General features: G+C 64.7%; 61 protein-coding genes, 1 tRNA gene and 1 other RNA gene (2 of these 63 cut by a window edge). 25 read left to right on the top strand and 38 right to left on the bottom strand.

What is annotated here, in order from left to right; translation table 11 throughout:
* Positions 1-270 carry the 3' portion of a HepT-like ribonuclease domain-containing protein gene (locus Q0D31_RS12975; protein ID WP_291851087.1) on the top strand. Its footprint begins 78 nt before the window's first position, so only the last 270 of its 348 coding nucleotides appear in the window; its start codon lies beyond the left edge, outside the window; its stop codon occupies positions 268-270.
* 138 nt (positions 271-408) lie between these two features.
* Positions 409-1,908 (top strand): phosphomannomutase/phosphoglucomutase, encoded by a 1,500-nt coding sequence (locus Q0D31_RS12970; protein ID WP_291851084.1) that lies wholly within the window; start codon positions 409-411, stop codon positions 1,906-1,908.
* Between the two features lie 152 nt (positions 1,909-2,060).
* On the opposite strand, the gene Q0D31_RS12965 is transcribed toward Q0D31_RS12970, so the two are convergent.
* The 4 genes from Q0D31_RS12965 to Q0D31_RS12950 all read right to left on the bottom strand — a co-directional run bounded on the left by Q0D31_RS12965 (position 2,061) and on the right by Q0D31_RS12950 (position 5,047).
* Positions 2,061-2,561 (bottom strand): Lrp/AsnC family transcriptional regulator, encoded by a 501-nt coding sequence (locus Q0D31_RS12965; protein WP_291851081.1) that lies wholly within the window; start codon positions 2,559-2,561, stop codon positions 2,061-2,063.
* A gap of 68 nt (positions 2,562-2,629) precedes the next feature.
* Positions 2,630-3,592, bottom strand: coding sequence for a sugar kinase (locus Q0D31_RS12960; RefSeq protein WP_291851077.1), 963 nt, complete (start codon positions 3,590-3,592; stop codon positions 2,630-2,632).
* A 50-nt stretch (positions 3,593-3,642) separates the two neighbouring features.
* Complete coding sequence (nudC, locus tag Q0D31_RS12955) at positions 3,643-4,617, bottom strand: NAD(+) diphosphatase (protein ID WP_291851074.1); 975 nt, start codon at positions 4,615-4,617, stop codon at positions 3,643-3,645.
* A 4-nt stretch (positions 4,618-4,621) separates the two neighbouring features.
* Positions 4,622-5,047 carry an HIT family protein gene (locus Q0D31_RS12950; RefSeq protein WP_291851072.1) on the bottom strand — a complete coding sequence of 142 codons (426 nt, stop codon included), beginning with the start codon at positions 5,045-5,047 and terminating at the stop codon, positions 4,622-4,624.
* A 295-nt stretch (positions 5,048-5,342) separates the two neighbouring features.
* Here Q0D31_RS12950 and ffs point away from each other — a divergent pair.
* From ffs to Q0D31_RS12925, 5 genes are all read left to right on the top strand, one after another.
* Positions 5,343-5,439, top strand: an RNA gene (gene ffs / locus Q0D31_RS12945) — signal recognition particle sRNA small type.
* 109 nt (positions 5,440-5,548) lie between these two features.
* Positions 5,549-7,405: a DNA polymerase III subunit gamma/tau gene (locus Q0D31_RS12940; protein WP_291851067.1), complete on the top strand. Its 1,857-nt coding sequence runs from the start codon at positions 5,549-5,551 to the stop codon at positions 7,403-7,405.
* Positions 7,406-7,428: 23 nt separating this feature from the next.
* Entirely contained in the window at positions 7,429-7,749 is a 321-nt protein-coding gene (locus Q0D31_RS12935; protein ID WP_291851064.1) for a YbaB/EbfC family nucleoid-associated protein, read from the top strand.
* A 1-nt stretch (position 7,750) separates the two neighbouring features.
* Positions 7,751-8,356: a recombination mediator RecR gene (gene recR / locus Q0D31_RS12930; RefSeq protein ID WP_291851062.1), complete on the top strand. Its 606-nt coding sequence runs from the start codon at positions 7,751-7,753 to the stop codon at positions 8,354-8,356.
* Between the two features lie 22 nt (positions 8,357-8,378).
* Positions 8,379-8,810 (top strand): hypothetical protein, encoded by a 432-nt coding sequence (locus tag Q0D31_RS12925; protein WP_291851059.1) that lies wholly within the window; start codon positions 8,379-8,381, stop codon positions 8,808-8,810.
* Positions 8,811-8,983: 173 nt separating this feature from the next.
* On the opposite strand, the gene Q0D31_RS12920 is transcribed toward Q0D31_RS12925, so the two are convergent.
* The 3 genes from Q0D31_RS12920 to rmuC all read right to left on the bottom strand — a co-directional run bounded on the left by Q0D31_RS12920 (position 8,984) and on the right by rmuC (position 12,170).
* On the bottom strand, positions 8,984-10,339 hold the full coding sequence (locus tag Q0D31_RS12920) for an MFS transporter (protein ID WP_291851056.1): 1,356 nt from the start codon (positions 10,337-10,339) through the stop codon (positions 8,984-8,986).
* A 186-nt stretch (positions 10,340-10,525) separates the two neighbouring features.
* Positions 10,526-10,825: a GIY-YIG nuclease family protein gene (locus Q0D31_RS12915; protein WP_291851052.1), complete on the bottom strand. Its 300-nt coding sequence runs from the start codon at positions 10,823-10,825 to the stop codon at positions 10,526-10,528.
* A gap of 139 nt (positions 10,826-10,964) precedes the next feature.
* Entirely contained in the window at positions 10,965-12,170 is a 1,206-nt protein-coding gene (rmuC, locus tag Q0D31_RS12910; RefSeq protein WP_291851410.1) for a DNA recombination protein RmuC, read from the bottom strand.
* A 171-nt stretch (positions 12,171-12,341) separates the two neighbouring features.
* On the opposite strand from rmuC, the gene def reads away from it, so the two are divergent.
* From def to truA, 3 genes are all read left to right on the top strand, one after another.
* Positions 12,342-12,869: a peptide deformylase gene (gene def / locus Q0D31_RS12905; protein WP_291851049.1), complete on the top strand. Its 528-nt coding sequence runs from the start codon at positions 12,342-12,344 to the stop codon at positions 12,867-12,869.
* Positions 12,870-13,049: 180 nt separating this feature from the next.
* Positions 13,050-13,982, top strand: a complete 933-nt coding sequence (fmt, locus tag Q0D31_RS12900; protein WP_291851046.1) for a methionyl-tRNA formyltransferase — start codon at positions 13,050-13,052, stop codon at positions 13,980-13,982.
* A gap of 121 nt (positions 13,983-14,103) precedes the next feature.
* Complete coding sequence (gene truA, locus Q0D31_RS12895) at positions 14,104-14,841, top strand: tRNA pseudouridine(38-40) synthase TruA (RefSeq protein WP_291851043.1); 738 nt, start codon at positions 14,104-14,106, stop codon at positions 14,839-14,841.
* Positions 14,842-14,903: 62 nt separating this feature from the next.
* Here the strand turns inward: truA and dapE are convergent, their stop codons facing one another.
* The 11 genes from dapE to rpmH form a co-directional block, all read right to left on the bottom strand.
* On the bottom strand, positions 14,904-16,058 hold the full coding sequence (dapE, locus tag Q0D31_RS12890) for a succinyl-diaminopimelate desuccinylase (RefSeq protein WP_291851039.1): 1,155 nt from the start codon (positions 16,056-16,058) through the stop codon (positions 14,904-14,906).
* 16 nt (positions 16,059-16,074) lie between these two features.
* On the bottom strand, positions 16,075-16,659 hold the full coding sequence (locus tag Q0D31_RS12885; RefSeq protein WP_291851036.1) for a DUF805 domain-containing protein: 585 nt from the start codon (positions 16,657-16,659) through the stop codon (positions 16,075-16,077).
* Between the two features lie 205 nt (positions 16,660-16,864).
* Positions 16,865-17,710, bottom strand: coding sequence for a 2,3,4,5-tetrahydropyridine-2,6-dicarboxylate N-succinyltransferase (gene dapD, locus Q0D31_RS12880; RefSeq protein WP_291851033.1), 846 nt, complete (start codon positions 17,708-17,710; stop codon positions 16,865-16,867).
* Between the two features lie 237 nt (positions 17,711-17,947).
* Positions 17,948-18,640 (bottom strand): pyrimidine 5'-nucleotidase, encoded by a 693-nt coding sequence (locus Q0D31_RS12875; RefSeq protein ID WP_291851029.1) that lies wholly within the window; start codon positions 18,638-18,640, stop codon positions 17,948-17,950.
* Between the two features lie 145 nt (positions 18,641-18,785).
* Positions 18,786-19,772 (bottom strand): DUF1036 domain-containing protein, encoded by a 987-nt coding sequence (locus Q0D31_RS12870; protein ID WP_291851407.1) that lies wholly within the window; start codon positions 19,770-19,772, stop codon positions 18,786-18,788.
* A 203-nt stretch (positions 19,773-19,975) separates the two neighbouring features.
* Positions 19,976-20,872, bottom strand: a complete 897-nt coding sequence (gene argB, locus Q0D31_RS12865; protein WP_291851026.1) for an acetylglutamate kinase — start codon at positions 20,870-20,872, stop codon at positions 19,976-19,978.
* Positions 20,873-21,108: 236 nt separating this feature from the next.
* Entirely contained in the window at positions 21,109-21,480 is a 372-nt protein-coding gene (locus tag Q0D31_RS12860) for a DUF423 domain-containing protein (RefSeq protein WP_291851023.1), read from the bottom strand.
* Positions 21,480-22,130 (bottom strand): ribosome biogenesis GTP-binding protein YihA/YsxC, encoded by a 651-nt coding sequence (gene yihA, locus Q0D31_RS12855; protein ID WP_291851020.1) that lies wholly within the window; start codon positions 22,128-22,130, stop codon positions 21,480-21,482. Before yihA ends, Q0D31_RS12860 begins: the two co-directional genes overlap by 1 nt.
* A gap of 133 nt (positions 22,131-22,263) precedes the next feature.
* Positions 22,264-24,123 carry a membrane protein insertase YidC gene (gene yidC, locus Q0D31_RS12850; protein WP_291851017.1) on the bottom strand — a complete coding sequence of 620 codons (1,860 nt, stop codon included), beginning with the start codon at positions 24,121-24,123 and terminating at the stop codon, positions 22,264-22,266.
* 72 nt (positions 24,124-24,195) lie between these two features.
* The gene (rnpA, locus tag Q0D31_RS12845; RefSeq protein WP_291851014.1) at positions 24,196-24,600 is read right to left on the bottom strand and encodes a ribonuclease P protein component; all 405 of its coding nucleotides are present in this window, start codon (positions 24,598-24,600) and stop codon (positions 24,196-24,198) included.
* Between the two features lie 24 nt (positions 24,601-24,624).
* A complete protein-coding gene (gene rpmH / locus Q0D31_RS12840; RefSeq protein ID WP_006609582.1) occupies positions 24,625-24,759 on the bottom strand; it encodes a 50S ribosomal protein L34 in 135 nt (44 codons plus the stop codon).
* 429 nt (positions 24,760-25,188) lie between these two features.
* On the opposite strand from rpmH, the gene Q0D31_RS12835 reads away from it, so the two are divergent.
* Entirely contained in the window at positions 25,189-26,664 is a 1,476-nt protein-coding gene (locus Q0D31_RS12835; protein ID WP_291850948.1) for a HAMP domain-containing sensor histidine kinase, read from the top strand.
* Positions 26,665-26,749: 85 nt separating this feature from the next.
* Here Q0D31_RS12835 and mddA read toward each other — a convergent pair whose 3' ends face one another.
* The 3 genes from mddA to Q0D31_RS12820 form a co-directional block, all read right to left on the bottom strand.
* Entirely contained in the window at positions 26,750-27,535 is a 786-nt protein-coding gene (mddA, locus tag Q0D31_RS12830; protein ID WP_291850945.1) for a methanethiol S-methyltransferase, read from the bottom strand.
* 170 nt (positions 27,536-27,705) lie between these two features.
* Complete coding sequence (locus tag Q0D31_RS12825) at positions 27,706-29,811, bottom strand: alpha/beta hydrolase (RefSeq protein WP_291850942.1); 2,106 nt, start codon at positions 29,809-29,811, stop codon at positions 27,706-27,708.
* 4 nt (positions 29,812-29,815) lie between these two features.
* Positions 29,816-30,430 (bottom strand): TetR/AcrR family transcriptional regulator, encoded by a 615-nt coding sequence (locus Q0D31_RS12820; RefSeq protein WP_291850939.1) that lies wholly within the window; start codon positions 30,428-30,430, stop codon positions 29,816-29,818.
* A gap of 324 nt (positions 30,431-30,754) precedes the next feature.
* On the opposite strand from Q0D31_RS12820, the gene Q0D31_RS12815 reads away from it, so the two are divergent.
* Positions 30,755-30,831, top strand: a tRNA-Arg gene (locus Q0D31_RS12815).
* Between the two features lie 66 nt (positions 30,832-30,897).
* On the opposite strand, the gene Q0D31_RS12810 is transcribed toward Q0D31_RS12815, so the two are convergent.
* Both Q0D31_RS12810 and Q0D31_RS12805 read right to left on the bottom strand, forming a co-directional pair.
* A complete protein-coding gene (locus Q0D31_RS12810) occupies positions 30,898-31,080 on the bottom strand; it encodes a hypothetical protein (protein WP_291850935.1) in 183 nt (60 codons plus the stop codon).
* A gap of 115 nt (positions 31,081-31,195) precedes the next feature.
* The gene (locus Q0D31_RS12805; protein ID WP_291851402.1) at positions 31,196-31,816 is read right to left on the bottom strand and encodes a class I SAM-dependent methyltransferase; all 621 of its coding nucleotides are present in this window, start codon (positions 31,814-31,816) and stop codon (positions 31,196-31,198) included.
* Between the two features lie 121 nt (positions 31,817-31,937).
* Between Q0D31_RS12805 and Q0D31_RS12800 the strand changes: the two genes are divergently transcribed.
* The 5 genes from Q0D31_RS12800 to Q0D31_RS12780 all read left to right on the top strand — a co-directional run bounded on the left by Q0D31_RS12800 (position 31,938) and on the right by Q0D31_RS12780 (position 38,182).
* The gene (locus tag Q0D31_RS12800; RefSeq protein WP_291850933.1) at positions 31,938-32,363 is read left to right on the top strand and encodes a hypothetical protein; all 426 of its coding nucleotides are present in this window, start codon (positions 31,938-31,940) and stop codon (positions 32,361-32,363) included.
* 90 nt (positions 32,364-32,453) lie between these two features.
* A complete protein-coding gene (locus Q0D31_RS12795) occupies positions 32,454-34,121 on the top strand; it encodes an HlyD family efflux transporter periplasmic adaptor subunit (RefSeq protein WP_291850930.1) in 1,668 nt (555 codons plus the stop codon).
* Positions 34,122-34,132: 11 nt separating this feature from the next.
* Positions 34,133-37,261: an efflux RND transporter permease subunit gene (locus tag Q0D31_RS12790; protein WP_291850927.1), complete on the top strand. Its 3,129-nt coding sequence runs from the start codon at positions 34,133-34,135 to the stop codon at positions 37,259-37,261.
* A 27-nt stretch (positions 37,262-37,288) separates the two neighbouring features.
* Positions 37,289-37,654 (top strand): hypothetical protein, encoded by a 366-nt coding sequence (locus Q0D31_RS12785; protein WP_291850924.1) that lies wholly within the window; start codon positions 37,289-37,291, stop codon positions 37,652-37,654.
* Positions 37,655-37,699: 45 nt separating this feature from the next.
* Positions 37,700-38,182, top strand: coding sequence for a cupredoxin family protein (locus Q0D31_RS12780; protein WP_291850921.1), 483 nt, complete (start codon positions 37,700-37,702; stop codon positions 38,180-38,182).
* A gap of 51 nt (positions 38,183-38,233) precedes the next feature.
* Here the strand turns inward: Q0D31_RS12780 and Q0D31_RS12775 are convergent, their stop codons facing one another.
* The 6 genes from Q0D31_RS12775 to Q0D31_RS12750 form a co-directional block, all read right to left on the bottom strand.
* A complete protein-coding gene (locus tag Q0D31_RS12775) occupies positions 38,234-39,508 on the bottom strand; it encodes a hemolysin family protein (RefSeq protein WP_291850918.1) in 1,275 nt (424 codons plus the stop codon).
* Positions 39,509-39,690: 182 nt separating this feature from the next.
* Complete coding sequence (locus Q0D31_RS12770; protein ID WP_291850915.1) at positions 39,691-39,969, bottom strand: DUF1488 domain-containing protein; 279 nt, start codon at positions 39,967-39,969, stop codon at positions 39,691-39,693.
* 29 nt (positions 39,970-39,998) lie between these two features.
* Complete coding sequence (locus tag Q0D31_RS12765; RefSeq protein WP_291850911.1) at positions 39,999-40,178, bottom strand: hypothetical protein; 180 nt, start codon at positions 40,176-40,178, stop codon at positions 39,999-40,001.
* An 83-nt stretch (positions 40,179-40,261) separates the two neighbouring features.
* Complete coding sequence (locus Q0D31_RS12760) at positions 40,262-40,561, bottom strand: hypothetical protein (protein ID WP_291850908.1); 300 nt, start codon at positions 40,559-40,561, stop codon at positions 40,262-40,264.
* Complete coding sequence (locus tag Q0D31_RS12755; protein ID WP_291850905.1) at positions 40,558-40,824, bottom strand: hypothetical protein; 267 nt, start codon at positions 40,822-40,824, stop codon at positions 40,558-40,560. The genes Q0D31_RS12760 and Q0D31_RS12755 overlap by 4 nt, the downstream gene beginning before the upstream one ends.
* Before the next feature lie 232 nt (positions 40,825-41,056).
* A complete protein-coding gene (locus Q0D31_RS12750) occupies positions 41,057-41,284 on the bottom strand; it encodes a hypothetical protein (protein WP_291850902.1) in 228 nt (75 codons plus the stop codon).
* 216 nt (positions 41,285-41,500) lie between these two features.
* Here Q0D31_RS12750 and Q0D31_RS12745 point away from each other — a divergent pair, with 216 nt between their 5' ends.
* Positions 41,501-41,635 (top strand): hypothetical protein, encoded by a 135-nt coding sequence (locus Q0D31_RS12745; RefSeq protein WP_291850899.1) that lies wholly within the window; start codon positions 41,501-41,503, stop codon positions 41,633-41,635.
* 173 nt (positions 41,636-41,808) lie between these two features.
* On the opposite strand, the gene Q0D31_RS12740 is transcribed toward Q0D31_RS12745, so the two are convergent.
* Entirely contained in the window at positions 41,809-42,291 is a 483-nt protein-coding gene (locus Q0D31_RS12740; RefSeq protein ID WP_291850896.1) for a hypothetical protein, read from the bottom strand.
* 101 nt (positions 42,292-42,392) lie between these two features.
* On the opposite strand from Q0D31_RS12740, the gene Q0D31_RS12735 reads away from it, so the two are divergent.
* The gene (locus tag Q0D31_RS12735; protein WP_291850893.1) at positions 42,393-42,866 is read left to right on the top strand and encodes a hypothetical protein; all 474 of its coding nucleotides are present in this window, start codon (positions 42,393-42,395) and stop codon (positions 42,864-42,866) included.
* Between the two features lie 39 nt (positions 42,867-42,905).
* Here the strand turns inward: Q0D31_RS12735 and Q0D31_RS12730 are convergent, their stop codons facing one another.
* Together Q0D31_RS12730 and Q0D31_RS12725 are read right to left on the bottom strand one after the other, a co-directional pair.
* A complete protein-coding gene (locus tag Q0D31_RS12730) occupies positions 42,906-43,157 on the bottom strand; it encodes a PilZ domain-containing protein (RefSeq protein ID WP_291850890.1) in 252 nt (83 codons plus the stop codon).
* Between the two features lie 119 nt (positions 43,158-43,276).
* Positions 43,277-44,338, bottom strand: coding sequence for an AraC family transcriptional regulator (locus Q0D31_RS12725; protein ID WP_291850886.1), 1,062 nt, complete (start codon positions 44,336-44,338; stop codon positions 43,277-43,279).
* A 94-nt stretch (positions 44,339-44,432) separates the two neighbouring features.
* Here Q0D31_RS12725 and Q0D31_RS12720 point away from each other — a divergent pair, with 94 nt between their 5' ends.
* From Q0D31_RS12720 to Q0D31_RS12710, 3 genes are read left to right on the top strand one after another with little or no spacing between them, the layout of a single operon-like run.
* On the top strand, positions 44,433-44,633 hold the full coding sequence (locus Q0D31_RS12720; RefSeq protein ID WP_291850883.1) for a hypothetical protein: 201 nt from the start codon (positions 44,433-44,435) through the stop codon (positions 44,631-44,633).
* Between the two features lie 37 nt (positions 44,634-44,670).
* Positions 44,671-45,483: a class I SAM-dependent methyltransferase gene (locus Q0D31_RS12715; RefSeq protein WP_291851398.1), complete on the top strand. Its 813-nt coding sequence runs from the start codon at positions 44,671-44,673 to the stop codon at positions 45,481-45,483.
* A 42-nt stretch (positions 45,484-45,525) separates the two neighbouring features.
* Positions 45,526-46,935, top strand: a complete 1,410-nt coding sequence (locus Q0D31_RS12710) for a phosphatase PAP2 family protein (protein ID WP_291850880.1) — start codon at positions 45,526-45,528, stop codon at positions 46,933-46,935.
* A 67-nt stretch (positions 46,936-47,002) separates the two neighbouring features.
* Here Q0D31_RS12710 and Q0D31_RS12705 read toward each other — a convergent pair whose 3' ends face one another.
* The 3 genes from Q0D31_RS12705 to Q0D31_RS12695 form a co-directional block, all read right to left on the bottom strand.
* The gene (locus Q0D31_RS12705; protein ID WP_291850877.1) at positions 47,003-48,496 is read right to left on the bottom strand and encodes an amidase; all 1,494 of its coding nucleotides are present in this window, start codon (positions 48,494-48,496) and stop codon (positions 47,003-47,005) included.
* A 105-nt stretch (positions 48,497-48,601) separates the two neighbouring features.
* On the bottom strand, positions 48,602-48,805 hold the full coding sequence (locus tag Q0D31_RS12700; protein ID WP_291850874.1) for a hypothetical protein: 204 nt from the start codon (positions 48,803-48,805) through the stop codon (positions 48,602-48,604).
* Between the two features lie 889 nt (positions 48,806-49,694).
* Positions 49,695-50,756, bottom strand: coding sequence for an AbrB family transcriptional regulator (locus Q0D31_RS12695; protein ID WP_291850871.1), 1,062 nt, complete (start codon positions 50,754-50,756; stop codon positions 49,695-49,697).
* Positions 50,757-51,027: 271 nt separating this feature from the next.
* Here Q0D31_RS12695 and Q0D31_RS12690 point away from each other — a divergent pair, with 271 nt between their 5' ends.
* Positions 51,028-51,528: a hypothetical protein gene (locus Q0D31_RS12690; protein ID WP_291850868.1), complete on the top strand. Its 501-nt coding sequence runs from the start codon at positions 51,028-51,030 to the stop codon at positions 51,526-51,528.
* On the opposite strand, the gene Q0D31_RS12685 is transcribed toward Q0D31_RS12690, so the two are convergent.
* Entirely contained in the window at positions 51,512-51,643 is a 132-nt protein-coding gene (locus tag Q0D31_RS12685; RefSeq protein ID WP_291850865.1) for a hypothetical protein, read from the bottom strand. The genes Q0D31_RS12690 and Q0D31_RS12685 overlap by 17 nt on opposite strands.
* Positions 51,644-51,679: 36 nt before the next feature.
* On the opposite strand from Q0D31_RS12685, the gene Q0D31_RS12680 reads away from it, so the two are divergent.
* Together Q0D31_RS12680 and Q0D31_RS12675 are read left to right on the top strand one after the other, a co-directional pair.
* Complete coding sequence (locus Q0D31_RS12680; protein WP_291851395.1) at positions 51,680-52,465, top strand: sulfite exporter TauE/SafE family protein; 786 nt, start codon at positions 51,680-51,682, stop codon at positions 52,463-52,465.
* A gap of 31 nt (positions 52,466-52,496) precedes the next feature.
* Positions 52,497-53,165 (top strand): DsbA family protein, encoded by a 669-nt coding sequence (locus tag Q0D31_RS12675; protein WP_291850862.1) that lies wholly within the window; start codon positions 52,497-52,499, stop codon positions 53,163-53,165.
* A 3-nt stretch (positions 53,166-53,168) separates the two neighbouring features.
* Here Q0D31_RS12675 and Q0D31_RS12670 read toward each other — a convergent pair whose 3' ends face one another.
* Positions 53,169-53,375 (bottom strand): hypothetical protein, encoded by a 207-nt coding sequence (locus Q0D31_RS12670; protein ID WP_291850859.1) that lies wholly within the window; start codon positions 53,373-53,375, stop codon positions 53,169-53,171.
* A 112-nt stretch (positions 53,376-53,487) separates the two neighbouring features.
* Positions 53,488-53,773: the final stretch of a phospholipase gene (locus Q0D31_RS12665; protein ID WP_291850856.1), read on the bottom strand. 788 nt of this gene lie beyond the right edge of the window; 286 of the gene's 1,074 nt are visible here — the last part of the coding sequence; the start codon falls outside the window, past its right edge — the gene reads right to left on this strand; it ends in the stop codon at positions 53,488-53,490.

Raw genomic sequence — 53,773 nt, 5'->3', positions numbered from 1 at the left:
CTTGACCGCGAAGCTTTCAAGGCGGACGTGCGCGCGTTCTACGCAGTGACTCGCTGTTTGGAGATCATATCTGAAGCCTCTCGGCGTCTGCCGAATGAGCTTAAAGCGAAGCACTCCGGGATTTCGTGGAATCAGATGGCCAGCGCCGGAAACGTCTATCGTCACGACTACGAGGATGTTGTGGCCCAACTGGTTTGGGACACTGTGCATCAAGCCCTGCCGCAACTGAAATTTGTCATCGCAGCAGAAATTCGGCGTTGGGACGGCTAGGCGGCGACAAGCTTGTTCCGACCGCCAAAATCCACCGCAATTAGCCCGCACCGCGCCAGTCCTGCCTTTCGCCGGGCCCGCGCATTCGCTATGCCTTAAGCCGTTCCTTTTTGGGCATTTTCACGACAAGGCCACCTCATGTTCCCGAAGCCGAAATCCCTGCTGGTTCCCAACACTTATGCCTATGAGGCCGGGCCGATGGTGAAGGCGACCGGCTTTCGCGAATACGATGCGCGCTGGCTCTTCGAAAAGGAAATCAACCTGATGGGCGTCCAGGCGCTGGGCATGGGGCTTGGCGCGCTGATCGCGGAACTCGGCGTCAAGCCGGAGATCGTCACCGCGCATGATTTCCGCAGCTATTCGGCGTCGATCAAGTACGCGCTGATTACGGGGCTGATGGCGGCGGGCTGCAAGGTGCATGACATCGGGCTGGCGATGACGCCGATGGCCTATTTCGCGCAGTTCGATCTCGACGTTCCCTGCGTGGCGATGGTGACCGCCTCGCACAACGACAATGGCTGGACCGGCGTCAAGATGGGCGCCAACCGTCCGCTCACCTTCGGTCCCGACGAGATGACGCGACTGAAGCAGATCGTGCTCAACGCCGAGTTCAGGAACCGGGTCGGCGGGTCCTACCAGTTCCACGACAACTTTGCGGCCCGCTACATCGCCGATCTCTCCGGCCGCCCCAGGCTCAAGCGCCGGCTGAAGGTCGTAGTCGCCTGCGGCAACGGCACCGCGGGCGCGTTTGCGCCGCAGGTGATGGAAGCGATCGGCTGCGAGGTCGTCCCGCTCGACACCGAGCTCGACTACACCTTCCCGAAATACAATCCGAACCCCGAAGACATGAAGATGCTGCATGCGATCCGCGACGCGGTGCTTGAGCACAAGGCCGATGTCGGTCTCGGCTTTGACGGCGATGGTGATCGTTGCGGCGTGGTCGACAATACCGGCGAGGAAATCTTTGCCGACAAGGTCGGCGTGATGCTGGCGCGGGACATGTCGGCGATCCACGACAACGCGCAGTTCGTGGTCGACGTCAAATCGACCGGGCTGTTTGCCACCGACCCGGTGCTGTTGAGGCAGGGCGCCAGGACCGCCTACTGGAAGACCGGCCATTCCTACATGAAGCGCCGGACCCACGAGATGGGTGCATTGGCGGGATTCGAGAAATCCGGCCACTTCTTCTTCAACAAGCCATTGGGCCGCGGCTATGACGACGGCCTGATTTCGGCGATCGCGATCTGCGAAATGCTCGATCGCGCGCCAAGCAAGTCGATGGCCGATCTGAAGCACTCGCTGCCGAAAACCTGGTCGTCGCCGACGATGTCGCCGCACTGCGCCGATGAGGTGAAATATGGCGTCGCCGACGCCGTGGTGAAGCACTTCGAGGCGCTGCAGAAGGCGGGCGGCAAGGTCGCCGGCCAGAACATCCGTGACCTCGTCACCGTCAACGGCGTCCGCGTCACGGTCGAAGACGGCAGCTGGGGCCTGGTGCGGGCCTCATCCAACAAGCCGGAGCTGGTGGTGGTGGTCGAGAGCCCGGTTTCCGAACAGCGAATGCGCGATCTGTTCGAGGCGATGGATTCGGTGCTGCGGACCCATCCCGAAGTCGGCGCGTACAACCAGAAGATATGAGGGGAGGGCGCTTGCTCCCCATACGATCTTCATCCCCCGCGCAGGCGCGGGAACCAGTACGCCGCGGCCTGTCGATTCCATCGCGAACGTCTCTGGAATACTGGATCGCCCGCTTTCGCGGGCGATGACAGCTTTGCAAGCTGCAATCAACCCTACGCCGCCGGCACCGGCAGTGCCGTGACCGACTTTATCTTCTCCATCGCAAAGCGCGACGTGACGTTCTTCAGCGGCACCGCGCTGATCAGCTTTTTGTAGAACACGTCGTAGCTTGCCATGTCGGCGACCACGACGCGCAGCATGTAATCGACGTCGCCGGCCATCCTGTAGAATTCCATCACCTCCGGCATGGCGCTGACGGCTTCGGCGAATTTTCGGAGCCAGGCCTCGGAGTGATCGGCGCTCTCGACCGAGACGAACACTGAAATGCCCAGCCCGATCTTGTTCTGGTCGACCAGCGCCACCCGGCGCAGGATGACGCCATCGGCTTCCAGCCGCTGGATGCGTTTCCAGCACGGCGTCGACGACAGCCCAACCCGCTCTCCGATCTCGGCAACCGAAAGGGAGGCGTCCTCCTGCAACACGGTCAGGATCTTGCGATCAATCGCATCGAGTCGGCGGTGGGCTTCAGGAGCTTGAACAGCGATATCAACCATAAGAATAATGTTCCACGATAGAGGCTGATAATCTCCATACATAGAAAAATCTTCTAAAACAAGCCCCGCTATCGGTCGATCGAAACCCTGCTGCCGACCTCGCCGCGGCCAAGAAGCGCTTCGACCTCGGCGCGCCCCGGCGCGGCAAGGGCGCCGCCGAACCGGGTGCATTTCAGCGCCGCTGCGGCGGAGGCAAACCGCAACGCCTGCCGCAATTCCTGTCCTTCCGTGATGGCGAGCGCAAAGGCGCCGTGAAAAATGTCGCCGGCACCGAGGGTATCGACGGTATGCACCGGGAACGCCGGCGTTTCCTGAATCGACCCGCTCTCGTCGAGCCAGATCGTGCCCCTCGCTCCTCGTGTTCCTGCCAGGAACGACGGGGTCAGCTTGGCGATCTTCCTCAGCGCCTCGGCATCGTCGGCGATATCAGCGGTTTCCTGCAGCGGCTCGCTCGAGAACACCAGGTGCGAGGAGGCGTTCAGCAAACCCTCGCGCAGCGACATCGCCCGGTCGACGTCGACGATGACGGGGATGCCGCGCCGCACCGCCTCGGCGCAGAGCTCCGTGCAGAACTCCGCGCAACGGCTCTCGGTGAGGATGGCGGCGCAGTCGTCCAGCAGCGCCTCGGTGGGCGGCAGTTTGACCTTCCACAGCTCCGGATCGCGGAAGGTGACGATGGTGCGCTCGCCGCTGGGATCGACCAGCACCGCCGAGATCGGCGTCACCAGGCCCGGCATGTGCACGATGTGCCTGGTTTCGATCCCCTCCTGGGCGAGCCTGTCGAACATGAACCGGCTTGAGGTTTCGTTGATGTCGCCCATCGGGCCGCAGACCGAGGCGCGGCCGCCGAGGCGAACGATGCCGATCGCCGCGTTCAGCGCGTTGCCGCCGCAAATCTCGTCGAAATGCGTCGCGTTCTCCTTTGAGCCGCGGGCAGGCACCCCGCCGACGCGGAAGGTCAGGTCGCGCACCGGCATGCCGATGCAGAGGATGCGCGGCGGATTCTTTTGCGCCTTATCGTGGGATTTCATGCGAACTTCCGTGGTGCCGGTTCCGCTGTCATCCGAAACCGGGTTGGGAGTTAATCGGATGGCGCGGCGCCGGTTCCCGCGCCGGTGGCGTTTTGCCCCTGCAGCCAGCGCCCGAGCAGATGATGAGCGATGGCGAACGGGTGCGGGCCCGCAAGGCCGTCGGGATGCTCGCGTTTGATCATCAACGTCGCCTCCGCCCGGTCGAACCAGCGGGCGTCCTCAAGTTCGGCGTGGTCCACCACGATATCTTCATTGGTGGCGCGCGCGGTGCATCCGATCATCAGCGACGACGGGTAGGGCCAGGGCTGCGTCATGTAATAGTGCACGTCGGTGCAGCGGATGCCGGATTCCTCGAAAATCTCGCGGCGCACCGCGTCCTCGATGGTCTCGGCGGCCTCCACGAAGCCGGCAAGGCAGGAATACATGCCCGGCAGGAACTGCTTCTGCCGGCCCAGCAGGCATTTGTCGCCATGGGTGACCAGCATGATCACGACCGGATCGGTGCGCGGAAAATGCTCGGCCTTGCAACTCGGGCAATCGCGCTTCCAGCCGCCGTCCTTCATCGCGGTGCGCACCCCGCAATTGGCGCAGAAGCCGTGGCGCTGATGCCAGGTCACCATCGATTTCGCCATCGCGATGCCGGAAAGCTGCTCCGGCGGCACCGTGCCTTGCATCGCCATGCCGCGCAGCTCGGTGACCGCGACGTCGTCGCGGGTCAGCAGTTTCTCGACCGCGATCGCGGAAATACCCATGCCGAAAACCGGCGCGCCGTCGCGCAGGCCGAGGAAGATCGTGCCGGGATTGGCGCCGAGTTTGACCGCCTCGTCGACGCCGAGCAGCACGCGCGGTCCGCCGGCCTCCTGGCGCACCAGCAGCGCGTCGCGGTAGATCACATAGGCGCGGGCGTCGCGGTGGCCTTCCAGCGCGAAAAGCTTCTCTTCATTCGTGCGCAGGTGCGCGGCGCGATCGAGGGCATGGGTGACGAAAGCAGGCTTTCCCAGCGGAAATTTTTCGAATGCGGACATTGGTTCAACCCAACCATATTTTGCGGCGCAGTGCGCTGATGAAAATCTGTACTTCCTCGGCGTCATGCGCCAGGGGCGGCATCACGCCCCAGACCGGCCGCGGCCAGGCGGCATCGCTGGTGCGGCGCGCGATGACATGGACATGCAGCTGCGGCACCAGATTGCCCAGCGCCGCGATGTTCAGCTTGTCGCAATTGGTGATCTCTTTCAGGGCGCGCGCGACCCGGGAAATCTCGGTCATCAACTGCGCCTGCCCGACCTCGTCGAGGTCGATGATTTCCACCGCGCCTTCCCGGCGCGGCACCAGCAGCAGCCATGGGTAATGCGCATCCTTGATGACCAGCACCCGGCACAACGGCAGGTCGCCGATGTCGATGGTGTCCTTCTTGAGCTGGGAATGCAGCGACCAGGCGGAGGCGTCAGAGGGCATTGACAGTTCCCGTACCCGATACATGTCGGGCTTATGAAGTGCCTTCTGGGGGGCACTCAGGCGTTTCATACCAAGGCGTCATCATCCGCGAAAGCGGATGATCCAGTACCCCGCAGCCTCTCGGCTTATGGATGGGCCGCAGCGTACTGGATACCCCGCTTGTCGCCTTCGCCAAAGCTCCGGCGGACCGATTTTTCGGATAACCCTCGGCGAAGCCTTGGCGGAGACGGGTCGCGGGGTATGACAGGAAAAGGCCGGCTTGCTTTCCGACCCTTTTGGCCCCAAATAAGCACCGGGAGATTGGCGGTGGACGAGCCTCTCGCCAACCGGGTCAGGTCCGGAAGGAAGCAGCCCTAACGAGGTCCGGATCGGGTCGCTCGTCAGTCTCCTACCTGTTTTTTGGGCGATTCACGCGGGTTGAATCGGCGTGTCCATGCCCTGCGCTCGATTTCGCTCCTTTCCGCAAGCCGCTTCGAAAGACAATCAATTGCGGATCGACCGATGAGTGATGCTGGCGCTCCCCCCGACAAGACAGAACGCGTCGGCCAGTCCGGCCTCGAACATGCCGGCCTTGATTTCGGCGGCCAGCCCGCGGCCGGCAAGCCCTACCGGGTGCTGGCCCGCAAATATCGTCCTTCCAGTTTTGACGATCTGATCGGCCAGGACGCCGTCGTCCGCACCGTCTCAAATGCGTTCGAGACCGGGCGGATTCCGCAGGCCTGGATCCTGACCGGCGTGCGCGGGGTCGGCAAGACCACCACGGCGCGGATTCTCGCCCGCGCCTTGAACTACGAAAAGCCTGATGGTTCGGTGAAGGGGCCGACCGTCCAGATGCCTGATTTGGGCGTACACTGCCAGGCGATCATGGAAAGCCGGCACATGGACGTGCTGGAAATGGACGCCGCCTCCCATACCGGCGTCGACGACGTCCGCCAGATCAACGACGGCGTGCGCTATGCGCCGGCCAGCGCCCGCTACAAGGTCTATATCATCGACGAAGTCCACATGCTGTCGACGGCGGCCTTCAACGCCTTCCTGAAAACGCTGGAGGAGCCGCCCGAGCACGCGAAATTCGTGTTCGCCACCACCGAAATCCGCAAGGTTCCGGTCACGGTGCTGTCGCGCTGCCAGCGTTTCGACCTGCGCCGGGTCGAGGCCGACGTGCTGATGACCCATCTCGGCAACATCGCCGCCAAGGAAGGCGTCGAGGCCGAAGCCGAGGCGCTCGGCATCATCGCGCGCGCTGCGGAAGGCTCGGTGCGCGATTCGCTGTCGTTGTTCGACCAGGCGATCGCGCATGCGGCCGGCATCGTTCGCGCCGACGCGGTACGGCAGATGCTGGGCCTGGCCGACCGCACCCGGGTGATCGACCTGTTCGAGCATCTGGCGCGCGGCGACATCGCCAGCGCCTTTGATGAGTTCCGTGCGCAGTACGATGTCGGCGCTGATCCGGTCGTGGTGCTGTCGGACCTCGCCGAGTTCGTCAATTTCGTCACCCGGGTCAAGGTCGTGCCGGCGACCGCCGACAACGTCGCGTTCGGCGAGACCGAGCGGGTGCGCGCCCGCGAATTCGCAGCACAGCTTTCTATGCGGGTGCTGTCGCGGATGTGGCAGATGCTGCTCAAGGGCATCGCCGAGGTGCAGGCCGCGACCCGGCCGGCGGCGGCCGCTGAGATGGTGCTGGTGCGGATCGCCTATGTCGCTGATCTGCCGACGCCGGATGAGGCGATCAGGATGCTCGACCAGAATGGCGGCGGTTCGCAAACCGTTGCTGGAGGCGCAGCGCCGTCGCGGGCCGGGCCGGCCACGACCGTGTCGTCCATGCCGTCATCGCCGATGCGGGCGCCTGCCTCGCCCCGTTCCGGGGCGGAAGCATCGGCGCGTGCGCAAATCGTCGCGCCGTCCGCGCAGACGCAGTCCGCACCCGCGCTTCACATCACCAGTTTTACGCAACTCGTGGCCCTTGCCGGCGAGAAGCGCGACCTCCTGACCAAGACGGCGCTCGAAGCCGACGTTCGTCTGATCCGAATCGAGGATGGGCGGCTGGAACTGGCGTTGGAGCGCAGCGCGGCGCGGGGGCTCGTCAACGACCTCTCGCGCAAGCTGGAGCAATGGACCGGGCGGCGATGGACCGTGATCGTCTCCAACGAGGCCGGCCAGCCGACACTGCGCTCGCAGAACGAACAGGCAAGGAGCGAGCATGCGCGTGTCGCGGAGGCCGACCCGCGCGTGCAGGAGGTGTTGGCGCGGTTTCCCGGCGCCAGGATCGTCGACGTGCGCCGGCTTGCCGCCGAGCCGCCGGAATCCGATGCTACCGGAGAGGATCCGACCGAACCTTCCGACCGCGACGAGGATTGAACGAAGTTCCAAAGGATGCACGAATGGCTGATTTTCTCGGCATGATGAAGCAGGCGGCGCAGCTGCAATCGAAGATGCAGGCGATGCAGGAAGAGCTCGGCAATGTCGAGGTCGAAGGCTTTTCCGGCGGCGGGCTGGTCGCCGTACGCATGACCGCCAAGATGGAAGTGAAGGGCGTCAGGATTGATCCCTCGCTGATCAAGGCCGAGGAGCGCGAAGTGCTCGAGGATCTGCTGGTGACCGCGCACAACGACGCGCGGCGCAAGGCGGAACTCGCTATGCAGGAAAAGATGCAGGCGCTGACCGGTGGGCTCGGCCTGCCGCCCGGACTCGGTCTCACCTGAAATGGCAGCCAGCGTTGCCGGCCCCGAAATCGAGCGCCTGATCCAGCTCCTGGCCCGCCTGCCGGGCCTCGGCCCGCGCTCGGCGCGGCGCGCGGCGCTGCACCTGATCAAGAAGCGCGAGGCGTTGATGACGCCGCTTGCCGGCGCGCTGCAGGTGGCGATCGACAAGATTCAGGTTTGCAAGGTCTGCGGCAACATCGACACGCAGGACCCCTGCACGGTCTGCATCGACCCGCGGCGCGACCCCGCGACCATTGTCGTGGTCGCCGACGTCGCCGACCTCTGGGCGCTGGAACGGGCGAACGCGACCAGCGGCCGCTATCACGTGCTGGGCGCGACGCTGTCGCCGCTCGACGGCATCGGCCCGCAGGATATCACCATCGACGCGCTGGTGGCGCGCGCGCACGAGTCACATGTGAGCGAGATCGTGCTGGCGCTGAACGCGACGGTGGATGGCCAGACCACCGCGCATTACATCACCGACCTGCTGCAGGACGCCAACGTCAAGGTGACCCGCCTCGCCCACGGCGTACCGGTCGGCGGCGAACTTGATTACCTCGACGAAGGCACGCTATCGGCGGCGATGCGGCAGCGAACGCTCTTTTAGCCAGCACAAACGGAACTGATTCATGACGAGACGACGATTCGGCAAACGCTCCCACTTTGCGCTGATCATTGCCGCAGCTTTGGTTGCGACCTCCGCGGGAGCCCAGCAGGCCGCGCCGGCGCCGAAGCCCGGTAAGCCGATCCACGCCGGCGAGGTGCTGTCGGGCAAACTCAACGCCATGAAGGTGCGCGGCGGCAACAAGGCCAAGCGTGCGCCGACCTACCAGCTCACCAGCGAACCGCGCCGGCTGCCGGAACCGGACGGGCTCTGCAATCTCGAAACCGGCCCGGTGACGTTCCAGCTCGTCGCCGCAAGCGACGCTCAGGCCGCGGAGCTGAAGTCCTTTATCGGCAAGGAAATTGCAGTGAAAGTCGACAAGGTCGCCTGCGCCCAGGACGCCGGCCAGATGAGCGAGGCCATCGTGACCAAATGGAGCGTGGTGACGAAGCACTGAGCTAGCCACGCTACAGGTGTCATCGCCCGGCTTGCCCTCGACAAAGCGCCGGCGTGCCAGCACGGCGAAGCCTTGGCGAAGCCGGGACCGGGCAACGCAGTACGCCGCGGTCTATCGCTTCGATCGAAACTGCTCTGGAATGCTGGGTCCCCCGCCTTCGCAGGGGACGACGACTACACTCTTACCGGCCCCAGCTCGTCAAAATGCCCGCGCCGATGCAGCCACGCCAGCAGGACCAGGCTCGGGATCGCGATCGCAACGGAGATGACGAAGAACAGCGGCCAGCCGGTCGCCTCCGCCACGTAGCCCGCGCCTGACGACAAATAGGTGCGTCCAACGGCGGCCAGCGCGGTGAGCAGCGCGTATTGGGTCGCGGTGTGCAGCGGGTTCTGGCACAGCGCAGAGAGATAGGCGACGAAGATCACGGTGCCGATCGCGCCGGTGAAGTTCTCCGCCGAGATGGCGACCGCCAGCGCCCATTGACTGGTGCCGACATAGGCGAGCCACGCGAACGCCAAATTGGACATCGCCTGCAGCATGCCGCCGATCCAGAGGCTTGTGACCAGCGAGTAGCGCCGCGCCACGTAGCCGCCGGCAAAGCCTCCGACCAGGGTCGCGACCAGGCCGACGCCCTTGACGATGGCGGCGTAGTCGTTGCGGGTAAAGCCGAGGTCGATCACGAACGGCGCGGTCATGACGCCCGAAAACGCGTCGGTAAGCTTGAACAGCACCACGAAGGCCAGCACCGCCAGGGCACGCTTGCGGACCAGAAATTCGGCGAACGCGCCCACGGCCGCGCGAAGGACGCGCGAGAGTGCGGCCTCGCCGCGGGTCGCCGCCTCGGCGACCGCCGATTGCCCTGGCTCGGTGGCGGCAAGCGCGGTGACGGTGCCGATCAGCACCAGCGCCGCCATGGCGACATAGCCCCACATCCAGGCTGCGCTGCGCCCGATGCCGGTGTCCTCGAACGCGCTGACCAGGAACAGCACGCCGGCGGTCGAAACCAGCATGCCGATCCGGTACGCCGCGACATAGGAAGCCATGCCGGCGGCCTGCTCGCTCTCCGACAGGCTCTCGACCCTGAATGCATCGACAACGATGTCTTGCGTTGCAGACATCGCCGCGACCAGAAGCGCGCCGAGCGCCACGAACAGCGGCGAGCGCGCCGGATCCGTCAGTGCCAGCAGCAGGATCGCTCCGATCAGGAGCAGCTGCGAGAACACCAGCCAGCCCCGCCGGCGGCCGAAGGCGCGGCTGAGGACCGGGACATGCAGTGCATCGACCAGCGGCGCCCACAGGAACTTCAGCGTATAGGGCGTGCCGACCAGCGCGAACAACCCGATGGTACCGAGTTCGACGCCGGACTCGCGCATCCAGATCTGCAGCGTCGATCCCGACAGCGCCAGCGGCAGGCCGGAGGAAAAGCCAAGCATCAGCACGATCAGCACGCGCGGCTGCAGATACACCGCCCACGCCTCGCGCCAGGAGGGCGTTGCGGATTTCGAGGAGGCGGCTTCGGGTGGCGTCATGGAGAGGGTGTTAGCAGAGATTCGGGGCGCAGAAAGGCCGTTATCGTCGGCATCCAACGACTGTCATCGTCCGCGAAGGCGGACGATCCAGTATTCCGCGAAGTCCGTTGTTAGCAGTGACGCCTCGGAGTACTGGATACCCGCCTTCGCGGGTATGACAGCGGAAATTGGCATACGCCGAGAAATTCAAGCGCCTGCTATGCCCGGATAAAGATCGTCCCAATTGGGATTAAGCTCTTCGATCAGTCGAACTTTCCAAACTCGATTCCACTTCTTCAGTCGCTTCTCGCGAACTATCGCATTCTCAATGTCATCGAACTGTTCGAAATAGACCAGTTTATGAACGCCGTATCGCTTCGTGAAGCCTTTCATAAGTTCGAGACGATGCTCACCAACACGTCGGACCAGATCATTTGTCACGCCGATGTAGAGCGTGCCGCCGACGCGGCTGGCGAGAATGTAAACGTAGTAGCTGCGCGTTCCCATCTGCCGCCTCTGGGATACTGGGTCGCCCGGTCCCGGCTTCGCCAAGGCTTCGCCGAGGCTTTGCCATTCTGGCGCGCCGGAGCTTTAGCGAAGGCGGCAAGCCGGGCGATGACGGGTTTAATGCGTGGCTTTGGCAAATCTACTCCCCCGCCTGCAGCTTGCGCAGGGGGAACAGTTCCGGCGTGCCGGTCGTCGCCACGCGCGCGGCTTCGACCGGGGCATCGGTCTTGCTGAAATCCAGCTCCTCGATCCGACCGGCGCGCTTTTCGATCTTGTCGGCCGAGATCAGGATCTGCCGCACGTCCTCGTTGACGTCGCCGAAGTGCTTCTGCAGCTTCAGCACCCGGTCGCGCAGGCGCTCCAGATCGTCGCCGAGGCTGAGCACTTCGGTGCGGATCTGGTCGGCGGCGTCGCGCATCCGCGCGTCTTTCAGGATCTGCTGCATCACCTGGATCGCCAGCATCAGCAGCGACGGGGACACCAGCACCACGCGGGCGCGGTAGGCTTTCTGGATCACGTCGTCGAAGCCGTCATGGATCTCGGCATAGACCGATTCCGACGGCACGAACATCAGCGCGGTGTCCTGGGTCTCGCCCGATATCAGGTACTTCTCGGCGATGTCGTTGACATGCTTCATCACGTCGTTGCGCAGGCGCTGGCTGGCGACTTTGCGCTCCTCGTCGCTGCGCGCGTCGTGCAGGGCGGTCACCGCCTCCAGCGGGAACTTGGCGTCGATGCAGAGCGGGCGCTGGTCGGGCAGGAACACCACGCAATCCGGCCGTTTGCCCGACGAGAGCGTGTACTGGAATTCGTAGGCGCCCTGCGGCATGCCGTCCTGCACGATCGCCTCCATCCGCGCCTGGCCGAACGCGCCGCGCGACTGCTTGTTGGCGAGCACGTCGCGCAGCGTCGTCACCTGCGACGTCAGGTCGGTGAGATTCTTGTGCGCGTTGTCGATGATGCCGAGCCGCTCGTGCAGCACGCGGAGCGAATCCATGGTGTGGCGCGTGGTCGCTTCCATCGACTGGCCGACCCGGTGCGTCACCGAATCCAGCCGCTCGTTGACCGCGCGCGTCATTTCGGCCTGGCGGCCGGACAGCGACTGGGCCATGGCGTCGACGCGACCGGTGGATTCGCTCTGCGCCCGCAGCATCTCGCTCAGGCGCTCTTCCAGTTCGTCGGCGCGGATCGCCTGCGCCATGGCCAGTTCCGCGCCGCGGCGGCCCGAGCGGGCGATGATGATGGCGATGGAAAGCAGCAGCGCCAGCGCCAGCGCGCCGAACCCGGCCAGCGCCTCGCCGACGTGGATCGGCAGCTCGCCGATGGCAAACAGAATCTCGTTCATGCCAAGCTTGTAGCCCGATTCGCCGGTTTTCACGAACGAAGAGGGAACATTTATGGTAAACGGCCAGTAAAATTTCGTGGTTAACGCCGCCTTAAAAATCATGGTTAAGGCCCGGTTAACGCCTTCCCCCGCGCATTGACCGCGACAAGTGAGCGGCTTAAATCGCGCGCTATGGCCTTAAGAGAAATCATCATCCTGCCGGACCGGCAGTTGCGGCTCGTCTCCAAGCCTGTCGAGAAGGTGACGACGGAGATCCGCAAGCTCGCTGACGACATGTTCGAGACCATGTACGACGCTCCCGGCATCGGCCTGGCGGCGATCCAGGTCGCGCAGCCGCTGCGGTTGATTACCATGGACCTCGCCAAGAAGAGCGAGGACGGCGAAACCAGGCCGCAGCCGCGCGTCTTCATCAATCCGGAAATCGTCTCCTCTTCGGAGGAATTGTCGGTCTATGAAGAGGGCTGCCTCTCGATTCCCGAATACTACGAGGAGGTCGAGCGGCCGGCGCAGGTGCGCATCCGTTTCACCGACCTCGACGGCAAGGTGCATGAGGAGGACGCCGAGGGGTTGTTCGCCACCTGCATCCAGCACGAGATCGACCACCTCAACGGCGTGCTGTTCGTGGACTATCTGTCGAAGCTGAAGCGCGACCGCGTGATCAAGAAGTTTACGAAAGCCGCCAGGCGCGCGGCGGAGTAGCCCAACTCTATCGTTCGTCATGTCCGGCCTTGTGCCGGGCATCCATGTCTTTCTTTCCTGCTGCACCAAAGACGTGGATGGCCGGGAGCGCAGACAAGTTTACGTAGTCTGCGCCAGGCAGACTACTAAGCCCGGCCACGACGGAGTAAGATCGAACCTCCTCTGGATATTGCGAATCTCATGCCGCTCCGCTTGATCTTCATGGGCACGCCCGGCTTCGCGGTGCCGACGCTGCTGGCGCTGGTGGCCGATGGCCATCAGATCGCCGCCGTCTACACCCGTGCGCCGAAGCCGGCCGGGCGCGGCATGAAGCTGCAACCGAGCCCGGTGGAGCAGGAAGCGCGGCGCTTCGGCATTCCCGTGCGGACGCCGGGCACGTTGCGAACGCCGGAAGCGCTCGCCGAATTTCGCGCCCTCAACGCCGATGCGGCCGTCGTCGTCGCCTACGGCATGATCCTGCCGCAGGCCGTTCTCGACGCGCCGAGGCTCGGCTGCTTCAACCTGCACGCCTCGCTGCTGCCGCGCTGGCGTGGTGCTGCGCCTATCAACCGCGCCATCATGGCTGGCGATGCCGAGACCGGCGTGATGGTGATGAAGATGGATGTCGGCCTCGACACCGGCGACGTCGCGATGGCGGAACGGCTGGCGATCACGGACACCATGACCGCCGCCGATCTGCACGACGCGCTGGCGCCGCTCGGCGCCGCGCTGATGGTGCGCGCGATCGGCGCGCTGGAACGAGGTCAACTGCTGCTTCGCAAGCAAAGCGAGGTCGGGGCGACCTACGCCGCCAAGATCGACAAGGCCGAGGCGCCGATCGACTGGAAACGGCCCGCGCGCGAGGTGCTGCGCCACATCCACGGGCTGTCGCCGGTTCCCGGCGCCTGGTGCGCGATCGCAACCGATGGCGAACCCGCCCGCGTCAAGATCCTGCGCTGCGAGCCGGCCGAGGGTTCCGGCGCGCCCGGCGCGGTGCTCGACGACAATCTTGCGATCGCCTGCGGCGACGGCGCGATCCGGATCATCGAATTGCAGCGCGCCGGCAAGGCCCCGATGCAGGCCGCGGAGTTTCTGCGCGGTACGCCGCTCAAGGTGGGCGCGCAGTTTTCTTAGCACTGTCATACCGCGCGAAGGCGGGGTATCCAGTACGCTGCGGCCTTCGAGATTTGACCGAGACGCCGCGGCGTACTGGATCATCCGCCTTCGCGGATGATGACAGCCCTACCGGATTGAGATGCCCCGCTACAAGCTCATCATCGAATATGACGGCCGGCCGTTCTGCGGCTGGCAGTTGCAGGAAAACGGCGCTTCCGTGCAGGGCGCGCTGGAGGATGCGGTCAAGGCGATCTGCGGCGAGCAGGTCCGCGTCCATGGCGCCGGCCGTACCGATGCCGGCGTGCATGCGCTGGGACAGGTCGCGCATTGCGATATCGACAAGCATTTCGTGCCGGGCCGGTTTCGCGACGGGCTGAACGCGCATCTGCGGCCGCATCCGATCGGCGTGCTGTCAGCGGAGATCGTGCCCGAGACGTTCGAGGCGCGGTTCTCGGCCAGGAAGCGGCATTACCTCTATCGTATCGCGAATCGCCGGGCCAATCTCGCGCTCGACATCGGCAAGGTCTGGCGGCTGCCGCGGCCGCTCGACACCGACGCGATGCATGCGGCCGCGCAGCGGCTGGTCGGCAGGCACGACTTCACCACCTTCCGCGACACCGAGTGCCAGGCGAAATCGCCGGAGAAGACGCTTGACCAGCTCGACGTGATCAGGGACGGCGACGCGGTGTCGATCCTGACCTCGGCGCGCTCGTTCCTGCACAGCCAGGTGCGCTCGATGGTGGGTTCGCTGGTCTGGGTCGGTGAAGGCCGCTGGAGCGCCGACGATCTTGCCGCCGCGCTCGCCGCCCGCAGCCGCGCGGCCTGTGGCCCGGTCGCCCCGCCGGACGGGCTATATCTGGTGCGGGTGGAGTACTAGGTGACCCAATCTCTGCTTTGCATGGGGTTGTTTTCGAGATTTTGTTCGGCGCCCTGCGGCGATCACGCAAAATACCGATCCAGCACGCCGCGGTAAATCTTCGTCAGCTGCTCCAGATCCGACACCGGGGTGCGCTCGTCGACCTGGTGCATGGTCTGGCCGACCAGGCCGAACTCGATCACCGGGCAATAGTTCGAGATGAAGCGCGCATCCGACGTGCCGCCGGAGGTCGAGAGTTCCGGTTTGCGCCCCGTCACTTCCTCGATCGCGCTGACGGCGAGATCGGTGAAGGCGCCGGGCTTGGTGACGAAGACGTTGGCGTTGGAGGGCTCCCAGACGATGCGGGCGCGGATGCGGTTGCCGCAGGCCTTCGCGAGACGCTCCTCGACCAGCGCGCGCAGCGTCGCCTGGGTGTGGTTGTCGTTGAAGCGGATGTTGAACCTGGCCCGCGCCTGCGCCGGGATCACATTGCCGGCGGGGTTGCCGACATCGACCGAGGTGAATTCGAGATTCGAGGCCTGGAATTGCGCGCTGCCGTGATCGAGCGGCTCGTCGGACAGGGCCACGATCAGTCGCGAAATGTCAGGAACAGGGTTGGCCGCGCGGTGCGGATAGGCGACGTGGCCCTGCACGCCATCGACATGGAGCGTGCCGGACTGCGAGCCGCGGCGGCCGATCTTGATGCAATCGCCGAGCACTTCGACATTGGAGGGCTCGCCGAGCACGCAATGGTCGAATTTTTCGCCACGCTCGGCGCACCATTTCAGCAACTTGACGGTGCCGTTGACGGCTATGTCTTCCTCATCCCCGGTAATCAGAAAAGAGATCGAGCCCTTTGGCTTGCCGCCGCGCTCGGCGAGATATTGCAGCACGGCGGCGACGCTGCAGGCGATGCCGCCCTTCATGTCCACCGCGCCGCGGCCATGGAGGAAGCCATCCCTGATCTCGCCCGAGAACGCGCCAAGGGTCCAGGCCGTCTCGTCGCCGGGCGGCACCACGTCGGTATGGCCGGCAAAGGTGATATGCGGCGCTTCAGTCCCGATGCGGGCGTAGAGATTGTCGATGTCTGATGTGCCCGGCTCGCCAAAGGTCAGGCGATGCAACTCGAAACCGGCGTTCTTCAAAAGCCTATCGAGTACGCCAAGCGCGCCGGCATCGGCGGGGGTGACAGAGGGGCAGCGGACGAGGTCGCGGGCGATGGAAACGGCGTCATTCATGCCCCCGCTTAACACGTCAAACCGGCGGCGGGCCAGCCTTGTGCGGCGTCATTTCGATCTCGCTGTGCTGGTCCCAGCCCGTCCGCGTGTCCGGCAGCGCCAGCGGGTCGGCCCCGTATCGGTTGGTCTTCGGCGATCCCTTCAGGCAATACATTTCGACGAAGCCCCAGATGCCCAGGGCGAACACGGCAAGGCCCGGCAACATCATGAAATAGGAAACGGGAAGCCGGCCGTTGAACTGGTCGAAGACGCCGGGGAGAATGAAAAACGGCACCATCCACCAGCCGCTTCGGTCGCGGTCGTGCAGCCGCTTGACCGAGGCGGCGAAGTAGACCCACAGAATCACGGGCATGGCGACCAGCTTGACGAGGAGCAACGGCAGATCGGCCGGCGTCAGCGACCGATAAGTCTCTGGATCCATCAGCTTGAAAAGATCTGTCGTGCCGAAACTGGAGGGTCCGGGATCGCCGAACAGGCTGGTGACAGCAATGGCCAGCGCGGTCAACAACACCATCCAGCACAGCAGGACCAGCACCGCGAGCCACAATTTGGCGCGGTTGATGCGACCCTCGAAGCGGAAAAGCAACCAGCTCCAGTCCATGGGGCAGGCTCGGACGGCGGCGGAATGCCGCGACTGGCTATTGGTAGCTGTTACCGAAGCCAAGGTTCGAATCGATGCATCCGGGCTTTCATCCTTCGAGACGCATCGCCTTGCGATGCTCCTCAGGATGAGGTTTCAGACCCTCATGGTGAGGAGCGCGGCAACGCCGCGCGTCTCGAACCATGTGGCCCCGCTGACGAACCCTTTAGTCCCGCAGCAGCTCGTTGATGCTGGTCTTGGCGCGGGTGCGCTCATCGACGCGCTTGACGATCACGGCGCAGGCGGTGGAGGGGCCGGGCTGGCCGTTCTTCAGCGGCTTGCCAGGCAGCGCGCCGGGGACCACCACCGCATATTCCGGCACCTCGCCGATGAAGGTCTCGCCGGTTTCGCGGTCGACGATCTTGGTGGAGGCGCCGAGAAACACGCCCATCGACAGCACCGCGCCCTTGCGCACGATCACGCCCTCGGCGACTTCCGAGCGCGCGCCGATGAAGCAATCGTCCTCGATGATCACGGGTTCGGCCTGCAATGGCTCCAGCACGCCGCCGATGCCGACGCCGCCGGAAATATGCACGCGCTTGCCGATCTGCGCGCAGCTGCCGACGGTGGACCAGGTGTCGATCATGGTGGCCTCATCGACATAGGCGCCGAGGTTGACGAAGCAGGGCATCAAGACGACGTTGCGGGCGATGAAGGCCGATCGCCGCACGATCGAACCCGGCACGGCGCGGAAGCCGGCGTCACGAAACCGGTTCTCGCCCCAGCCTTCGAATTTCGAGGGCACCTTGTCCCACCACGACGCCTTGCCGGGGCCGCCGGGAATCGAGCTCATGTCGTTGAGGCGAAACGACAGCAGCACCGCCTTCTTCAGCCACTGGTTGACCTTCCACTTGCCCGAGGCCTCGCGCTCGGCGACGCGGACCTCGCCCTTGTCGAGCATGTCGAGCGCCTGGTCCACGGCGTCGCGAACCTCGCCTTTGGTCGCGGTCGAGACGCCGTCGCGGGCGTCGAACGCGGTGTTGACGGTGGTTTCAAGCGCGGACAGGGACATCGGGATTTCCTTGGGATTGCTTGGCGAAGCCGGCGAGCTTTTTCGGGATTTGAGCAGAGAGAGTCAAGGCGGCATGTCGGCTTAGCGCAGTCGTCATCACCCGCGCTAGTGCGCGATTGCGCTCGGGGCGGGTGATCCAGTAATCCGTGACGTCAGAGGATGTTTCGGGGGCCGCGGCGTACTGGATGCCCCGCTTTCGCGGGGCATGACGGTTGAGGATTGTGGCAATCGCGCGCCTCAGCCCCTGCTCAACCCCTGCAAAAACCCGGTCAGGTCATCGGTGACGTGATCGACATGGGCGGCGTCGCGGCCTTCCAGCTCCCAGTCCTCGCGCACCACTTCCCGGGCGCCGTCGGGCACCACCAGCACCGTGGTCATGCCGAGTTGATGCGGCACCACGAGGTTGCGGGAGAGGTCTTCGAACATCGCCGATTTCGAAGGATCGACGCCATGAACCCGCAGGAACTTGTCGTAGGTCTGCGGCGCCGGCTTCGGCTCCAGCTCCGCGGCGATGATGTCGAACACCGCCTCGAAATGCTCTGTGATGCCGAGCCGCGCCAGCACTGCGCCGGCATGGTCGGTCGAACCGTTGGTCAGGATCAGCTTGCGGCCGGGAAGCTTTGCGATAGCCGCCCCCATCGCCGGATTCGGCTCCAGCGGCGAATGGTCGATCCGGTGCACATAGGCCAGGTAATCGTCGGCGCGCACGCCGTGCTCGGTCATCATGCCGCGCATGCTGGTGCCATAGCGGCGGTAGTAGTCCTTCTGGATCACGCGGGCTTCCGCCGCCGGAACTTTCAGGAACGCGCTAATGAATTCGCCGATCCGGGCGTCGACCTGCTGCCACAGATTGACGTGATGCGGATACAGCGTGTTGTCGAGATCGAACACCCAGGTGTCGATATGGCCAAAGCGGCGGGGGGAAGTCATGAAAGATGGCCGCTGTCATGCCCCGCGACGGCGGGGCATCCAGTACGCCGCGGCCATCGAGATAGGCAACAGGCGTCACGGAATACTGGATCAACCGCTTTCGCGGGTGATGACGGAAAGTGTTTGAGGTGAGAATGCATATCCATCAAGGCACCGCAAATCGCAAGGTCTTGCCGCCGCTCGACAGGTCGACCGGCGCAAAGCCGGTCGCTGACATCCCCCGGGCGCCGCAATCGCCTTGTTCGGAGACTTCGAACTTGCTCTCGCGCGTGCACAGGTCCTTGCTCCCGCCCCAGTTCATCGGCTTGTCCCGGTGCCTGACGGCGCGGTTCTCGGCATCCACGGCTTCGGCGAAACTGAAGACCTGTTTGGGCTGGCCGGCCACATCAGGGTGCAGGCACTTGCCGGGATCGATGCGGTACCAGCCGCGGCTGGTCACGGCCTTGCCGTCGTCGGTCGCCACCGCGGCCATGATCCGGTGCGGCGTATCATTGCACCATGTCAGCCCCGAAGGCGAAGGCCTCTGCACGGCATCGATCATGGTGGTGAAGAAACTCTGCGACTGCGCGATTTCGGCCGTGAGCCCGCGGCTCCTGAGGAAGGCGGTCAACGCGGCCTGCGTCTTTGGTCCGTCGACGCCGTCGATCGGGGCGGCGTCGTATCCGGCGATCACCAGCAGCCGCTGGATGCCGGCCAGCCGAGCCTGCTCGTCGTCATATTCGGAATCCTCGGCGAGGTAGGCGACGAGGTTGCCGTCGTCGGTCCGCGTTGGCGTGATCTGGGTGAAGGGCGCGGGCGTCTGGCCGCTGCGGCATTGGCGAGCGGCGGCGATGACGAAATTCTCCGGCGCGACGCATAGCGTGTCGCTGCCGCTCTGCGGGATCGGCGAGGCGCCGTAGACGCCGAGCGCGCGCGCACTCAACAGCACGCGGTCGGCGGCCAGCGCACCTTGCAGCACCACGCGGCAACTGGCGGGATCGATCCGAAACCAGCCGCGGGTGGCGGTCGTCGATCTATCGTCGATGCCGATCGCCACCTCGACCACGTAGCTCATGCGGTTGCAGAGTTTCAGGTCGGCGAGGGCGGGCGCCGACGAAAACAGCAACGAGATTGCCGCGGCCGGCAGCGACATCAGGAAACGGGTCAATTCCGATCGCGGCCCTCGCGATCCCCGCAGTTCGTCTTGCCCGGGCTTGACCCGCCTGCGGGGCCGAAGCCCCTTCGGCGAGGCGAAGGCCCAGGCACCCACGTCTTTCTTCCGGCGGTTGACAAAGGCGTGGATGGCCGGGTCAAGCCCGGCCATGAACGCCCTCTTTCGCGTCGCCGCTTTGCTCATCACTTGTGGATCAGCGTGCCGGTGCCTTGATTGGTGAACAGTTCTAGCAACACCGCGTGCGGGGTCTTGCCGTCGATGATGACCACGCCCTGCACCCCCTGTTCCAGCGAATAAATGCAGGTCTCGACCTTCGGGATCATGCCGCCGGAAATGGTGCCGTCGGCGATCAACTTGCGGGCATCCTTCACGGATAGTTCCGAGATCAATTTCTTGGACTTGTCGAGCACGCCGGGGACGTCGGTCAGCAGCAGCAGACGCTTGGCCTTCAGCGCGCCGGCGACGGCGCCGGCAAAGGTATCGGCGTTGACGTTGAGGGTCTGGCCGTCATGCGACGTCGCCAGCGGCGCCAGCACCGGAATCAGTTCGTGGCCGATCAGCTGGTTCAGCAGCGTCAGGTCGACCTGGTCGGGGTCGCCGACGAACCCGAGGTCAATCGCCTTTTCGATGTTCGAACCGGGATCGACCATGGTGCGCGTCGTCTTCGACGCCTTCACCATGTTGCCGTCCTTGCCGGAAAGGCCGACGGCCTTGCCGCCGGCCTCGTTGATGTAGCCGACCAGCTGCTTGTTGACGGAGCCGGCCAGCACCATCTCGACGATCTCGATGGTGGCGGCGTCGGTGATGCGCAGGCCGGCGGCGAATTCGGACTGGATGCCGAGGCGCTTCAGCATGGTTGCGATCTGCGGCCCGCCGCCATGCACCACCACCGGATTGATCGCGGTCTGCTCCAACAGCACGATATCGCGCGCGAACGCCTTGGCGAGGTCTTCGGCGCCCATGGCATGGCCGCCATACTTGATGACGATGGTTTCCTCGTCATATTGCTGCATATGCGGCAGCGCCTCGGACAGGATGCGGGCCTGGTCGAGCGGGCTAATGTCGGGCGCTGAGGTCATGAAGCGGATCTCGCCATTGCGGATGTCGGGGCGGGTTCTATCCGATTGGTGGCCGGGCGCAAAGTGGGGGTTTGCGGAGCTTGTGGCGTCTTTTTTCCCTCTCCCCTTGTGGGAGAGGGTGGATCGAATGAGCGAAGCGCATCCGAGACGGGTGAGGGGTTGTCTCCGCGGACAGAACCCTCATCCGGCGCGGATTTCATCCGCGCCACCTTCTCCCACAAGGGATAAGGGAGGAGTCACCCTCCCTTCGGCCAGGCCGCCGCAATTGCCAGCGCGAGCCAGCTTGCGATCAGCAAGATCCCGCCTGCGGGCGCGGCCATCGGAAACAGGCCGTGGCCGTCATATTGCCGCAAGGTCAGGTCGCCGGCGAACAGGCTCGCGGCGACCACCAGCCCGAAGGCCGCGGCAACACCGATGGTTGCGTGGACAATGCCGCGATCGGCCAAGGCGACGATCCCGAGCACGGCGGTGGCATGAAACAGCAGCATCGACGAGGCGGACGCCAGCCGCGAGACATCCGCGCCATGGGCGGAGGCGGCCGCTAGCACCACGCCGACGGCGCCCATGATGGCGGCGAATACGGTCAGGATATGACCGATGCGGCGCATCAGTTGCGCTCCCTCAACAGCCGCACCATCGCGGCGCGTAATTCCGCCATGCCGGCGCCGGTGCGCGAGGATGTCACCAGCACTTCCGGAAACGCGGCGGGATGCTTGGCCAGCGCGGCCGTTGTCTCGCCGATGTGCCGTTCCAGCTCAGCAGCCTTGACCTGGTCCGCCTTGGTCAGCACCACCTGGTAGCTGACCGCTGACTTGTCCAGCGTCTTCAGCACGTCCTGGTCGACGTCCTTGATGCCATGGCGGGCGTCGATCAGAACATAGACCCGAGCCAGCGTGGCGCGCCCTTGCAGGAATTGATGGATCAGCCGGGTCCAGGACGCGACCTTGGTTTTTGGCGCCGAGGCATAGCCATAGCCGGGCATGTCGACCAGCCGAAGCCCGGCCTGGTCAGGGCCGTCGAAGAAGATCAGTTCCTGGGTGCGGCCCGGCGTGTGCGAGGTGCGCGCCAGCGCGTTGCGGCCGGTGAGCGCGTTGATCAGGCTCGATTTGCCGACATTGGAGCGGCCGGCGAACGCCACCTCCACGCCCGCCATTGGCGGCAGCGTCTCGATCGAGGGCGAGGCCCAGACGAACTGCCAGTCGCCGGCGAAGAGTTTTCGCCCTTCCTCGATCAGCTTCGCATCTGTTTCGGTGGTCATGCGAAGGTTTCTCTATTTCCTGGCACGTCATTCCGGGGCGATGCGAAAGCATCGAACTACGGTGCGCAATTGCGCACCTGAGAATCTCGAGATTCCGGGTCGGGTGCTCACGCACCATCCCGGAATGACGGCATCACGTCTTCTCGACGGCCTTCTTGACGAATGCGGCCTTCAGATTGTCGAACAGTTCTACCTTCACGCCGTTCTTGTGCATGATGTAGCTCTGCTGCAGCACCGAGAGCAGGTTGTTCCAGGCCCAGTAGATCACCAGGCCCGCCGGGAACGAGGCCAGCATGAAGGTGAAGATCAACGGCATCCAGTCGAAGATCATCTTCTGGGTGGGATCCGGCGGCGTCGGGTTGAGCTTCATCTGGACCCACATCGTGATGCCCATGATGATCGGCCAGACACCGAGCATGAAATAAGGACCGACAATCGGTCCCAGCACCATCGGATCCCACGGGATCAGCCCGAACAGGTTGAAGATCGTGGTCGGGTCCGGCGCCGACAGGTCCTTGATCCAGCCGTAGAACGGCGCGTGACGCATTTCGATAGTGATGAACAGCACCTTGTAGAGCGAGAAGAACACCGGGATCTGGAGCAGAATGGGCAGGCAGCCGGCGACCGGGTTGATCTTCTCCTTGCGGTAGATCTCCATCATCTCCTGCTGCTGCTTCTGGCGGTCGTCGGGATAGCGCTCCTTGAGCGCGACGAGCTGCGGCTGCACCGACTTCATCTTCGCCATCGAGGCGTAGGACTTGTTGGCGAGCGGGAAGAACAGCAGCTTGATCAGCACCGTCACCAGCAGGATGGAGACGCCGAAATTGCCGACCAGGTGGAAGAAATAGTCCAGCGCCAGGAACATCGGTTTGGTGATGAAATGGAACCAGCCCCAGTCGATCAGCAGATCGAAATGGTTGAGGCCGAGCTGCTTGTCGTAGCCGCCATGGCCGGCGAGCGGGAAATTGATGCCGACGACGTCGGTTTCCTTGGCGCCGGCGAATAGCCGCGCGTTGGCGCTGCCGGTGCCGCCGATGGCGATCGTCTGCGCATCCTGCAGGTAGTCTGTTTGGTAGGTGCGCTTGGTGCCGACCAGGTTGGAGGAATAGCGCGCCTGCAGCTTGGCGGTGGTGTCCGGCAACAGCGCCGACGCCCAGTATTTGTCGGTGATGCCGAGCCAGCCATTGGTGACGTTGAAGGTGACCGATTTTTCTTCGTCGATCTTCGAGTAACCGTATTCCTGCAGGCCCTTGTCGCCGAGATAGCCGATCAGGCCTTCATGCAGGATGAAGTATCCCGAAACCTCCGGCTTGCCGTGGCGCGAGATCAGCGCGAACGGGTACAGCGTGACCGGCGCGGTGCCGACATTGGTGACGTCGTCCTTGATGGTAAAGAGATAGCGGTCGTCGACCGCGATGGTGCGGCGGAAGGTGAGACCCTCGCCATTGTCGTATTTCAGCGTCACCGGGTTGCCGGGCGACAGGGCGCCGGAGCCCTCTTGCTGCCACATCGTGTCCTGGTCCGGAATCTTGACCGTCGAGCCGCTGGCCGGAACCCAGCCGAACTCCGCGTAATAGGGGCTTGCGGTGTTCGACGGCGAATACAGCACGATCGCGGGCGAGGCCGGATTGACGGTGTCGCGGAATCTCTCCAGCGACAGGTCGTCGATGCGGGCCCCGCGCAGCGAGATGCTGCCGGAGATTCGCGGGGTGACGATCTTGACGCGGGGCGTTGCGGCGATCGCGGCGGCGCGACTGACAACGGGCGCGATTGCGCCCGGCGGGTTGGCGGGTGCGCTGGAGGAGGGGGCTGATCCCGGTTGCGGCGTGGTGGAGCCCGGGGTCGCCTGCGGCGAGGGCTTGGCAAGCTCCGCCTGGGTCTGGCTTTGTGCTCGTTGCCGTTCCATCTGCGGCATGTTGTAGAAATACTGCCAGGCGATCAGCACGAGGCCGGACAGAATGACGGCGAGGATGGTGTTGCGATTGTCGGTCATCGGTTCAGGGTCTCGCCATTCAATTCGGATTGCGGGTTCTGCCGGCTTCGACTGACGTCGGCGCCGCGGCCCTCAGTTTTCGTCCGGGCGCGCATCACGCGAACCGGTATCCACTTCCTTCGAGAGCGCCTGTGCGCCACCTGCGGCCTTCGGTAGCCGGTCGAGGCGATGCAGGGCCGAGCGGAGATCGTCGAGCATGGTCGTGAAGTCGCGGGTGAGCGCCGGCCTGCGCCCGACTAGCACATAATCATGGTGCGGTCGCATCGATATGACGTCGAGCCGCTTCACCAGTTCGCGAAGCCGGCGCCGGATGCGGTTGCGCTCGGTGGCGGTGCCGTTCTTCCTGGTGACGGTAAATCCGACCCGGACCGGGCCGTCGTCATCGCGACGGCGGCGCTGCACCACGAAGGCAGCGCTGTTGGCCCGCGCGCCATTGGCAACGGCGAGAAAGTCCGCCCGCTGCCTCAGCCGCTCCATCAAGCAATCTCCGGATGATCCGGCTCAGGCGCTCAGACGCTTGCGGCCGCGCGCGCGGCGCGCGGCGAGAACCTTGCGGCCGCCGGTCGTGGCGAGACGGGCGCGGAAGCCGTGACGGCGCTTGCGCACCAGTTTGCTGGGTTGATAAGTCCGCTTCACGGGTAGTTCTCCGCTGACCGGGCAATTTGCCTGTTGAATGAGATGCGTCCGGTGATGATGGCCGGCCCGAAACGGGCCATCTACGGCCCAAATGAGCCGCCCCCGGCAGAACCGGGTCATCGCGGACAATTGCGCGGCTTATACGGGAGCGACCTGTTTTCGTCAATGTCGCGGGGCGCGGTGGCCGTCGTTCTTCGAAACGTCGCAATTGGCACGAATATATATGTTTTCATGGGGTTTTTGTTTGAAGGGAAGGCGGCGCTTCCGGCCGCCGAAACCAGCCGACATTAGCGATCGGTAATTTGACCGGTCGGTGGCCGAAACGCATCGTTGGAATCAGCGTATCTACCATTGAGCGCCCGCGCCCGGTCGGCCCGGCGGGCGTTCGGGAAACCGATATCGAGGCGGATCACTTCGAGGCGGATATTCGTGTCAGCGACCGATGAGCACCCGATCCCTGAAGCGCCGCGGCCCGTGGCACGCCGCCGCCTTGGCCTGTCCGGCAAGCTCTTGCTGCTCACTATTCCGTTCGTGATGATCGCCGGGCTGATGATCTACGTGCCCGCGATCGCCAATTTCTGGATGAACCGGCTGAACGACCGCCTGGCGGCGGCCAATACGGCGGCGCTGGTGCTGGATGCCGCGCCCCTGGGCATGGTCCCGGAATCGCTGGCGCGGCAGATCCTGAGCAGCGTCGGGGCGCGCGCTGTCGCGATCAAGATGGGGCAGCAGCGCCGGCTGCTCGCCAGCGCCGACCTGCCGGCCTCGATCGACCATGACATCGACATGCGGACCGTGACGGTGTGGTCGGCCATCGTCAACTCCTTCGGAACCATGCTGGAGCGCGACAACCAGACCATCCGCGTGGTGGGGCCGGCGCCCGGCGGCGCCCAGTTCATCGAGGTCGTGATCGACGACGCGCCGCTGCGGCAGGCGATGTACCGGTTTTCCCGCAACCTGCTGCTGGTGTCGCTGCTGATCGCGACTCTCACCGCCGGGCTGGTCTATCTGGCGCTGCATTACCTGTTCGTGCGGCCGATGCGGCGGCTGACCGCCAACCTGGTCGGCTTCCACCAGAATCCCGAAAGTGCGGCGCGCATCATCGTGCCGAGCCAGCGCGGCGACGAGATCGGCGTCGCGGAGCGCGAATTGTCCGACATGCAGCGCGACCTGGTCTCGATGCTGCATCAGAAGAGCCGGCTTGCCGCGCTGGGGCTGGCGGTATCGAAGATCAACCACGACCTGCGGAATTTGCTGGCGTCCTCGCAATTGCTGTCCGACCAGCTCGCCAGCGTGCCGGATCCGCGGGTGCAGCGCTTTGCGCCCAAGCTGATGCGCTCGCTGGAGCGCGCCATCGACTTCTGCCAGTCCACCCTTTCCTATGGCCGCGCCCAGGAGGCGGCACCCGACCGCCGCATGATGCTGGTCGAGCCGGTGGTCGCGGAGGTGCGCGAATCCACCGGGCTTGCCGCCGACGCCTCGATCGCCTGGATCAGCGCAATCGAGCGCGGGCTCACCATCGATGCCGACCCGGACCAGCTGTTTCGCGTGCTACTCAACCTGGTGCGCAACGCCGCGCAGGCGCTGGAAAGCCGCCCCAAGGGTGATACCGCGTTGCAGATCCGCATCACCGGCCGCCGCGAAGGCGCGGTGGCGATCATCGAGGTTTCCGACACCGGCCCAGGCGTGCCGGCGCGGGCGCGCGAGCACCTGTTCGAGGCGTTCCAGAGCTCGGGCCGGCCCGGCGGCAGCGGGCTCGGGCTGGCGATCGCCGCCGAACTGATCCGTGCCCATGGCGGCGACATTCACCTGGTCGAAGGCACCATCGGCGCCACCTTCCGGATCTCGATCCCCGACCGCCCGGTGGAACTGCAGAGCGTCCGCACCGAGCGGGCGCGGGCCTGAGTTCCGGTTCACGGTGGCCGACGAATCGGGCCGGGATGCTGCGGCCGGGCAAGGCTTGCGCTGTCCCGGCCGCGTTGGCGTCTGCTCAGGCCGACCTGCGCCACGGAAACAGCATCGACACGCGCTCCCGGTAGCGGCGGTAGTCGTCGCCGAACAGGTCGATGAGATCGCGCTCCTCGAGCAGAATGCCGACGACGATGTAGGCGGTGGTGACGGCGGCGAACAGCAGGTGGCCGACCGTCATGGTCGGGGCCGCCCAGAACGCGATGATGAAACCCATATAGATCGGATGCCGCACGAAATTGTAGAACAGCGGGGTGCGGAATCGCGGCGCGGGCATGGTCTTGCCGGCCAGGTTGTTGGCCACCTGATGCAGGCCGAACAGCTCGAAATGATTGATCAGGAACGTGCTGGTCAGGACGATCAGCCAGCCGAACAGAGAAAGGTGGGTCACGGCGAGAGCCAGTTCCGGGCTTTCGATGTGCCACACGACTGACGGCATCGGACGCCACTGCCAGAGCAGCAGCGCCAGGCACAGGCTCGCGAACAACACATAGGTGCTGCGTTCGATGGCCTTCGGGACAAACTGCGTCCACCATTGCTTGAACGATTTGCGCGCCATCACGCTGTGCTGGATAGCGAATGCCGACATCAGCAGGAGGTTGACGAGCAGCGCCTCCATCGCGGGCGACACGGCTCCGTCATCGATCGTCTTGGGGACGCCAAGGCGGGTCACGAAGCCGACCGCGTAGAGGAACGTAACGAAGAAGATGGCGTAGCTTGCGACGCCATAGAGAAAGGCGAGAAAGCGCCCCAGCGTGCTGCCCCTGGACTGGTCGAGCGTAGCGACGGGAGTGGTGTTGGCGGTCATTTCCGGTTCTCCTCAATAATCTGGCCGTGCGCGCGCCCGACGATATTAATTCGGTCGATCGACTGAATCAAGTAATATTCGGTCGACCGACCTAACTTTTTGCCGCATATGGCAGGGATTGTCCGACCCGGGGCGGCGCCGGCGGCCCCCGGGAAGGAGCCGACCGGGTATCAGAGCATCTCGGCGATCATGCGGGCCGCCCGCGCGGCGCCGTCGGCTTCGACCGGACGGCTCGCCGATGGCGTCGCCAGCGCCTCGACCATCGCCGCGGCGAGGCTGTCTGGCGTCATCGCGGCGTAGTCCATGCGCCATCCGGCGCGATAGCGGTCGAGCCGGTGGGCGACATGGAAATTCTGCTCGAAATGGTTGCGAAGCGGGAAGTACAGGAACGGCGTTCCCGCCGCCGCCAGCTCCATGCAGGTGGTCAGCCCGCCCTGCACCAGCGCGAGGTCGCAGGCGGCGAGGTGGCGGTCGAGATCGGGCACGAAGCTGCGCACCGTCACGCCCGCGGGCGCATCGAGCGAAAGCGGATCGATGCGCGGACCCGCGACCACGACCATGCGCAGCTCCGGCAGCCTTGCCCGAACCATGGGATAGCTCTGCAGGATGCGCTTGATGAGATGGGCGCCGACCGCCGAGCCGCCGACCGCCACGATGCAGACCCGCTCGTCGGTGCGATAGCCGAGGCTGCGTCGGAGTTCGGCGCGCGGCCCGAATGTAGATGGATGTTGCCCGATCACGTAGCCCGAGAATTCGAAATGTCGCGGCACCCAGTCGCGCATTGCCGGCAGGTCGTTGCCGAAGCCGAGCGGAACGATGTCGTCGGGATTGCCGATGAAGATCGAGCGATCGCGCACCGCCGGGTGACGCTCGACATGCTCGATCATCTCGGCGTTGTAGTCGGTGGTCAGGAACGCCTCGTTCGCGCCGCCCGAGGGCATCGGAACATAGCCGACGAAATCCGTCAGCCACGCCAGCTTCGCCTTCTTCAACTCCGGGTGCTCGTGCCAGTAATGATCGACGTCCCAGGCCTCGTCGGCGATCACGAGGTCATAGCCGCCCTGCACGACAGCGTCCTGAAACTGCATGAAATTGGCGATCAGGACCTCGTCCATGCGGCGGATGGCCTGGAAGCAATGCAGGTCGTGCTCGCCGCTTTCCAGCTCGATGTGGCGGGATTCGCTGGCCAGCCTCGTGCTGAGCGGGTGAATGGTTTCGCCGCTGGCCTCGAGCAGGCGCGTCACCGGATCCTGCGCCAGCCAGTCGATCTGCAAGTCGGGATGCAGCCTGCGCAGTTCCTGCGCGATCGCAATGTCGCGCCGGCCGTGTCCGAGGCCGATCGGCGACGACAGGTAAAGCGCCTTCTTGCCGCTTCCCGCGCGAACCGCGGGAGGCTTCGGCGCCGGAAAGCCGAGCCTGCGGTCGAGAAAATCGACGATCAGATCGTTGCACTTGGCCGGCACGCGGCCGAGCGGGTTGTGTCCGCCGCCCGCGATCGTTATGAATTCGCCCCCGGTTCGTTCGGCCACGGCCTGGCCGCGGGCATGCGGCTGGATGCGATCGTCATAGCCGTGGATGACCAGCACCGGACAATCAATCTTGCGGTACATGGCCTCGCCGATGTCGAAATCGGGCAGGGCGCGGCCGGCCTCCACGGTTCGCGTCAGCACCGCGCCCGTGGTGCCGCCGGCCCAGCTGACACCCTCCTCGATCTGCCGGGTCGAATGCGGCTCGCTGTAGATGTGACGGATGAAGTGATCCGCGAAATCGGGATAATTGGTCTGCCAGTACTGCCGGTTGAATTTCTCCCAGCCCTCGAAGCTCTCGCGTTCGGCCAGAAAGTTTTTCGGCGACCGGTACGGGTGATCCGGCCCGATCGTGGCCACTGTTCCGCACAGGATCGCGGCCCTGACGCGATCGGGATGCTGCGCGGCGAGGATGCAGGCGATCAGGCCGCCGAACGACAGCCCGACCAGGATCGCCTTGCCGGCGTCGGTGGCGTCCATGACGGCGCAGGCGTCCTCGACATAGTTCGCCAGCGAGTAGGCGGCGGTTTCCTCCGGACGGTCGGATTGCCCGTTGCCGCGCCCGTCATAGGCAATGCAGCGAAAGCGTTCGCTGAAATAGGGCAGTTGCGCCTTGTAGACACGGGAATGGACAATGCACCATGGCGGAACGAACACCATCGTCTGCGGCCCGTCACCGAATATCTCGTAATGAAGGTTGACACCGTCACGTCGAACGAAGCCTTCCTGGTCCGGAATCCTGGCGCGCATGGCCTCACCTCATGGTTTGGGTCTGCTCCAATGCGGCGATCAGGTCGCCGACGGCGCGCAGCGCCTTGCGAACCGGCACGGCCTTGCTTTCGAGGCCAAGCAGGATGTAGGCCTCGCCGCCGATGAACGCGGCGCCGATCAGCGCTGAAATCTGCGGGGCCGGCAGGCTTCCCAGCGGCCCTAGACCGGCGCGCGACTTGATCACAAGCCGGGTCAGAAGTTCCTGCCAGCCAAGGATGCCGCGACGGACCACCGCCGCGATTTCCGGATTGGCGTAGCCCGCCACCCAAAGCTCCTGCAGCACGATCACGTAGCCGGAGGCGAGATCCTCGTCGAGATAATCGCAGGCGAGCTTCCACTGCTCGGACAGACGCAGATCGGGATTTCCGAACATCTCGGCCTGGCGGCCCAGCAGTTGCTCATTCAGGTAGTCGAACAGCGCCAGCACCAGCCCTTCCTTGGAACCGAAATGGTAATGGATCTGGCTGAGCGGCATTTTGGCGGCAACGGCGACATCGCGGGTCGAGAGGCCGGAATAACCTTTGCTGCGCAGCACCGCCCGGGCCGCCTCGAGCAGCGCGGTGCGCGCCTGTTCGGACTTTTTCGATTTGACCAGCATGCTTCCTCCGGGACGCGGGCCAATCTATTTCGATCGATCGACCGATGTCAAATGTTTTCGGTCAAATGACCGAAAACATGGCAGACCGGTTGCTTGCAGCATCTCCTGCGCGCGTACCATGCGAAAATCGGTCGACAATCTGGCCATGTTCCAGCCGACCGCTGCGCCATGAAGGAACGCTCGTCTTGAATGACGCGCGGGCGGAAGCCGCGCCCCGGACCTTGCCAAGCCGGGCCGGAGCGGGTAGCTAAAGCGCTCTTTCGCGACCGTCCGGCCAACGACCGGACGCATCCGGGCCACGCGGCCCAATGCCTGGCGAAAAACGCGCCCGTAGCTCAGCTGGATAGAGCACCAGACTACGAATCTGGGGGTCAGGAGTTCGAATCTCTTCGGGCGCGCCAATCAATACGCCAGAATACGTTGTTTGAGGCCCGCTCCGCTGTTCACGTCGCCAAGCGCGCGATCCCTTAGCGAGGGGCAAGAGGATCGCCCGGAGTTTTCCACGCCGCGCCGATCTTGTGGATCATCTCGACCGTGAGCACCAGGCGCCCGGCCGCGCGCCCCAGCAGTTCTGCCGGCTCGCCCCGGGCATGTTCGCCCGTCGATGGCGTAGTGTAGTAGAGTACGTCGGCAGCATCGAACAATCTCATGGCCGTCGCTTTGCCTCGCAGACATCGACAAGCGCGCGCAGCGCCTCGGGCTTGCTGCCTTTTCTCGAACCCTCTGGCTCACCTCGGCTAGCTTCGATCTCAGCGAGCGCCGGCTTCAGTTGCGCCGAAACGTCGTGAACTGGAACCGCTGCACGGCTCCCCGGGGTGTGGCGTGGTCATGCTTCCGGGTATCGACCACCCTGAAATCCGGTCCGAGGACCGCTGCCAGCGCCGCCGCGTCGTACCGCACGATCGGCAAGCCGCTGCACCGCTCCGGGCCATCCAGCGCAAAGGTGCCGATGATGGCCCAGCCGCCGGGCTTCAAGGCCTTCTTCAGCCGCTCGACATACGCGGATTGGTCGGTCCGCTCGGTCAGGAAATGAAAGGCGGCGCGATCGTGCCAGAGATCGTAGGTCCGCGATGGCTCCCATGTGGTGACGTCGGCGACTTCCCAGCGGACGGCCGCCGCCTTTGCACCAAGACGCGTTCTGGCCGCGTTCAGCGCCGCGTCCGAAAGATCGAGCACGGTGATGTGTTCAAACCCTTTTGCCAACAAACTATCGACCAGCCGCGAGGCGCCGCCGCCGATATCGATGATCTCGGCGCTGCGGGGCAGCCCGGCAAGCGCGATGAGGTCGAGCGAGGGAGCCGGACTGTCCTGATACCAGCTCACTTCGTTTTCGCGCTTGGTATGGTAGACATTCTCCCAATGGGCTTGCCGGCTCACGTCGCTCATTGAGTTTTTCTGAGGTTTGGTAACGATATCGGTGCATTCCTGACCCCCGAGGTGGCGGGCCCCTTGATTTTCCGGTTTCCGAACGACATGTAGTTCCCGGGCGGCCGTGTTAAATGGGACAATGATGGTCAAGGCGCAGATTTTGCGAAACTTGGTAGCGGCGGTCGTCCTGATCGCGCTTTCAGTCGCGCCGTCGATTGCCCGGGCCCATGGCGGCCACGCCCATCACGATGCAGCACACGGACCCGCGGCGGTCGCCGGGGGACAACACATCGCGGTGGTACAACCCGAATCGATGGCGCTACCGCCCGCTTCGCTGGAAAGCGCGTCATTCGGGCAGAGCGCCGGGCCAGCATCGCTGGACCGGAACTGTGTAACCGGCTGCTGTATTTCCGCCTGCGCCGCATGCTGCGTGGCAGGCTTGCCGGGTTTCGCCGAACTGCTGCCGCTGGCCGGCAGGGTGATGCGCATCTCGCTTCCGGCATCGCGGACAGCCGCAAGCCGCGAACCTGACTGTCTCAGTCGTCCTCCCAAAGCCCTCACCTGAATCCACGCGATCCCTTGAGGCTTGCGCGGCCGCCGCCGGCGGCGTGCGCGGCATCGGGGATGACGACCACTCAGAGTGAAGGATATCGACATGTTCTGCCATTTCGGGCCCGCCCTGCGCGCCCTCGCGGTGACCGCGCTTCTGTGCGGGATGATCGCACCTGTTTCCGCGCATGAGGGCCATGACCATGGCGATCAGGAGCCGCAAGCCCTTGCTTCGCCCGGCGCCTTGCCGCGCGGCGAAGCCGTCTCGAACGAATTCGAGATCGTGGCGCTCGGGCGCGGCGAAACCCTGGAAATCTACCTCGACCGTTTCGCGACCAACGAGCCGGTGATCGATGCAACCATCGAGGTCGAAACCCCCGCCGGCGCCGTCACGGCGGCTCCAGCCCCCGACGGCACTTACCGGATTGCGGCGCCCTGGCTCGGCAAGGGCGGGCGCGTCGATCTCATTTTCACGGTCACGGCGCGCGGCACCACCGATATCCTCCCGCTTGCCATCGAGATTCCGTCTTCACCAGCGCAGCAGGCGGCGCAAAACAACGCGGTTGGCGGCGCCGGGGCCTGGCGCGCAATTCTTCTCGTCGCCGGAGGCGCTCTCGCCGGCGCTCTGATCGCCGCGATCACGATGCGCGTCGGCCGACGCGGGATCGCGCTTGTCGCCATGTTCGCTTTGCTTGTAGTCGCCCGCCCTGCGGGCGCCCACGAAGGTCACAACCACGAGCAGGACAAAGCCGAGCTTGCGATCGGCGCGGTTTCCGGCGAGCGCGCGCAGCGGCTCCCGGACGGCACGGTGTTCACGCCGAAGTCCGTGCAGCGGATCTTTGCGCTGCGGACGCTGGTCACCGAGCGCGCCGGGCATCGCAAGGTCACCGAGCTCCCGGGGCGGATCATTCCCGACCCCAATGCCAGCGGCTATGTGCAATCGGCGGTCGGCGGCCGGCTTTCCGCGCCGCCGGGCGGCTTTCCGAGGCTGGGCACCCGGGTCAAGGCCGGCGACATCGTTGGCCATGTCACCCCGCCGATCCAGGCGATCGACATGTCAGACATGCGCCAGCGCCAGGGCGAACTCGACCAGCAGATATCGATCGTCGAACGCAGGTTCGCGCGCTACGAGCAGCTCGCGCCGTCGGGCGCGATATCCCGGACCCAGCTCGACGACACAAGGCTCGAGCTGGAAGGCCTGCGTGAGCGGCGCGCGTCGATCGAGCGGTCGCGTCGCGAACCGGAGGCGCTGATCGCGCCGGTTGCGGGCGTGGTCGCGGAAGGAACGCCGGTGGCGGGGCAGATCGTGCAGCCAAGTTCGGTCGTGTTCAACATCATCGATCCCGCGCGGCTGTGGGTCGAGGCGCTCAGCTTCGAGAGTGTCGAGCCGACGGTGGGCGCGCGGGCGCGGACATCGCAGGGCAGGAGCTTCGATCTCGCCTATCAGGGCGCGGGCTTTGCCGATCGCAGCCAGTCGGTGCCGGTGCATTTTTCCGTCACCGGCGATACCGCCGGACTTCGCGCCGGCCAGTTCCTGACCGTGCTCGTCGCCACCGACGAGGCCAAGGAGGGGCTTGCGGTGCCGCGCACCAGCATCGTCCGCGGCTCGAACGGCCAGGATTTCGTCTACGAACACGTTGCGCCCGAGCGGTTCGTGGCCAGGAGCGTGCGAATCGAACCGCTCGACGGCGACCGCGTGCTGATCGTGTCCGGCATCGATCCCGGCAAACGGATCGTGTCGCAGGGCGCCGATCTCCTCGATCACGTGCGGTGAGGTAGCCATCCATGTTCACGTTCCTGGTCAGCGCCTCGCTTCGCAACCGCCTGCTCGTGCTCGCGATGGCGGCAATCCTCATTCTGCTCGGCGCCTATACCGCGCGCCAGCTCCCCGTCGATGTGTTCCCGGACCTCAACCGTCCGACGGTGACGATCATGACGGAGTCGGAAGGCTACGCGCCGCCCGAAGTCGAGCAGCTCGTCACCTTCCCGATCGAGACCCGGATGAACGGCGTCCCCGGCGTCAGCCGTGTGCGCTCGGTTTCGGGCATCGGGCTTTCGATCGTGTATGTCGAGTTCGATTGGGGGACGGACATTTTTCGCAACCGCCAGCTCGTCGTCGAGCGCCTTGCCCAGGCCCAGAGCCAGCTGCCGCCCAACGTCACCCCGCAGATCGGTCCGATCAATTCGATCATGGGCCAGATCCTGCTGATCGCCGTGACGCCGGGCACCGCTTCGCCGATGGAGGTGCGCGAGATCGCCGACTTCACCATCCGGCCGCGGTTGCTGGCCGTGCCTGGCGTCGCGCAGGTGATCCCGATGGGCGGCGAGGTCCGGCAGTACCGGGTCGCGCCGCTTCCCTCCGCCCTGCGGGCGCTGGGCGTCAGTTACGAACAAATGGAGCAGGCGCTGGCGCAGTTCGGCACCAACACCGGCGGCGGGTTCACCGACCAGAATGCCCGCGAATATCTCATTCGCAACATCGGCCGCACCACGAGTCTCGAAGACCTGCGCAACATCGTCGTCACCACTATCGAGGGCCGTCCGGTGCTGCTGCGGCAGGTGGCGGACGTCGAGTTCGCGCCCAAAGTCAAGCGCGGCGATGCCGGCTACATGAGCAGGTCCGCCGTGATCATCTCGGTGGAGAAGCAGCCCAATGTCGATACGGTGCGGCTGACCCGGCAGATCACGCAGGCGCTCGAGGAACTGGCGCCGGCCCTGCCGTCCGGCGTGAAGGCCGACGAGATCATATTCAGGCAGGCGACCTTCATTGAAAACTCGATTCGTAACGTCGAACGGGTGCTGCTTGAAGCCGCGCTGGTGGTCGCCGTCATCCTGTTCGCGTTCCTGCTCAACTGGCGCACGACGGCGATCTCGCTGACGGCGATCCCGGTTTCCATCCTGGTGACGGCGATCATTTTCAAGCTGCTCGGCCTGTCGATCAACACCATGACGCTCGGCGGCATTGCGATCGCGATTGGCGAACTCGTCGACGACTCCGTCGTCGATGTCGAGAACATCTTCCGGCGGCTGCGCGAGAACAGGGAGCAGGGCAATCCGCGCTCGGTGTTCGAGGTGGTGGTGTCGGCCTCGAACGAGGTGCGATCGGGGATCGTTTACGCCACCATGATCATCGTGCTGGTGTTCGTGCCGTTGTTCGCGCTTTCGGGGATCGAGGGCCGGCTGTTCGCCCCGCTCGGCTATGCATACATGATCTCGATTATGGCGAGCCTGCTGGTTTCGATCACGCTGACGCCGGTCATGGCCTATTACCTGCTGCCGCGAATGAAACGGCTTGCTGCGCAGGAAAGCTGGCTGGTCCGCAAGCTCAAATCCGCCAACCGCGCGGCGCTCGACTTCGCGTTTGCCCGCAAGGGATGGCTGCTCGGCGTGACCGCGCTGGCGGTGCTGGGCGCCGGCGCCGGCGCCTTCACCCTGAAGCGCGCCTTCCTGCCGGCGTTCAACGAGGGCACTTTCACCATCAACCTCGCCTTCAATCCCGGCGTTTCGCTTTCGGAATCCAACCGGGTCGGCTCGATCGCCGAGCGCCTGTTGCTTGACGTGCCTGAGGTGGTCAGCGTCGGACGGCGAACCGGGCGCGCGGAACTGGACGAGCATGCCGAAGGCGTCCATTCGTCCGAAATCGACGTCGATCTCCGGCCTTCGAGCCGGCCAAAATCCGAAATCGTCGCCGACATCCGCTCGCAGCTTTCGGTGCTGCCGCTCTCGATCAATATCGGGCAGCCGATATCGCATCGGCTGGATCATCTTCTGTCCGGCGTGCGTGCCGAGATCGCGCTGAAGCTGTTCGGCGAGGATCTCGACACGCTGCGAAACAGCGCTGAAGACTTGCGGCTGCGGCTGGCGGGGATCGAGGGCATCCGGGACCTCCAGGTCGAAAAGCAGGTACGCATTCCCCAGCTCGAGATCCGCGTCGACTACACGCGGGCGGCGCTGTACGGCGTGCAGCCGGGCGCGGTGACCGAACAACTGGCGCGGCTCTCCAGCGGGCGCGTGGTCTCGCGCGTGGTCGATGGCTACCAGCGCTTTGACGTCGTGATGCGGCTGCCCGACCGGCTGCGCACCACCGAGAAACTCGGCGATCTCCTGATCAAGACTCCGTCGGGCTGGATACCGGCGCGTCAGATCGCGGACGTGAAGGAAACCGACGGTCCGAACCAGATATTGCGGGAGAACGGCCGCCGGCGCATCGTCGTGCTCGCGAATTCCGACGGCAAGACCGACATGGCGGAGATCGTGCGCCGCATTCGCGCCGAGGTGGCGGCGACGAAGCTGCCGCAGGGCGTATCCGCGAGCCTCGAAGGCACCTTCCAGGCCCAGGAGGAGGCGAGCCGGACCATCGGCGTGCTCTCGCTGATCTCGCTGGCGTTGATTTTCGGGATTCTCTACAGCCGCTACCACTCCGGGGTGCTGGCGCTGATCATCATGGGCGGGGTGCCGCTGGCGCTGATCGGGTCGGTCGCGGCGCTAGCGCTGACTGGCCAGCCGCTATCGGTGGCGAGCATGGTCGGCTTCATCACCCTGACAGGGATAGCCACCCGCAATGGCATCCTCAAGATCAGCCACTACATCAACCTCGCCCTGCACGAGCGGGTCGAATTCGGACCCGGCCTTGTCATTCGCGGCAGCCTGGAGCGGATGACGCCGGTGCTGATGACGGCGCTGGCCGCGGGGCTTGCGCTGTTGCCGCTGCTGGTCGCGGTCGACGAGCCGGGCAAGGAAATCTTGCACCCGGTCGCGGTGACGATCTTCGGCGGGCTGGTCAGCGCGACGCTGCTCGATGCCTTGATTACCCCGGTGTTGTTCCTGATGTTCGGCCGGCGGCCGCTGATGCGGCTGATGCAGCGGCAGAACGGGGAACGCCGCCACGATCACGCCGTTTCACCCTCGTATTGATCGCTCGACCAAAGAAGGATATCACGCATGAAATCCGCATTTCTCGCACTCGGCATCGCCGTCCTGGCAGCGCTGCCCGTCTCCGCGCACGAGGCCAAAGGTCCGCATGGCGGGCGTCTGGTCGATGCCGGTCCCTACCACGCCGAACTGGTCGCCACCGGCAAGGCGGTTGAGGTCTTCCTGCTCGGTGAAGGCGACAAGGCCGTCGACCTCAAGGGTTTCAAGGGCGTCGCCATTTTCAGCCTGGACGGCAAGGCCGAGCGCATCACGCTCGCCCCATCAGCGAAAGGCGCGCTGAGCGGCGAAGCGGCGACGCCGCTGCCGCCGCGGCCGAAAGGCGCGGTTCAACTCACCATGCCGGACGGCAAGACCGCGACGGCGCGATTTGACTGACATCCACCCTATATCCACACACGCAAACCGAACGGAGAATCCCGCATGAAACAGCCATTTCAGGCCGGCCTTGCCGTGATCGCGGCCTTGTTTGTCGTCTCGCCGGCATGGGCCGACGCCGGCCACGCCGGGCACGGCCAGCAATCCTTCTCGACCGGGGAGCCCGGCAATCCAAAGAAGCCGGCGCGCGTGATTCAGGTCACGATGGGGGAAAAAGACGGCAAGATGATCTACGTTCCGGCAAGGATCGAGGTGAAAAAGGGCGAGCAGATCAGGTTCGTGCTGCGCAACAATGGCGAGCTCGAGCATGAATTCGTGCTTGGGACCACCGCCGAAAACCTGAAACACGCGGAAGCGATGAAAAAGGATCCCGCGATGGAGCATGGTCACGCCAACGAGAAACATCTCGACCCGAAAAAGTCCGGCGACTTTTTTTGGAAGTTCACGCAGGCCGGCGAGTTCGAATATGCGTGCCTGATCCCGGGTCATCGGGAGGCGGGCATGGTCGGCACCATCGTCGTGAAGTAATCGGCCGTCGTGAAGCGACCGGCGCCGCCGGCTGCGGGAGGAAGTTCCTCGCTACGCCTTCTGCGCCAGCACCTTGTCGATGCGCCTGCCGTCGAGATCGACGACTTCAAAGCGCCAGCCCTGGGCTTCGATTCTGTCTCCCTCATCGGGAATGCTGCCAAATTGATCGAGCAGGAATCCGGCGGCGGTTTGATAGGGACGCGAGGGCGGTAGTTCTATCCCAATCAGGGCGGCAAACTCGATCGCGGGCATCCAGCCGGAAATCAGCAACGAGCCGTCATCGCGCTGCGTGAAAGCTCGCTCTGCCGGCCCCTGCTCGTCGTGAAAGCTGCCGACGATGGACTCGAGGATGTCTCCAGTGGTGACGACTCCCTGAAAAATTCCGTACTCGTCATGAACCAACCCCATATGCACGGGCGAATCTCTCAGGATAGCGACGACATCGCGCGCATCGACGCTTTCCGGGATGACGGGCGCTTCCCGCACTAGGGCGCGAACGTCGGGAGCCCCTCCCGTCAGCAGCACGTCCAGGACATCCTTGGCCTGGATGATTCCCAGCGTCTCCTCGCCGTCGAATACCGGGAGGCGGGAATGAGAGGTTCGGGTAAACGCCTTGCGGATCGCTTCCGGCTCATCGCCCAGGTTGATGCTGTCGACCTCGTGACGGGGTGTCATGACCGCGCCGACGGCGAGATCGCCAAGACGCATGACGCCGGCAATCATTTCCTTTTCGCCCGGCTCAAGGACGCCGGCGTTTTCCGCCTCGACGACCAGCGTGCGGATTTCATCCTCGCTGATCTTTTCCGCGGCTTCGCCGCGATGGCCCAGTGCCCAGAGAATGGCCTTGCCCGAATGATCCAGAAGCCAGACCAGCGGTGACGACACCCTGGCCAGCAACACCATCGCCGGCGCGACCCTGACGGCCACCGACTCTGGATCGCGCAAGGCAATCTGCTTTGGCACCAGTTCCCCGATGATGAGCGAAGCATAGGTGATGACGGTGACGACCACGGCGACACCCAGGGCTTCGGCGACCCCGCCGGGAACGCCCGTTTGCCCTAGCCAGCCCGCCAGTCGCACGCCAAGGGTTGCCCCGGACAGAGCCCCCGACAATACGCCGACCAGGGTGATGCCGATCTGAACCGTTGAAAGAAACTTGCCGGGGTCCGAGGCAAGGGCGAGCGCTCTCCTTGAGCCGCGGACCCCCTTCTCGGCCATCGCCTGGAGTCGTGCCGGTCGGGACGAGACCACGGCCAATTCCGACATCGCCAGCAAGCCATTGATAACGATGAGCAGGGTTACGATCGCAAGTTCAAGGGATAGCATTTTTAGCCCGGGAGTTCTGGTCGATCATGGGGCAGCCGTGACCGCGATCCCGGTCGTCTCGGCGACTGCACCCCGGAATGCCATTTGAATCGTCGACATGAATAGGCAGCCGGCATCGTAAGCGTCAATATGGGGTCCCGGGCGCCGGTTCCAAGCGCCCGATCGGCGTCAAGCGCGCGGCGTCACGCGCGGAAGTCGATGCCGCGCACGATGATCCCCGGCGGATTGCCTTCGAACTCCCGCGCCAGGTACTTGCGCGCAGCGCAAGCCTCGATTCGGTCCCGCAACCGCGCGAACTGCTGCTCGCGCTGCTCCGGTGGCGTCCGCGGCACGCGTTCCAGCTCGTCCATCGCCGAGGCGCTGACGGCGCACGGCACTTCCCTGCCGTCGTCCATCATGGAAAACAGCAGCACCATGCGGTCGTATTCATAACCGCGGATGTTGCCGCGTGCGAGGGTCATCAGGCTTTCCTTCCCGGACAAGTTCTTGCTCAATTCTTCTTTTTCGGCGGCGGCGGTCGTAGTTCCGCGATCCTGCGCAGACAGTCGGCTTCGGAGTCGTGGGGACCCGAGACAAAGGTTCCGCTGACCTTGGTCGAGTACCAGCCGGAGACGACGCCGAGGCGAAGCGATTCTTCGGTCTTGACGTGGCGAGGCGATAGATTTGGCATGAGGTGCCTTCCGTTGGGCCGTCCGATCTTGTTCGGAACGGTTTGAATGAAATGTTGAGGTCAAGACGGCACACCGGGTTTGGTCAGGTGTCGTCTCCCGAGAGTCGCGTCAGGTCTGCAAGTACCGCGGTCACGAGGTCGCGGTGGTGGGTGTCGGTTGGCGCAAGGCCGGCCGAATAGAGATTGAGCACGTAGCGCGCCTTGGCCACGGCCTCGGACCATGTCGCTGCCGGGACGGCCAGAAGCTGGAGTTCGACGACGCCTTGCCGGTCCCGCAGCAGCCTCGTGTTGGTTTCGACTTCGGCAAGCACGCGGCGGATGTCGGTTGCCTTCTGCGCCGCCATGCCGCGATGTCTGTCGAGATCGATCGGGGTCTCGTTCACGGACGCGCGCTCGCGTCGTTTCGTTGCGCATCGGACAGATCGACCGAGCTGATCGAAATCATTTCCATTGACGAGCGATGCGGCGGCGCGCCGGGCACCATGATCATGGTGGCGATCCTCCGAAAGCACGGAAACGAGAGGCCCTCGATCATCTCCTCGTCGGTAATGACCTCATAAGCCCCCGGCCCGAGTTGCCGGTCGATGCCCTTGATGCGGAACGGATGCTTGAAATGAACCGTTTCCCGTCGCGAGCGCATCGTCATGTCCGCAGCCTGGCGAATCTGCGGATCAACACATGCTTGTCTTCGGACATCGTTGCAGCGTGCGCGCTTTTGCGGCAATTAGCCATCATTTTCTGATGTATAGCCGAATTTCGTCCAACAAGGCGGCCAATGGCCGTAATCTGGTCTCGCGCCCAATGCGAGCCAGGTTGGCCACGAAATCGTTCCGGGAACGGAACCCGGTTCACGTCCCGGAGAACGTGTCCATCGCAACTCAGCTCAGAAGGGTACGGACCTTCAGCGCGGCGTCGAAAATCTCGATCTGAAGATAGGGATAGGCCGACTTCAGCTTGCGACCGGCGGCTTCGGCGGCCGCGGCGGTGTCAAACTCCGACTTGAAATGGCCGTCAACCACCATCGCGAATCCTGCGGTGGGTGGCCTGTCGGCGCGCGTTGCTTTCTTCGGCTCTGGCTCGTCGATGGTTAAGAGAGGCTTCTTCATCATGGTTCCTTTCACGAATCCCCGCGACCATTTCAGACGCGCTTTGCGCGAAGATGTCGAGACAAATCCCGATCGGGAGCAAGGCTTTATGGGCCGGGAATCGCCCTGTGACGCTTTGGCGCTGGCTACCCCCGGGAGCTGAGCCTAGGATTGATCTGCACGGCTTCATGCCGCGCCGTCAGTATCCGCGCAACAAACCGACACCGGGAGATCGAGATGGCCAAGGGTGAACAAAGAAACAACCGGGAAGCCAAGAAACCCAAGAAAGAGAAGATCAAGGTGACGGCCGCGGCGCCAAGCCAGAAGGGCGCAGGCTGGCAGCCCACCTTGGGTTCCGGCAAGAAGAAATAGTGGCATCGGCTTCTCGCGCCGATCAGGTTCTTGCCGGCATTGCATCGAACGCAACGCCGCCCCTGCGGAATATGTTCGCGGGGCGGCGCTGGTAAATCGCTGGGCGCTGAAATCCCCAGCGCTGATGTGTCGCCGGCAGGTGATGGCAGGTTCAATCGATCTTGATCCGTCGTTCAACGCGATCTCGGAGCCGGCCTCTGCTGGCCCGCCCTCGGCGCCATCGGCATCGTGAAATCACCGACGAAGTCGCCGATATGCTCCGGAATGCGTTCGCCGGCGATGTCGCATCGACTCTGGATTTCCTGGGCGACCTGTTGCGAGATGTCCTCCGACCAATGCTCCAGGGTGTTGAAGGCGATGACCCGGCGCGGGTCGTTGACACGACCTGACATGAGGTCCGAGATGACGGTCTCAAAACTGGCCCGCTCGATCTCGATCTCGCGGAACCCGCCCGACCCGGCCTGCCGATCAATGATCAAATAAAGGGTTTGATCGGCTCCGTAAGGTACGGCTCCGGGCGTCCAGGTCGACGTTCTCATTGGCGCCACTCCCGTCAGACGCTTCTGGCGCCCGAAACGACTACGGCGAGCCAGCAGCCTTGTCTGAACCGAACGCCATGCCGGCAAAACGGTTCCGAGCGTCAGCCGTTGGGGCAAGGCGACGCCGATGCGGCTACCATTGCGGGAGTTGGAACCTTCGCATCTCTGCAAGGCGAGCCCGACAATATTTCCGGTAAAGTGCGTTGATCAGTTGCCACATGATTGACCCCCTCGGTTGGTCGCAGCATGGCCTGGCGCGTTTCTCCACGCTTTCGCGGCGCCACGAAATGGTTTCGTCCGGTGGCGATTGTTTCGCGACGGGCGCCGGACGAAACCGTTCACGGGATCGCGAACGCCGGATCCGAAGCGGCCGCTTGGATTGGATTCCGCCAAAGGCTACTTGGGAGCAAATCCGTTTCAGCCGGCAGCGCTGGCCTACCGATGAAGTGCTTGTGCCCATGGACTATCCAGCGTTTACCAATGACAGCCTCACCATGATGTACGAGGCGATCCGCGGCGCGCTTGCCTCGGATGATGCCCAGACGGTGGAAGGCCACCAGCCCCGGTTCCGGGTTCGCGACACGCCTGGCTGGAGAGCGCACGCCGCCAGCCTCGAGAGCGAGATGCTCCGGCGCGGCATGTTTTTCGAGGTTATCGATTGGTCCGAAGACCAGGCGCGAATGCGGTACTAGCCGCGCTCGCGTTTAATCCGCGTTCGAGGCGGCAATTCATCAACCCTGAAACGCGACGCCGGCAAAGTCGCCCTGCCGCCAGATCACGCGGCATTCGCGAACGGTATGGAAATTGTCGAAGGTCAATTCGAAATCCGGCGGCAGCAGGTTGACGTCGCGCAATTCGATTGCGGCCCCGCGGTTCGTGATATCGTGGACACGGCACGTGAGAACGCCGCGCTGCGCATCATAGAACAGCAGCGCGCCCTTCGAAATCGTCGTCCTGACCAGAGCGCGTCGTTCGGCCTGCATGGGAGCTACCTTTCCGACCAAACTACCAGATGCGGCGAGTCGGGCAATCAGCTCCGGATTTCCTCGTCAACAAACGGTTAACGCGATTTGATAAAGACGCACCAGATCACGTTAAGAGCTTACCGCGGTTGAGCGCTGTGATGAACGGAAATTGAAGCCGGGACATGGCCGACACTGGCCGTATTGTCGCGCCACGCCCCCGGCGTCACGCCGGTCACCCGCTTGAACGCGCGATTGAACGCGGCCTCGGATTCATAGCCGACATCGGCCGCGATCGAGGCGATGCTGTCATCGGCATTGCGCAGCCGGTCGGCGGCAAGCTGCATGCGCCAATTGGTGATGTACTCGATCGGGGATTGATCGAGCACGGCATTGAATCGCTCCGCCAGCACCGTCCGCGACGTCCCGGCCTCGCGCGCCAGATCTTCCACGGTCCACCGGCGTACCGGATCGCCATGCACCAGTTGCAACGCGCGGCTGACGACGGGTTCGTTGAGCGCGGCAAACCAGCCGGTTGCGCTCTGCGGAAGCTCGGCGGCGTAGCGGCGAATGACCTCGGCGAACAAGAGCTCCATCAGGCGGCCGAGCAGCAGCTCCGTTCCCGGCGTCGCCGCGTCGGCAAGCCCGATGATCTCGCGGATGGTCGAGGTGACGAGCGCGCTCACTTTTTCGTCCGCGGTATTGGAGACCAGCAGCGGCGGCAGCGAGCGGAACACGGGCGCGAACACGAACTCCGCCGACTCGATGAAGCCGCAAACCATGCGCGTCGCCTCGCCGCCGCCGCCGTGATCCATCATCCACATTCCCTTGACGGGGCCGGCTTGAAACAGGTCGGGCGCGAACGCCAGCTCAAGACACTCGCCCCGCCAGAATTTGTGCGTGTCGGCAAACGGCAGCAGCACCGCGTCGCCTGCGGAGACGATGCGCCGCTCGCCGGTCGCAAGCTCCATCGTGCAGCCGCCGGCGGCGACCAGATGGAATATGCTGACGTGACGAAGATGTGCGAGCGGCGTGCCGGGGTCCCAATCCTTTGGGCTGATGATGCCGAAAGGCTCGGTGAATCTGGCTTTCAGGAACACCGATCCGGTCAGACGAACGGCCCGCAGCGTCTCCGCCAGAAGATCATAGCTCCCGGAATTCGCTTCCGGCGTTCCTGCAAAGGAATGCGGTGTAGCGGTCATGGCGAAATTCCCATTCCGTCGGTATCTGGCAGTTCAGGCTGGCGTTGCGCCGGCCACTTCAAAGACTTGTTCTTAAAGACTGATGGAGAAGGCAATGATTGTCTTGTTTTTTATCATGATCGCAAACTGGGCGCGAGGGCGGCCGCCCGGTAAATTGCTCCGAGCCGCCCTGATCCTGGCAATCCTGGCGCCGGCGTCCGCCTCGCTGTCGAGCAATCCGGCCGTGGCGATCGCGCATGGCGATCAGCAAGTCGCTCCGAATGTGCTGCCGCCGCTGGCGCCGGTTATCCCCTGATCAAACCAGAAGGAGAATTGTCATGAATTGCCTCAGCATGGCTTCAAATGCGTCCGACCTCGCAGCGGTCAAGGGCCGCCAGCAGGCGGCGTGGGGTTCGGGTGACTACGCCGTCGTTGGCGTCACCTTGCAGATCGTCGGCGAGACGCTGTGCGAGGCGGTCGACCTGCGCAGCAGCCAGCGCGTCCTCGATGTCGCCGCCGGCAACGGCAACGCCACGCTGGCGGCAGCCCGGCGCTTTGCCGAAGTGGTGTCGACGGACTATGTGGGAAGCCTGCTTGACCGTGGCCGCGAGCGCGCCGCGGCGGAGCGGCTGCCTGTCACCTTTAAGCAGGCGGATGCGGAAAGCCTGCCGTTTCCGGATGCGAGCTTCGATGTCGTACTCTCGACGTTCGGCGTCATGTTTGCGCCGGATCAGCCGAAGGTCGCCCATGAATTGCTGCGCGTCTGTCGGCCGGGCGGCAAGATCGGTCTCGCCAACTGGACGCCGGAAGGCTTCATCGGCCGGCTGTTCAAGACCATCGGCAAGCACGTCGCGCCGCCGGCGGGCGTGAAGTCGCCGGCGCTGTGGGGCACGAAGGATCACCTCGAAGCGCTGCTGGGCGAGGGATCGGACGTGGTTGCCACGGAGCGGCGCTTTACCTTTCGCTACAGATCGCCGGCGCATTTTCTCGATGTCTTCCGCACCTACTACGGCCCGGTACTCAAGGCGTTCGCCGCGCTGGAGGGCCCGGCCCGCGTGGCGTTGGAGCGTGACCTCGTGGTTCTGGTCGAAGAGTTCAACGTCGCAAGGGACGGCACGGCCGTGATCCCGAGCGCCTATCTCGAGGTCGTCGCCAACAGGCGCTGACCCGCGTCGTCCATTGTCCAATTGCAGAAAAGGAGAATTGTCATGAAAGCAGTCATTCGCTCGAAGAATATGTTTCGGTATGTGACCAGCGTGCTCGGCTCGGCGTGCGCCGTCGCAGCGTTGTCAGTCCTGGCGCACGCCGCGGACGCGCCGGCCGATCCGATGCCGCGCGCGGAGGGTTGGCTGGTCAAATCCTACGCGGAGGTTGCGCGTCCGGCGGCGGCGAAGCCGTTGAAGGAGGAGTTGGCCGCGCTCAAGGCCACGGCCGCGAAGCGGACCGCCGAAGACGTCGCCCGCTACAAATGGTGGGCGACAGGCGGCCCGGTTCATCGCTGGAATGAACTGGCGCTCGATGAGCTGCAGGAAGGCTTCGTCACCCTTCCGCTCGCCGTTCGCCATCTCGCGCTGCTGCATGCAGCCATGGACGACGCGGTTGCCGCTGCGCAGCACCACGGCAAGCCGGGCGCTCCCCGGAGAACCGTGGATATTGACGGCGTGTTCAAGCTGGCGGCCTCTGAAGTTGCAAGCGCGCCGCCGGCTTCCGAGTATTCGGCCGTTGCGGTTACGGCCGCCGAGGTGCTCGGTTATCTGTTTCCGGCCCGCGCCGCTCATTTCGCCGAGAAAGCGGAAGAGGCGATCAGAGTGCGGTTGCTCGCTGGCGTCGAGCTGCCGCAGGCGGCGGAGAACGGCCGCGAGATCGGCCGCAAGGTGTCGGCGCTCGCCATTGCGCGCGGCAAGTCCGACGGAAGCGGCGCCAAATGGAGCGGCAGCGTTCCGGAAGGCGCCGGCCTGTGGAAGGGGACAAACCCGATCGCGCCGCTCGCCGGAACGTGGCAGCCATGGGTGCTCAAGACCGCGAACGAATTGCGGCCGGCGGCGCCGCCCGCGATCGATTCCGATCAGGTCAAGGCCGCGCTGGCCGAGTTGAAAGGCTTCGCCCGAACGCCCAGAACCAATCACCGCGCCAACTACTGGGAGGTCCATGGCGGCGCGCGGGCGCACACGCTGTGGAACGAGATCGCGCGCACCAGGATCATGGAGCATGGTTACCCGTCGGCAACCGGCTCTCGGGTGCTCGCCGCGTTGAACATCGCCTTGCTCGATGCCGGGATTGCCTGCTGGGACGCCAAATACGCCTTCTGGTACATTCGGCCGTCGCAACTCGATTCCGATCTGAAGGCGCTGTTTGCGCCGCCCAATCATCCGAGCTATCCGGCCGCGCATGGCTGCTTCTCCACCGCAGCCGCCACCGTGCTGGCCCGCGTCTTCCCGCAGGACCGCGATCGCCTGCTGGCGCTGGGTGAGGAAGCGGCCGAGGCCCGGGTGTGGGCGGGCATCCACTACCGCTTCGACATCGATGCCGGCCAGGAGATCGGCCGCAAGGTCGGCGAGCGAACCCTGGAGCGGGCGTTCATGGCGCAGACCACGGGTCAAACGGCTTTCGCCAAATAACGCGTGACGACGGCGGGCGCGGGACCGGTTCACCGGATTGCCGGTGCCGTCCGCGCCCGCCGTTTGGCTAACGGGCGGAAGCGGTTGCAGCGCTCGTGACATGGACCGGGGGCTTGCGCCCACCGTTCCACTTGCCGCCGATCGCCCGCTCGACCTGCGCCGCCAGTTGCAGCAGCAATCCGTCATCGGCTTGCTTTGCGATGGCCTGGATGCCGAGCGGCAGCCCGTTTTCCTGCGCCGCCAGCGGCAGCGAGATCGCGGGGATGCCGCAGAGATTGGCGAGCGGCGTGTAGGCGAAGTTGCGCCAGAGATTGCCGAACCAGTCCAGCACATCGGGATTCTCGCTGGTGGTGAGATATTCCGTGGTGCCGATTTTCGGCGTCGGCAGCGCCGTGATCGGCGTCAGGATGATATCCCAGTCTTCGAAGAACGCGCCGAAGCCGCGCGACGTGGTGTTGAACACCGCCTGCATCCGCGCCCGGTCGGCGTAGCTGGTGTGCCGGCCGTGCTCCCAGATCCTTGTATTGACGGGTTCGATAAGGTCGGCCGGCGGTCGCTCCAGCCCGCGGGCTGCGAGCATGTTGGCGATCGCGACCGCGAAATTGCTGATGTAGCAGGTGGTCTGCGCCGCGAAGGCTGCGCGATAATCCAGATTCGGCAACGCGTGGTCGACGTCGTGGCCGAGGCCCTCGAGGAAGCGTCCGACCTTTTCCAGTTCAGCCGCGATATGCGGCGTTGCGCGGTAGTCGCCCCATTGATGCGAGAGCGCGATTCTCAGCCGGCCGGGATCGCGCGCGATCATGCTGGTGGTGGACTCGGCCGGACTCCAGAACGGCATGAACTCGCCCGGCGCGGCTCCCCGGCAGGCATCGACAAAGGCCGCGGTGTCGCGCACCGAGCGCGACTGGCAGCCCTGAATCGAGACCAGTCCGCTGAGGTCGGAGAGGTGCGGTGACAGCGAGAACACGCCGCGCGAAACCTTGAGGCCGATATTGCCGTTGACGCCGGCGGGAATCCGGATCGAGCCACCGCCGTCGCTAGCATGCGCGATCGGGACCGCGCCGGCGGCGACCACGACGGCGCTGCCGGCCGATGACCCGCAACTGGTGTAGTCGGTGTTCCAGGGATTGCGAGTGACATAGACGGCCGGATTGTCCGCCGAACTGCAGACCCCGAACTCCGGCGTGGTGGTGCGTCCGATCAAATTGAGCCCCGCCGCGCGCATCTTCCCGGTCAGGAACGTGTCGGCGGTGGCGCGATTGCCGCGCATGTACAGCGAGCCCATTTCCTGCAGCCGGCCCTTCATCGTCGGGCCGAGATCCTTCATCAGGAATGGAAGCCCGGCAAACGGCCCGTCGAGATCTGTATCGTTGCTGCCGGGATCGGCGATGGCATCCTCGAACATCTCGACGACGCCGGAAAGCGCCGGGTTCACGCGTGCGATGCCGGCTGCCGCCTGCGCGGCCAGTTCCGCCGCCGTCAGTTCGCCGTTGCGGACGCGCGCCGCCAGCGCGATGCCATCATGCTCGGCCCATTCATCCCAGCTCATCGGCAAGGTCATTCGATCCACCCTTTCGGCGCGGCGCCATCTGATCGGCCATTGATGCCGCCCGGACTGGCCTGACCGGAACCATCGTAGCGCCAGATCGTTTTCCATACAGGCCTTTCACCCGTTGGAGATCAAAATGATGCGCCTGGCAACAGCGATACTGGCGGGGGCTTTGAGCGTGAGCGTGAGCGTAGCCGCCGCCCAGTCCACCACGCCTTCCAGCGAGAAACCGGACACCGCCTGCACGACGTCGCCGGCGGCCACTTCGGGAAGCGGGGACGGAAAGCAGTCGAATTCGATGGCCGTGGAAAAGAGCGCCATCTTGCCGTCGGCCGGTGGGACGAAATCGGCTGCACCGACCGTTCAGAGCGACGGCAAGCCGATGAAGGTCGCCGAGGACTGCCCGCCGGATTCCAAGCCCAAGTAGTTGTACTCCGGGCCGACGAGTGAAGCTGCGCTCTACGCTGTGCAATCGCGCATGGGACAACCACCTCTGCGCACGCGCTATCGTCTGCTTCGCTTCGCCTGCAACGAAAATCTTGGCCCCGCGCGTGCGACAAAGCAACGCGACGGGCAAATCACCCAAAACCTGTCCAGCCCTCTCGACAAAAAGATTCCCTCTTCCGTCGTCGGGCAAATCAGCTTTATGAATCTGCCCGTCTCACCCGATGAGAGGGGCGGCTCGCGATCGTCACGAACGCGCGGTGGGATGCGGTGGACGCTGAGGTCAAAGAGACGATGTTGACCGAGGCGTACGGCGAAATCGCGTGGTCCTGACGCCGCGGTGCTGGCGTCAAGTCGCGCAGATTCAGTTCTGCGCGACGACGGAGGCAAAACAGCCGTTCTCCGGGGAGATCGCGTTATAAGCCGTCAACCCATTGCGCAGGGAAGGCCGGATGCTCTCCGCTGGACCTGTATGCTCGTGTGCGCACTTCCTTGTGCACATTGCACACGAGACCGCGGGTGCAGCGCGCACCCGGTCTTCCCTGCGCCCTCTTGCTTCAAGGGGCCGCCGAACGAAAGCAAACCTCGGGCGAAACATGCCGCGAGATCGCGAAACCATGTTCTCCGTCATTGCGAGGAGCGAATGCGACGAAGCACTCCATGTTTCCTCGGCGGTAGCATGGATTGCTTCGCTGCGCTCGCAATGACGAAAAGCAACAATGCATCGCGTCTTGCGCCCCGCAACGACGTGGCGGTGGCAGGCCCGCTAATCGTCCACATCCTCTTGCGGCCGTCTGAACAGGTGAATGATGCCGGGGGTCGCGACCGAGACGAACAGGAAGCGCGACAGATGATGGGCGCCGACGAAGATAGGATCGACATGCAGCGTCAACGCCAGCGCCAGCATGGCGTCCATCGCGCCGGGCGCAAAGGCGACGACGATGTCGGCGAAGCGCACCTGGGTGGTCAGCATGGCCACCGCGATAAAGATGGCCGATAGGACGATGGCAACGGTGAATGAGCCCAGCGCGGCGTTGACGTGGCTGAGCAGCGTCCGGGTATCCACCCGCGCGAACCGGGTGCCGATCACGGCGCCGATGCCGACCAGCGCCACCCCGCGCATCCAGTCCGGCAGGCCGCCCTCGATCAGGCCGGTGCCGTGCAGCGTGCTGGAGGCGATCATCGCGCCGAACATCCAGCTCGCCGGAAACCTGATGAGCCGCAGCAGCAGCGCGACCGCGATGGCGGCGGCCGCCAGCACGGCGAGTTCGATTGGCGAGGCGATGATGGAGGCCACCGTGAGCGGTGTTGTCGGTGCGACGCCGCTCAGCGCCAGCAACAGCGGCAGCGCGGCGGTGAGCAGGATGACCCGCATGGTCTGCACCACCGCGATCGCCGCGACATCGGCGCCCTTCTCGGCGGCAAGGATGGTGATCTGCGACAGCGCGCCGGGGCTTGCCGCCAGCAGCGCCGACGTCCGGTCCCAGCCATGTGCGCGCTGCAAATAGAAGCTGGAGCCGAAGGTCATGCAAAAGGTCGCCAGCGCCAGCAGGGCGATGGTCAAGGGATAGGCGCCCATGTGCTGGATCATCTGCCGCGACACCAGCGAGCCCAGCATGATCCCCAGCAGCACCAGCACGGCCTGCGTCAGCATCGGCGGCATCAGCAGCGGCCGGCCGGCGAGCGCGGCGATGCCGACCGCGACCATCGCGCCGGAGATCAGCCCGCCCGGCAGCCCCGTCCACAGGAACAGCAGGCCGCCGGCGGCGCCGATCACAAGCGTCTCGATCGTGCCGAGGATCCTGGCGCGGTCGGGAAGGGAGGCCATCGATGGGGGGAGGAGGCTCACGCCGCCTTATGGCAAATTCGCATGTTCGCGACAAATGCGTCTGGCGATGGCGGCAATGCGCGCCAGCCCCGCGCGGTCGGGGCGAAGACATCGCTGAACGGCGGCTGAACGGGTCGCCGGAGTCGGGATGATCGCTGCCGGAAAATTTTCACGGCGCGGATCGGCCTGCGCGTTGTCACAAGCTCTGGTTGCGCTAGGATGGAGTCGCAAATAACTGCCCCAGGAAGCACTGTCTCAAGGAGTTCAAGGGATGACGATCCAGGCAAGAATGTTGTGCGCGTTGGCGATGTCGGGTTGGGCCGCGGTTGGGATGATGTCGCCCGCCGAGGCCCTGACGCCGCAAGAATGCAGTGCGAAATATCAGGCTGCCAAGGCCGCCGGCACGCTTGCCGGACAGAAATGGAACGATTTCCGCAAGGCCAATTGCGGCGCGGACGCGACCGCCGCTGCGCCGACCGCCGCCGCGCCGGCTGCCGCCACCGCCGCGACTCCGGCCGCCGCGCCCAAGGAAGCCAGGAAGAAGGCTGAGAAGGAGACCGGGCCTGCGGCCGCGCCGGCGGGACCCGCGGTGTATCCGACGGCCGTCGATCCCAAATATGCCAAGGAGACCGCCGGCAAGTCCCGCATGCGGACCTGCGTCGATCAGTACAACGCCAACAAGGTCACCAACGCCAATGGCGGCCTGAAGTGGATCCAGAAGGGCGGCGGTTACTACAGCGAATGCGCCAAGCGGCTCAAGGGCGCGGCCTGAGCGTCAACGGCTTGGCGGCGCGGTCGGACAGCACGGCCGCGCCGCCGCCTGACGCGCGGCTGATGGCTGCGGGGCGGGCCTGTGCGGCAAGCATGGCGATCCGGATGAATTCCATCTATGGTCCGGCCGTGCAACCGGATCCGCCATCTTGATCATTTCCGCCGCGCAAAGCGCGCTAGGTCTGGCGTCGGGGATGCTGGTCGGGTTTTCGCTCGGCCTGGTCGGCGGCGGCGGATCTATTCTCGCGGTGCCGCTGATGGTCTATGTGGTCGGCGTTCCCGAGCCCCATGTCGCGATCGGCACCAGCGCCATTGCGGTAGCCGCCAATGCGGCCGTCAACCTGTCGAATCATGCCCGCGGCGGCACCGTGGTGTGGTCCGTCGCGCTGATCTTCGCCGTCGCCGGCATGGCCGGCGCCTTCGGTGGCTCGATCCTCGGCAAGATGGTCGATGGCCAGAAATTGCTGGCGCTGTTTGCGCTGGTCATGATCGTCATCGCGCTGTTGATGCTGAAAACGCGCTCGCGAATCGGCCTGCCCGACGTCAAGGCCTCGATGGCCAACATGCCGGCCATCGTCGTCCTGGGGGTCGTGACCGGAACCATGTCGGGCTTTTTCGGCATCGGCGGCGGCTTCCTGATCGTGCCGGCGTTGATGCTGGCGACGAGAATGCCGATCATGAACGCGGTCAGTTCATCCCTGGTTGCCGTCACCGCGTTCGGGCTGACCACGGCCGCAAGCTACGCCTGGTCCGGGCTGGTGTCGTGGGAGCTGGCGGGGTTGTTCGTCGCGGGTGGCCTCGCGGGCGGGTTGGCCGGCACGCGGGCCGCGCGGCACCTCGCGGCGCGCCGCGGCGCGCTCAACATCGTGTTCGCGGTGGTCATAATTGTGGTGGCGCTCTATATGCTGGCGCGTAACATTCCCCTGTCCTGGACGTAAACCGGGAACGCAGTCCTTCGTGGAAAACAAGATGATTCGCATGGAAAACCCAGCCGTCACTATCCCGGCACCCACGCGGCGACAGACGCTTGGCTGGCTTGGCGCCGGCGCAGCCGTGATCGGGGGGATGTCGCGCCCGGCATTGGCGCAAGGCGACGAGGTGCTGACCGAAGCGCTGGTGCTGCGTGACCCCGAAACGCCTGCGGCCGGCAATCCCGACGGCGACATCAACATCGTCGAGTGGTTCGACTACAATTGCCCCTACTGCCGCAAGGTCGCGCCGGAAATCCAGATGATCGTGCAGCACGACGGCAAGCTTCGCCTGGTGCTGAAGGACTGGCCGATCCTGGGCGAGGTCTCGAAGTTCGCGGCCCGCATGGCGCTGGCGGCGAAGTATCAGGACAAATACTTCGCCGCGCACGATGCAATGATGGGCGTCAGCTCAAAATTGACCGAACCGCGCATTCGCGAATTGCTGGCCGGCGCCGGCATCGACATGGACCGCCTCAACCGCGACCTCACCGGCAAGGGCAAGGCGATCGACGCCATACTCGCCCGCAACCACGAACAGGCTGTGGCGTTCGGCTTCAAGGGTACGCCGTCTTATATCGTCGGCAAGTTCCGCGTGCCGGGCAATCTCACCATGGCGCAGTTCGAGATGGTGATCGCGGACGCGCGAAAGGCCAAACAGAACAAATAGCGGTCAGTTGGAAGATATTTTCACCCAACCCTCATGCGCACGGGCCTTTAGCGCCTTCAAATCGGCCGCAGCGACATCCCAGTTGACGATGGTGCGGTTGGTTTGCCCGACTTGTCCGTTCGCGACGGCCGATGTCTGCATCGAATCGTAGACATAGACCCCGCCGACCAGCAGCAGCGCACCCAGGATCATTCCGAACAACGTTCTCATGAAGTTCCTCCGTCGTGGACAACAATGCAGATGTGTCAGCATGGTTCCAACGACACCAAACCCGTCGTTGCGGGCGTTAATAGGGCGATGCGGTGGAGGGAGCTTGTCGTGGTCAGCCTTGGCAACCCATCCAGTGCAGGATTTCAGCGTTCATCTCGCGCGGGTAGCAATGGCTGAGATCGTCGAGTTCGCGATAGGTCACGGCGGCGCCGGCCGCGGCCAGCGCCTGGCGGGTCTGCCGTGCCACTTGTACCGGAAACATCCAGTCGAGCTTGCCATGCACGATGTGGACCGGCAGACCGCGCAACCTTTCAGCCTCGGCCATTTCGGCCATCAGCGGATGGAAGGTCGCCGCCACCGGCGCCAGATGGGTGAAGGGCGAGGCGCGCTCGAATCCC

The organism is Bradyrhizobium sp. (genome assembly GCF_022844465.1).
Classification (GTDB): Bacteria; Pseudomonadota; Alphaproteobacteria; order Rhizobiales; family Xanthobacteraceae; genus Bradyrhizobium.
This window is presented reverse-complemented; position numbering and strand designations above follow the sequence as displayed.

Coding starts and splice junctions, on each gene's coding strand:
- Q0D31_RS12970 (WP_291851084.1), top strand. CDS start 409: ATGTTCCCGAAGCCGAAATCCCTGCTGGTTCCCAACACTTATGCCTAT.
- Q0D31_RS12965 (WP_291851081.1), bottom strand. CDS start 2,561: ATGGTTGATATCGCTGTTCAAGCTCCTGAAGCCCACCGCCGACTCGAT.
- Q0D31_RS12960 (WP_291851077.1), bottom strand. CDS start 3,592: ATGAAATCCCACGATAAGGCGCAAAAGAATCCGCCGCGCATCCTCTGC.
- nudC (WP_291851074.1), bottom strand. CDS start 4,617: ATGTCCGCATTCGAAAAATTTCCGCTGGGAAAGCCTGCTTTCGTCACC.
- Q0D31_RS12950 (WP_291851072.1), bottom strand. CDS start 5,047: ATGCCCTCTGACGCCTCCGCCTGGTCGCTGCATTCCCAGCTCAAGAAG.
- Q0D31_RS12940 (WP_291851067.1), top strand. CDS start 5,549: ATGAGTGATGCTGGCGCTCCCCCCGACAAGACAGAACGCGTCGGCCAG.
- Q0D31_RS12935 (WP_291851064.1), top strand. CDS start 7,429: ATGGCTGATTTTCTCGGCATGATGAAGCAGGCGGCGCAGCTGCAATCG.
- recR (WP_291851062.1), top strand. CDS start 7,751: ATGGCAGCCAGCGTTGCCGGCCCCGAAATCGAGCGCCTGATCCAGCTC.
- Q0D31_RS12925 (WP_291851059.1), top strand. CDS start 8,379: ATGACGAGACGACGATTCGGCAAACGCTCCCACTTTGCGCTGATCATT.
- Q0D31_RS12920 (WP_291851056.1), bottom strand. CDS start 10,339: ATGACGCCACCCGAAGCCGCCTCCTCGAAATCCGCAACGCCCTCCTGG.
- Q0D31_RS12915 (WP_291851052.1), bottom strand. CDS start 10,825: ATGGGAACGCGCAGCTACTACGTTTACATTCTCGCCAGCCGCGTCGGC.
- rmuC (WP_291851410.1), bottom strand. CDS start 12,170: ATGAACGAGATTCTGTTTGCCATCGGCGAGCTGCCGATCCACGTCGGC.
- def (WP_291851049.1), top strand. CDS start 12,342: ATGGCCTTAAGAGAAATCATCATCCTGCCGGACCGGCAGTTGCGGCTC.
- fmt (WP_291851046.1), top strand. CDS start 13,050: ATGCCGCTCCGCTTGATCTTCATGGGCACGCCCGGCTTCGCGGTGCCG.
- truA (WP_291851043.1), top strand. CDS start 14,104: ATGCCCCGCTACAAGCTCATCATCGAATATGACGGCCGGCCGTTCTGC.
- dapE (WP_291851039.1), bottom strand. CDS start 16,058: ATGAATGACGCCGTTTCCATCGCCCGCGACCTCGTCCGCTGCCCCTCT.
- Q0D31_RS12885 (WP_291851036.1), bottom strand. CDS start 16,659: ATGGACTGGAGCTGGTTGCTTTTCCGCTTCGAGGGTCGCATCAACCGC.
- dapD (WP_291851033.1), bottom strand. CDS start 17,710: ATGTCCCTGTCCGCGCTTGAAACCACCGTCAACACCGCGTTCGACGCC.
- Q0D31_RS12875 (WP_291851029.1), bottom strand. CDS start 18,640: ATGACTTCCCCCCGCCGCTTTGGCCATATCGACACCTGGGTGTTCGAT.
- Q0D31_RS12870 (WP_291851407.1), bottom strand. CDS start 19,772: ATGTCGCTGCCGGCCGCGGCAATCTCGTTGCTGTTTTCGTCGGCGCCC.
- argB (WP_291851026.1), bottom strand. CDS start 20,872: ATGACCTCAGCGCCCGACATTAGCCCGCTCGACCAGGCCCGCATCCTG.
- Q0D31_RS12860 (WP_291851023.1), bottom strand. CDS start 21,480: ATGCGCCGCATCGGTCATATCCTGACCGTATTCGCCGCCATCATGGGC.
- yihA (WP_291851020.1), bottom strand. CDS start 22,130: ATGACCACCGAAACAGATGCGAAGCTGATCGAGGAAGGGCGAAAACTC.
- yidC (WP_291851017.1), bottom strand. CDS start 24,123: ATGACCGACAATCGCAACACCATCCTCGCCGTCATTCTGTCCGGCCTC.
- rnpA (WP_291851014.1), bottom strand. CDS start 24,600: ATGGAGCGGCTGAGGCAGCGGGCGGACTTTCTCGCCGTTGCCAATGGC.
- mddA (WP_291850945.1), bottom strand. CDS start 27,535: ATGACCGCCAACACCACTCCCGTCGCTACGCTCGACCAGTCCAGGGGC.
- Q0D31_RS12825 (WP_291850942.1), bottom strand. CDS start 29,811: ATGCGCGCCAGGATTCCGGACCAGGAAGGCTTCGTTCGACGTGACGGT.
- Q0D31_RS12820 (WP_291850939.1), bottom strand. CDS start 30,430: ATGCTGGTCAAATCGAAAAAGTCCGAACAGGCGCGCACCGCGCTGCTC.
- Q0D31_RS12810 (WP_291850935.1), bottom strand. CDS start 31,080: ATGAGATTGTTCGATGCTGCCGACGTACTCTACTACACTACGCCATCG.
- Q0D31_RS12805 (WP_291851402.1), bottom strand. CDS start 31,816: ATGAGCGACGTGAGCCGGCAAGCCCATTGGGAGAATGTCTACCATACC.
- Q0D31_RS12800 (WP_291850933.1), top strand. CDS start 31,938: ATGATGGTCAAGGCGCAGATTTTGCGAAACTTGGTAGCGGCGGTCGTC.
- Q0D31_RS12795 (WP_291850930.1), top strand. CDS start 32,454: ATGTTCTGCCATTTCGGGCCCGCCCTGCGCGCCCTCGCGGTGACCGCG.
- Q0D31_RS12790 (WP_291850927.1), top strand. CDS start 34,133: ATGTTCACGTTCCTGGTCAGCGCCTCGCTTCGCAACCGCCTGCTCGTG.
- Q0D31_RS12785 (WP_291850924.1), top strand. CDS start 37,289: ATGAAATCCGCATTTCTCGCACTCGGCATCGCCGTCCTGGCAGCGCTG.
- Q0D31_RS12780 (WP_291850921.1), top strand. CDS start 37,700: ATGAAACAGCCATTTCAGGCCGGCCTTGCCGTGATCGCGGCCTTGTTT.
- Q0D31_RS12775 (WP_291850918.1), bottom strand. CDS start 39,508: ATGCTATCCCTTGAACTTGCGATCGTAACCCTGCTCATCGTTATCAAT.
- Q0D31_RS12770 (WP_291850915.1), bottom strand. CDS start 39,969: ATGACCCTCGCACGCGGCAACATCCGCGGTTATGAATACGACCGCATG.
- Q0D31_RS12765 (WP_291850911.1), bottom strand. CDS start 40,178: ATGCCAAATCTATCGCCTCGCCACGTCAAGACCGAAGAATCGCTTCGC.
- Q0D31_RS12755 (WP_291850905.1), bottom strand. CDS start 40,824: ATGACGATGCGCTCGCGACGGGAAACGGTTCATTTCAAGCATCCGTTC.
- Q0D31_RS12750 (WP_291850902.1), bottom strand. CDS start 41,284: ATGAAGAAGCCTCTCTTAACCATCGACGAGCCAGAGCCGAAGAAAGCA.
- Q0D31_RS12745 (WP_291850899.1), top strand. CDS start 41,501: ATGGCCAAGGGTGAACAAAGAAACAACCGGGAAGCCAAGAAACCCAAG.
- Q0D31_RS12735 (WP_291850893.1), top strand. CDS start 42,393: ATGATTGACCCCCTCGGTTGGTCGCAGCATGGCCTGGCGCGTTTCTCC.
- Q0D31_RS12730 (WP_291850890.1), bottom strand. CDS start 43,157: ATGCAGGCCGAACGACGCGCTCTGGTCAGGACGACGATTTCGAAGGGC.
- Q0D31_RS12725 (WP_291850886.1), bottom strand. CDS start 44,338: ATGACCGCTACACCGCATTCCTTTGCAGGAACGCCGGAAGCGAATTCC.
- Q0D31_RS12720 (WP_291850883.1), top strand. CDS start 44,433: ATGATTGTCTTGTTTTTTATCATGATCGCAAACTGGGCGCGAGGGCGG.
- Q0D31_RS12715 (WP_291851398.1), top strand. CDS start 44,671: ATGGCTTCAAATGCGTCCGACCTCGCAGCGGTCAAGGGCCGCCAGCAG.
- Q0D31_RS12710 (WP_291850880.1), top strand. CDS start 45,526: ATGAAAGCAGTCATTCGCTCGAAGAATATGTTTCGGTATGTGACCAGC.
- Q0D31_RS12705 (WP_291850877.1), bottom strand. CDS start 48,496: ATGACCTTGCCGATGAGCTGGGATGAATGGGCCGAGCATGATGGCATC.
- Q0D31_RS12700 (WP_291850874.1), bottom strand. CDS start 48,805: ATGGCGCTCTTTTCCACGGCCATCGAATTCGACTGCTTTCCGTCCCCG.
- Q0D31_RS12695 (WP_291850871.1), bottom strand. CDS start 50,756: ATGGCCTCCCTTCCCGACCGCGCCAGGATCCTCGGCACGATCGAGACG.
- Q0D31_RS12690 (WP_291850868.1), top strand. CDS start 51,028: ATGACGATCCAGGCAAGAATGTTGTGCGCGTTGGCGATGTCGGGTTGG.
- Q0D31_RS12685 (WP_291850865.1), bottom strand. CDS start 51,643: ATGGAATTCATCCGGATCGCCATGCTTGCCGCACAGGCCCGCCCCGCA.
- Q0D31_RS12675 (WP_291850862.1), top strand. CDS start 52,497: ATGATTCGCATGGAAAACCCAGCCGTCACTATCCCGGCACCCACGCGG.
- Q0D31_RS12670 (WP_291850859.1), bottom strand. CDS start 53,375: ATGAGAACGTTGTTCGGAATGATCCTGGGTGCGCTGCTGCTGGTCGGC.